The 47,968-nt window shown below is 72.7% G+C and carries 43 protein-coding genes (1 of these 43 running past the window's edge); 17 read left to right on the top strand and 26 right to left on the bottom strand.

Features of this window, described 5'->3' with window-relative positions:
* Nucleotides 1–71 precede the first annotated feature (71 nt).
* The 3 genes from ACH45E_RS23935 to ACH45E_RS23925 all read right to left on the bottom strand — a co-directional run bounded on the left by ACH45E_RS23935 (nucleotide 72) and on the right by ACH45E_RS23925 (nucleotide 3,311).
* Nucleotides 72–581, bottom strand: a complete 510-nt coding sequence (locus ACH45E_RS23935; protein WP_361457328.1) for a DUF2231 domain-containing protein — start codon at nucleotides 579–581, stop codon at nucleotides 72–74.
* A gap of 82 nt (nucleotides 582–663) precedes the next feature.
* Nucleotides 664–1,446: a hypothetical protein gene (locus tag ACH45E_RS23930; protein WP_361457331.1), complete on the bottom strand. Its 783-nt coding sequence runs from the start codon at nucleotides 1,444–1,446 to the stop codon at nucleotides 664–666.
* A 164-nt stretch (nucleotides 1,447–1,610) separates the two neighbouring features.
* On the bottom strand, nucleotides 1,611–3,311 hold the full coding sequence (locus ACH45E_RS23925) for a PucR family transcriptional regulator ligand-binding domain-containing protein (RefSeq protein ID WP_361457334.1): 1,701 nt from the start codon (nucleotides 3,309–3,311) through the stop codon (nucleotides 1,611–1,613).
* Between the two features lie 298 nt (nucleotides 3,312–3,609).
* Here ACH45E_RS23925 and ACH45E_RS23920 point away from each other — a divergent pair, with 298 nt between their 5' ends.
* From ACH45E_RS23920 to ACH45E_RS23905, 4 genes are all read left to right on the top strand, one after another.
* Nucleotides 3,610–4,500, top strand: coding sequence for a xanthine dehydrogenase family protein subunit M (locus ACH45E_RS23920; RefSeq protein ID WP_361457337.1), 891 nt, complete (start codon nucleotides 3,610–3,612; stop codon nucleotides 4,498–4,500).
* A complete protein-coding gene (locus tag ACH45E_RS23915; RefSeq protein WP_361457340.1) occupies nucleotides 4,500–5,036 on the top strand; it encodes a (2Fe-2S)-binding protein in 537 nt (178 codons plus the stop codon). The genes ACH45E_RS23920 and ACH45E_RS23915 overlap by 1 nt, the downstream gene beginning before the upstream one ends.
* A 5-nt stretch (nucleotides 5,037–5,041) precedes the next feature.
* A complete protein-coding gene (locus tag ACH45E_RS23910; RefSeq protein WP_361457343.1) occupies nucleotides 5,042–7,462 on the top strand; it encodes a molybdopterin cofactor-binding domain-containing protein in 2,421 nt (806 codons plus the stop codon).
* 95 nt (nucleotides 7,463–7,557) lie between these two features.
* Nucleotides 7,558–8,703 (top strand): XdhC/CoxI family protein, encoded by a 1,146-nt coding sequence (locus ACH45E_RS23905; protein WP_361457346.1) that lies wholly within the window; start codon nucleotides 7,558–7,560, stop codon nucleotides 8,701–8,703.
* A gap of 61 nt (nucleotides 8,704–8,764) precedes the next feature.
* On the opposite strand, the gene ACH45E_RS23900 is transcribed toward ACH45E_RS23905, so the two are convergent.
* Together ACH45E_RS23900 and ACH45E_RS23895 are read right to left on the bottom strand one after the other, a co-directional pair.
* Complete coding sequence (locus ACH45E_RS23900; protein WP_361457349.1) at nucleotides 8,765–9,205, bottom strand: SRPBCC family protein; 441 nt, start codon at nucleotides 9,203–9,205, stop codon at nucleotides 8,765–8,767.
* Nucleotides 9,206–9,289: 84 nt separating this feature from the next.
* Nucleotides 9,290–10,057, bottom strand: a complete 768-nt coding sequence (locus ACH45E_RS23895) for a polysaccharide deacetylase family protein (protein ID WP_361457367.1) — start codon at nucleotides 10,055–10,057, stop codon at nucleotides 9,290–9,292.
* 248 nt (nucleotides 10,058–10,305) lie between these two features.
* On the opposite strand from ACH45E_RS23895, the gene ACH45E_RS23890 reads away from it, so the two are divergent.
* The 5 genes from ACH45E_RS23890 to ACH45E_RS23870 are packed head-to-tail and all read left to right on the top strand — an operon-like array spanning nucleotide 10,306 to nucleotide 18,415.
* Complete coding sequence (locus ACH45E_RS23890; protein WP_361457352.1) at nucleotides 10,306–12,234, top strand: serine protease; 1,929 nt, start codon at nucleotides 10,306–10,308, stop codon at nucleotides 12,232–12,234.
* 35 nt (nucleotides 12,235–12,269) lie between these two features.
* The gene (locus tag ACH45E_RS23885; RefSeq protein ID WP_361457355.1) at nucleotides 12,270–14,540 is read left to right on the top strand and encodes a tetratricopeptide repeat protein; all 2,271 of its coding nucleotides are present in this window, start codon (nucleotides 12,270–12,272) and stop codon (nucleotides 14,538–14,540) included.
* 10 nt (nucleotides 14,541–14,550) lie between these two features.
* Entirely contained in the window at nucleotides 14,551–16,107 is a 1,557-nt protein-coding gene (locus ACH45E_RS23880) for a VWA domain-containing protein (protein WP_361457358.1), read from the top strand.
* The gene (locus tag ACH45E_RS23875) at nucleotides 16,104–17,111 is read left to right on the top strand and encodes a hypothetical protein (RefSeq protein ID WP_361457361.1); all 1,008 of its coding nucleotides are present in this window, start codon (nucleotides 16,104–16,106) and stop codon (nucleotides 17,109–17,111) included. The genes ACH45E_RS23880 and ACH45E_RS23875 overlap by 4 nt, the downstream gene beginning before the upstream one ends.
* Entirely contained in the window at nucleotides 17,108–18,415 is a 1,308-nt protein-coding gene (locus ACH45E_RS23870; RefSeq protein ID WP_361457364.1) for an ABC transporter substrate-binding protein, read from the top strand. The genes ACH45E_RS23875 and ACH45E_RS23870 overlap by 4 nt, the downstream gene beginning before the upstream one ends.
* Before the next feature lie 229 nt (nucleotides 18,416–18,644).
* On the opposite strand, the gene ACH45E_RS23865 is transcribed toward ACH45E_RS23870, so the two are convergent.
* Nucleotides 18,645–19,808 (bottom strand): magnesium and cobalt transport protein CorA, encoded by a 1,164-nt coding sequence (locus tag ACH45E_RS23865; protein WP_361439546.1) that lies wholly within the window; start codon nucleotides 19,806–19,808, stop codon nucleotides 18,645–18,647.
* Nucleotides 19,809–20,479: 671 nt separating this feature from the next.
* Here ACH45E_RS23865 and ACH45E_RS23860 point away from each other — a divergent pair.
* Nucleotides 20,480–21,574, top strand: coding sequence for a winged helix DNA-binding domain-containing protein (locus tag ACH45E_RS23860; RefSeq protein WP_361439544.1), 1,095 nt, complete (start codon nucleotides 20,480–20,482; stop codon nucleotides 21,572–21,574).
* Between the two features lie 105 nt (nucleotides 21,575–21,679).
* Here ACH45E_RS23860 and ACH45E_RS23855 read toward each other — a convergent pair whose 3' ends face one another.
* The 3 genes from ACH45E_RS23855 to ACH45E_RS23845 all read right to left on the bottom strand — a co-directional run bounded on the left by ACH45E_RS23855 (nucleotide 21,680) and on the right by ACH45E_RS23845 (nucleotide 26,587).
* Complete coding sequence (locus tag ACH45E_RS23855; RefSeq protein WP_361439542.1) at nucleotides 21,680–22,471, bottom strand: serine protease; 792 nt, start codon at nucleotides 22,469–22,471, stop codon at nucleotides 21,680–21,682.
* A gap of 213 nt (nucleotides 22,472–22,684) precedes the next feature.
* Nucleotides 22,685–25,501 carry an AAA family ATPase gene (locus tag ACH45E_RS23850; RefSeq protein WP_361439540.1) on the bottom strand — a complete coding sequence of 939 codons (2,817 nt, stop codon included), beginning with the start codon at nucleotides 25,499–25,501 and terminating at the stop codon, nucleotides 22,685–22,687.
* Between the two features lie 237 nt (nucleotides 25,502–25,738).
* A complete protein-coding gene (locus ACH45E_RS23845; protein WP_361439538.1) occupies nucleotides 25,739–26,587 on the bottom strand; it encodes a helix-turn-helix transcriptional regulator in 849 nt (282 codons plus the stop codon).
* Nucleotides 26,588–26,711: 124 nt separating this feature from the next.
* Between ACH45E_RS23845 and ACH45E_RS23840 the strand changes: the two genes are divergently transcribed.
* Together ACH45E_RS23840 and ACH45E_RS23835 are read left to right on the top strand one after the other, a co-directional pair.
* Nucleotides 26,712–28,391, top strand: coding sequence for an AMP-binding protein (locus ACH45E_RS23840; protein ID WP_361439536.1), 1,680 nt, complete (start codon nucleotides 26,712–26,714; stop codon nucleotides 28,389–28,391).
* On the top strand, nucleotides 28,388–29,995 hold the full coding sequence (locus ACH45E_RS23835; protein ID WP_361439534.1) for an AMP-binding protein: 1,608 nt from the start codon (nucleotides 28,388–28,390) through the stop codon (nucleotides 29,993–29,995). Before ACH45E_RS23840 ends, ACH45E_RS23835 begins: the two co-directional genes overlap by 4 nt.
* Before the next feature lie 172 nt (nucleotides 29,996–30,167).
* Here ACH45E_RS23835 and ACH45E_RS23830 read toward each other — a convergent pair whose 3' ends face one another.
* The 17 genes from ACH45E_RS23830 to ACH45E_RS23750 all read right to left on the bottom strand — a co-directional run bounded on the left by ACH45E_RS23830 (nucleotide 30,168) and on the right by ACH45E_RS23750 (nucleotide 46,002).
* Nucleotides 30,168–30,872 (bottom strand): hypothetical protein, encoded by a 705-nt coding sequence (locus tag ACH45E_RS23830; protein ID WP_361439532.1) that lies wholly within the window; start codon nucleotides 30,870–30,872, stop codon nucleotides 30,168–30,170.
* Between the two features lie 271 nt (nucleotides 30,873–31,143).
* Nucleotides 31,144–31,719 carry a TIGR04222 domain-containing membrane protein gene (locus tag ACH45E_RS23825; RefSeq protein ID WP_361439530.1) on the bottom strand — a complete coding sequence of 192 codons (576 nt, stop codon included), beginning with the start codon at nucleotides 31,717–31,719 and terminating at the stop codon, nucleotides 31,144–31,146.
* A 165-nt stretch (nucleotides 31,720–31,884) separates the two neighbouring features.
* Nucleotides 31,885–32,124 carry a hypothetical protein gene (locus ACH45E_RS23820; RefSeq protein ID WP_361439528.1) on the bottom strand — a complete coding sequence of 80 codons (240 nt, stop codon included), beginning with the start codon at nucleotides 32,122–32,124 and terminating at the stop codon, nucleotides 31,885–31,887.
* 59 nt (nucleotides 32,125–32,183) lie between these two features.
* A complete protein-coding gene (locus ACH45E_RS23815) occupies nucleotides 32,184–32,708 on the bottom strand; it encodes a GNAT family N-acetyltransferase (protein ID WP_361439526.1) in 525 nt (174 codons plus the stop codon).
* A gap of 52 nt (nucleotides 32,709–32,760) precedes the next feature.
* Entirely contained in the window at nucleotides 32,761–33,465 is a 705-nt protein-coding gene (locus tag ACH45E_RS23810) for a hypothetical protein (RefSeq protein WP_361439524.1), read from the bottom strand.
* Between the two features lie 26 nt (nucleotides 33,466–33,491).
* Nucleotides 33,492–34,007 carry a hypothetical protein gene (locus ACH45E_RS23805; RefSeq protein ID WP_361439522.1) on the bottom strand — a complete coding sequence of 172 codons (516 nt, stop codon included), beginning with the start codon at nucleotides 34,005–34,007 and terminating at the stop codon, nucleotides 33,492–33,494.
* The gene (locus ACH45E_RS23800; protein WP_361439520.1) at nucleotides 33,980–35,257 is read right to left on the bottom strand and encodes an MlaD family protein; all 1,278 of its coding nucleotides are present in this window, start codon (nucleotides 35,255–35,257) and stop codon (nucleotides 33,980–33,982) included. The genes ACH45E_RS23805 and ACH45E_RS23800 overlap by 28 nt, the downstream gene beginning before the upstream one ends.
* On the bottom strand, nucleotides 35,254–36,534 hold the full coding sequence (locus ACH45E_RS23795; protein WP_361439518.1) for an MCE family protein: 1,281 nt from the start codon (nucleotides 36,532–36,534) through the stop codon (nucleotides 35,254–35,256). The genes ACH45E_RS23800 and ACH45E_RS23795 overlap by 4 nt, the downstream gene beginning before the upstream one ends.
* Nucleotides 36,531–37,655, bottom strand: coding sequence for an MCE family protein (locus ACH45E_RS23790; RefSeq protein ID WP_361439516.1), 1,125 nt, complete (start codon nucleotides 37,653–37,655; stop codon nucleotides 36,531–36,533). The genes ACH45E_RS23795 and ACH45E_RS23790 overlap by 4 nt, the downstream gene beginning before the upstream one ends.
* Complete coding sequence (locus ACH45E_RS23785) at nucleotides 37,652–38,803, bottom strand: MCE family protein (protein WP_361439514.1); 1,152 nt, start codon at nucleotides 38,801–38,803, stop codon at nucleotides 37,652–37,654. The genes ACH45E_RS23790 and ACH45E_RS23785 overlap by 4 nt, the downstream gene beginning before the upstream one ends.
* Complete coding sequence (locus tag ACH45E_RS23780; protein ID WP_361439512.1) at nucleotides 38,800–39,837, bottom strand: MlaD family protein; 1,038 nt, start codon at nucleotides 39,835–39,837, stop codon at nucleotides 38,800–38,802. The genes ACH45E_RS23785 and ACH45E_RS23780 overlap by 4 nt, the downstream gene beginning before the upstream one ends.
* Nucleotides 39,834–41,099 carry an MCE family protein gene (locus tag ACH45E_RS23775; RefSeq protein WP_361439510.1) on the bottom strand — a complete coding sequence of 422 codons (1,266 nt, stop codon included), beginning with the start codon at nucleotides 41,097–41,099 and terminating at the stop codon, nucleotides 39,834–39,836. Before ACH45E_RS23775 ends, ACH45E_RS23780 begins: the two co-directional genes overlap by 4 nt.
* A gap of 14 nt (nucleotides 41,100–41,113) precedes the next feature.
* Nucleotides 41,114–41,917: an ABC transporter permease gene (locus ACH45E_RS23770; protein ID WP_361439508.1), complete on the bottom strand. Its 804-nt coding sequence runs from the start codon at nucleotides 41,915–41,917 to the stop codon at nucleotides 41,114–41,116.
* A 3-nt stretch (nucleotides 41,918–41,920) separates the two neighbouring features.
* Nucleotides 41,921–42,691 (bottom strand): ABC transporter permease, encoded by a 771-nt coding sequence (locus tag ACH45E_RS23765; RefSeq protein ID WP_361439506.1) that lies wholly within the window; start codon nucleotides 42,689–42,691, stop codon nucleotides 41,921–41,923.
* Entirely contained in the window at nucleotides 42,688–43,635 is a 948-nt protein-coding gene (locus ACH45E_RS23760; RefSeq protein WP_361439504.1) for an ABC transporter ATP-binding protein, read from the bottom strand. The genes ACH45E_RS23765 and ACH45E_RS23760 overlap by 4 nt, the downstream gene beginning before the upstream one ends.
* 224 nt (nucleotides 43,636–43,859) lie before the next feature.
* The gene (locus tag ACH45E_RS23755; protein WP_361439502.1) at nucleotides 43,860–44,888 is read right to left on the bottom strand and encodes a sigma-70 family RNA polymerase sigma factor; all 1,029 of its coding nucleotides are present in this window, start codon (nucleotides 44,886–44,888) and stop codon (nucleotides 43,860–43,862) included.
* Between the two features lie 55 nt (nucleotides 44,889–44,943).
* Nucleotides 44,944–46,002 carry a lytic transglycosylase domain-containing protein gene (locus ACH45E_RS23750; protein ID WP_361439500.1) on the bottom strand — a complete coding sequence of 353 codons (1,059 nt, stop codon included), beginning with the start codon at nucleotides 46,000–46,002 and terminating at the stop codon, nucleotides 44,944–44,946.
* A 120-nt stretch (nucleotides 46,003–46,122) separates the two neighbouring features.
* Between ACH45E_RS23750 and ACH45E_RS23745 the strand changes: the two genes are divergently transcribed.
* The 5 genes from ACH45E_RS23745 to pucL form a co-directional block, all read left to right on the top strand.
* Nucleotides 46,123–46,374, top strand: a complete 252-nt coding sequence (locus ACH45E_RS23745; protein WP_361439498.1) for a thiamine-binding protein — start codon at nucleotides 46,123–46,125, stop codon at nucleotides 46,372–46,374.
* 47 nt (nucleotides 46,375–46,421) lie between these two features.
* The gene (locus ACH45E_RS23740; protein ID WP_399041456.1) at nucleotides 46,422–46,733 is read left to right on the top strand and encodes a helix-turn-helix domain-containing protein; all 312 of its coding nucleotides are present in this window, start codon (nucleotides 46,422–46,424) and stop codon (nucleotides 46,731–46,733) included.
* A 101-nt stretch (nucleotides 46,734–46,834) separates the two neighbouring features.
* Nucleotides 46,835–47,347, top strand: a complete 513-nt coding sequence (gene uraD / locus ACH45E_RS23735; protein WP_361439494.1) for a 2-oxo-4-hydroxy-4-carboxy-5-ureidoimidazoline decarboxylase — start codon at nucleotides 46,835–46,837, stop codon at nucleotides 47,345–47,347.
* Between the two features lie 21 nt (nucleotides 47,348–47,368).
* The gene (gene uraH, locus ACH45E_RS23730) at nucleotides 47,369–47,755 is read left to right on the top strand and encodes a hydroxyisourate hydrolase (protein WP_361439493.1); all 387 of its coding nucleotides are present in this window, start codon (nucleotides 47,369–47,371) and stop codon (nucleotides 47,753–47,755) included.
* A gap of 7 nt (nucleotides 47,756–47,762) precedes the next feature.
* On the top strand, nucleotides 47,763–47,968 hold the 5' end (the start) of the coding sequence (gene pucL, locus ACH45E_RS23725; protein WP_361439491.1) for a factor-independent urate hydroxylase. 697 nt of this gene lie beyond the right edge of the window; 206 of the gene's 903 nt are visible here — the first part of the coding sequence; it begins with the start codon at nucleotides 47,763–47,765; its stop codon lies beyond the right edge, outside the window.

Raw genomic sequence — 47,968 nt, 5'->3', positions numbered from 1 at the left:
GGGCCGACCAGCGGCCGGTGTCCGCCGAAGCGTCGTCGGCCGCCGGGCCGGGGGGTGTGACCTCGGGGCGGTCAGGAACCGTTGCTCGTGGTTTTCGAGAAGCCGTCGTGCCAGGCCGCCTTCGCGCCGGAGTCGCCGATGCGGTAGACGTCGATGACCGCGCCCGCGGCCACGGCCAGGGACAGCACCGTCACGGCTATCCGCACGGGCAGGGCCGACCAGCGGCCGGTGTCCGTCGGAGTGGTGTCGGTCGTGGGGGCCGGCCTTCGTGCCGCCCACCACACGACCGTCGCCAGGACGAAGAGACCGAGCACCCAGGGCAGCAGCCCGTCACCCAGTTCGGCGTGTCGTCGTACCAGGGCGTCGCTGTCGACGTGCCGCTCCAGCCACTCGCCGGCCTGCGTGGTCAGCGGCACGCTGACGAGCGAGACGAGGGCGAGCAGCGGCAGCAGCGGGCCGAGGCGCCGGGCGGCCCGTGGCCATACCGCGCAGGCCACCAGAGCCAGCGCGGTCAGCGGGACCAGGACGACGACGACATGGACGAGCAGGACGTGCGCGGGCAGGCCGTTGACAAGGCTCATCGGGGGGTTCCTCCGCCGGTCGGGCGCGCCAGCCTGGCACAGGAACCTCTCAGTTTCCTCTGGGCCGGCGCTCAGGCCGTGCCTACGCCGTGGCCGCCCCCGGCGCCGGCGGGGCCAGCTGCCGTGCCAGCCACGTGGGCACACCGCCGAGCAGCCGGAACAACCGCCGGGCCTCGTCGCGCAGGCGTGACGCCTCCGGCTCGGTCTCCGTGTCGGCCAGGGAGGCCAGCGCCGGGGCCGTGCCCACCAGGTAGCCGAGCTCCTCACGGATGCGCAGGGATTCGGCGAAGCCGTGCCGGGCCTCCGCCAGCTCCCCCTCCCGCAGGGCGAGCCCGGCCAGGTGCCGCCAGGTGAAGGACAGCAGCAGCGGATCGGAGTGCGCGGCGGCGCCCGCGTGGGCGCGGCGGTACGCGGCCCGGGCCGCCTGCGGGGAGCGGGCCAGGTTCTCGGCGAGCAGCCCCCGCCGGAAGTCCAGCAGGGCCCGGCCGGGAGCGTTCGGCGCGATCAGCGCGGCGGCCCGCCCGAGCGCGGCCCGCGCCTCGTCCGCCCGGTCGTGCACCCCGTGCAGGGTGGCCGTGTAGGCGAGCTGCCCGCGCTCACAGGCAGCGGCCCCCCGTTCCTCGTCGCCGCGCGCGAGCGCCTCGGCGGTGCGCAGCGCGTCCTCGGCCTCCTCCCACCCCCGCTCGGTGTACAGGCACCGCTCGACGAGCAGCCCGGCCCGTTGCAGCGCGGCGCTCGCGGTGTCCGGCGGGAGCAGGGCCGCCGCGTCGGCCCAGCAGGCCCGCGAGCGCAACCGCCATACCGCGGTCTGGAGGGGATCGTCACCAGCGGTCGTTCCGTTACCAGACATGGCGGAATGCGCCACGTTGCCCTCCCCGAGCACGCCATCGAGCTTGTGGTTGGTGGCCGCATTCCAGCACCAATCGGCGGGCCGGGCCAAGGGGCTGGGTGAAACTTTTCACAAAGTGACGGGAGTGATCCCCTCCGAGATCGCTTTCCGCGCTCGGCCCATCCGCTCAGCGCACCCGCTCAGCTCATCCGCAGTGCCAGGAAGAAGTCGAGCTTGTCCTCCAGCCGGGACAGGTCACGCCCCGTCAACTGCTCGATCCGGCCCACCCGGTACCGCAGCGTGTTGACGTGCAGGTGCAGCCGCGTGGCACAGCGCGTCCAGGAGCCGTCGCTGTCGAGGAAGGCCTCCAGCGTCGGGATCAGCTCGGCCCGGTGCCGGCGGTCGTAGTCCCGCAGCGGGTCCAGCAGCCGCGCGGTGAAGGCCCGGCGGACGTCGTCCGGGACGAAGGGGAGCAGCAGCACATGGGAGGCCAGTTCCTGGTGGCCCGCCGCACACACCCGGCCCGGCCGCGCCGCCGCCACCCGCCGCGCGTGCCGCGCCTCCTCCAGCGCCCCGCGCAGCCCCTCCGCCGAGTGCACGGCCGCGCTGACGCCGAGGGTGACCCGCCCGTCGTCCTCGAGTCCGGCCGACAGCGGGGCCCGTACGGACTCCAGGAGCGCGTCGGCGAGTATCCCCGCCTCCGAGCCGTCGTGCTCGGCGGACACCGCCGGAAGCGGCACCAGCGCGATCGCCTCGTCACCGGTGTGCGCGACGGCGATCCGGTCGGAGGGCTCGGGGCCGGTCGCCCGCGGGTCCACCAGGATCTCCTCCAGCAGCGACTGGGCCACCGGCCCGCCCTCGATCTCCCCGCCCTCCCACTCGACCCGGGCCACCACCACCTGCCAGTGCGGGGCCGCGCCCAGGCCGGGCAGCAGGACCGGCGCCGCGACCCTGAGCCGGGCGGCGATCTCGGCGGGCGCCGCGCCCGTCTGCACCAGTTCCAGGACCTCCTGGGCGAGCCGCCGGCGGACCGTGCGCGCCGCGTCCCGCCGGTCCCGCTCCACCGCGATCAGCTGGGTGACGCCCTGCAGCAGATCGAGGCGTTCCCCGGGCCAGTCCCCGGCGTCGGCCTCGACGGCCAGCAGCCACTCCGACAGCACCGTCTCGCGCACGTCCCGGGCGGCCTGCGGGGAGCGGCCTCCCCCGGCAGCCGCCGGGCGGTGCCCCCAGCTGCGGATCGGGAAGAGCGAGTACGTCGTCGAGCCCAGCGCGACCCGGTGCGGCCCCCGGCGTCCGGTGCGCACGGCGGCCAGATGCTCGGCGGCCAGTTGGGCGCACACCTCGGCGGGCAGCACCGGGCCCGCGGTCTTGGGGCCGGCGACGAGGCGCCCGGCGGGCGACAGCACCCAGGCACGCAGGTCGAGGTCCGAGCCGAGCAGGTCCAGGACGACGTCCGGGCCGCCGCCGGCCGGTCCTGCGGTCATCATCCGGCGGTGCCGGTCCACCACGGCCGCGAGATCCCCGGCCCGCTCGCCGGAGACCTGCCGTACGACGTGCTCGGTGATCGTGGCGAACGCCACCGACTCGTGCACCGCGAACAGCGGCAGCCGGTGCCGCGCGCAGGCCACGACCAGGTCGTCCGGGACGTCCCCGAGCTCGGCCTCGCCGGCGGCCAGCCCGGCCACGCCGGCCTGCACCAGGATCCGTACGAACGGCTCGGAGTCCGCGGCGTCCCGGCGCCAGGCCAGCCCGCTCAGCACCAGCTCGCCACCGGAGAGGTAGCGGCTGGGGTCGCGCAGGTCGGTCGTCATCACGCCCCGGACGGTGCGGTCCAGCTCGTCCTCGCCGCCGAGCAGCCTGAGGCCCAGCGCGTCGGTGTCCAGCAGTGCGCGCAGCCGCATTCTCGTCCGCCGTTCTCTGTCTCGAAACCTACGATGAATCTTGGAGCTTCTCGTGGGGCGCGGGCCCGCTGACGTTTCCTCGGAAAAACGAGGAGGTTACCGAGAGCCTCCGTTCATACGAATCTACAAGATGCCCGCCCTGGCCAGCCAACTCCTTCATGGTTTCCGTGACTGACCCCGTCGGAGCAAGCGCTGTGTACTGGGCTCGTTCAGCGAGAACACCAACTGAACGAGCCGGGCCCGCCGCACCCGATCTGGCTCGAACCGTACGACCTCGAGACCAGGAAGAGAGCCGGTCATGGACTTCCTTCGCCCCGCCAGCTGGGAGGAGGCGCTCGCCGCGAAGGCCGAGCACCCCACCGCTGTGCCGATCGCGGGCGGCACCGATGTGATGGTCGAGATCAACTTCGACCACCGCCGGCCCGAGTACCTCCTCGATCTCACCCGCATCGGCGATCTCTACGCATGGGAGACCGGCGAGGACAGCGTGCGGCTGGGCGCCTCGGTGCCCTACACGCAGATCATGGAGAACCTGCGCGCCGAGCTGCCCGGTCTGGCCCTCGCCTCGCACACCGTCGCCTCCCCGCAGATCCGCAACCGCGGTGGCGTCGGCGGCAACCTGGGCACCGCCTCCCCGGCCGGCGACGCCCACCCCGCGCTGCTCGCGGCGGGCGCCGAGGTCGAGGCCGAGTCCGTGCGCGGCACCCGGCTGATCCCGATCGACGCGTTCTACACCGGTGTGAAGCGCAACGCCCTGGCGCCCGACGAGCTGATCCGCGCGGTGCGGGTGAAGAAGGCCGACGGCCCGCAGCAGTACTCCAAGGTCGGCACCCGCAACGCCATGGTCATCGCCGTGTGCGCCTTCGGGCTCGCCCTGCACCCCGGGACCCGTACGGTCCGCACCGGCATCGGCTCGGCCGCGCCCACCCCGGTGCGCGCGAAGACCGCCGAGGAGTTCCTGAACGCGGCGCTCGAGGAGGGCGGCTTCTGGGACAACGGAAAGATCATCACCCCGTCGGTCGCCAAGCGGTTCGCGGACCTGTGCGCCGCCGCCTGCAACCCGATCGACGACGTCCGGGGCACCGCGAGCTACCGCCGCCACGCGGTCGGCGTCATGGCCCGCCGCACGCTCACCTGGACCTGGGAGTCGTACCGCGGCGCCCGCCGCACCTCGGAGGGAGTCGCGTAATGCGTGTCAACTTCACCGTCAACGGACGCCCGCAGGAAGCCGACGACGTGTGGGAGGGCGAGTCCCTGCTGTACGTGCTGCGCGAGCGGCTCGGGCTGCCAGGTTCCAAGAACGCCTGCGAACAGGGGGAGTGCGGGTCCTGCACGGTCCGGCTCGACGGTGTCCCCGTGTGCTCCTGTCTGGTGGCGGCGGGTCAGGCGGAGGGCCGGGACGTCGTCACGGTCGAGGGTCTTGCCGACTACGCCAGGCAGCGTGCCTGCGGTACGCCGCGGGCCGAGGGCACCGACTCGCAGACCGGCGAGGGCACCGGAGTCTCCCCGATCCAGCAGGCCTTCATCGACGCCGGCGCCGTCCAGTGCGGCTTCTGCACCCCGGGCCTGCTGGTCGCCGCCGACGAGATGCTCGAACGCAACCCGGACCCGACCGACGAGGACATCCGCGAGGCCCTCTCGGGGAACCTGTGCCGCTGCACGGGCTACGAGAAGATCATGGACGCGGTCCGCCTGGCGGCCGCCCGGCAGGGAGAGGCGGTCTGAGCAGCATGCCTACCATCGGCGCTCCCACCAAGCTCACCCAGGGCACCCCGACCAAGGGCGGCATCGGCGAGTCGACCCTCCGCCCGGACGCCACCCTCAAGGTCACCGGCGAGTTCGCGTACTCGTCCGACATGTGGCACGAGGACATGCTCTGGGGCCAGATCCTGCGCTCCACGGTCGCCCACGCCGAGATCGTCTCCATCGACACGGGCGAGGCCCTCGCGACGCCGGGTGTGTACGCCGTGATGACGTACGACGACCTGCCGACCGACGTACGGAACTACGGCCTGGAGATCCAGGACACCCCCGTCCTCGCCCACGGCAAGGTGCGCCACCACGGCGAGCCGGTCGCGATCGTCGCCGCCGACCACCCGGAGACCGCGCGCCGCGCCGCCGCCAGGATCAGGGTCGAGTACCGCGAGCTGCCGGTCATCACCGACGAGGCCTCCGCGACCGCCCCGGACGCCGTCCTGGTCCACGACAACCGCACCGACCTCCCCCAGTCTCAACTTCGTTCGACCGGGGGGACTCCCATCATCGGCCATGTCCCGCACCCGAACATCGTCCACCGCCAGCCGATCGTCCGCGGAGACGCGGACGAGGCCGCGAAAAGGGCCGATGTGATCGTGACGGGCGAGTACCACTTCGGCATGCAGGACCAGGCCTTCCTCGGCCCGGAGTCGGGTATGGCCGTACCCGAGGAGGACGGCGGCGTCCACCTCTACATCGCCACCCAGTGGCTGCACGCGGACCTCCGCCAGATCGCACCCGTGCTGGGTCTGCCCGAGGACAAGGTCCGGATGACCCTGTCGGGCGTCGGCGGTGCCTTCGGCGGCCGCGAGGACCTGTCGATGCAGATCCACGCCTGCCTGCTGGCCCTGCGCACCGGGAAACCGGTCAAGATCGTCTACAACCGCTTCGAGTCCTTCTTCGGGCACGTCCACCGCCATCCGGCGAAGCTGTACTACGAGCACGGGGCCACGAAGGACGGCAGGCTGACGCACGTCAAAGCCCGGATCGTCCTCGACGGCGGCGCGTACGCGTCATCCTCACCGGCCGTGGTAGGCAACGCCGCCTCCCTCGGCATCGGCCCGTACCAGGTCGACGACGTCGACATCGAGGCCATCGCCCTCTACACCAACAACCCGCCCTGCGGCGCCATGCGCGGCTTCGGCGCGGTCCAGGCGTGCTTCGCCTACGAGGCGCAGATGGACAAGCTGGCGCGGAAGCTCGGCATGGACCCGGTGGAGCTGCGGCAGCTCAACGCCATGGAGCAGGGCACGATCATGCCCACGGGGCAGCCGGTGGACTCGCCCGCCCCCGTCGCCGAACTCCTGCGCCGCGTCAAGGCGATGCCCATGCCGCCGGAGCGCCAGTGGGAGAGCAGCGAGGGCGCCGACGTACGGCAGCTGCCCGGCGGGCTGTCCAACACCACGCACGGGGAAGGTGTCGTACGCGGTGTGGGCTACGCGGTCGGCATCAAGAACGTCGGCTTCTCCGAGGGCTTCGACGACTACTCCACCGCGAAGGTCCGCCTGGAGGTCATCGCGGGCGAGCCGGTCGCCGTCGTGCACACCGCGATGGCGGAGGTCGGACAGGGCGGCGTCACCGTCCACGCGCAGATCGCCCGCACCGAGCTGGGCGTCGCCCAGGTGACCATCCATCCGGCCGACACGCAGGTGGGCAGCGCCGGCTCGACCTCCGCGTCACGTCAGACGTACGTCACCGGCGGCGCCGTGAAGAACTCCTGCGAGCTGGTGCGCGAGAAGGTACTGGAGCTCGGCCGCCGCAGGTTCGGCACGTACCACCCCGCCTGGGCCACCGCCGAGCTGCTCCTGGAGGGCGGCAAGGTCGTGACCGACGCGGGCGAGGTCCTCGCCGACCTGGCGGACGTGCTGGAGGGGGAGGCCGTCGAGGTCGAGGCCGAGTGGCGGCACCGCCCCACCGAGCCCTTCGACCTGCGCACCGGCCAGGGCAACGGCCACGTCCAGTACTCCTTCGCCGCGCACCGCGCCGTCGTCGAGGTCGACACCGAGCTCGGCCTGGTCAAGGTCGTCGAGCTGGCCTGCGCACAGGACGTCGGCAAGGCGCTCAACCCGCTGTCGGTCCTCGGCCAGATCCAGGGCGGTACCACCCAGGGCCTGGGCATCGCGGTGATGGAGGAGATCATCGTCGACCCGAAGACGGCGAAGGTCAAAAACCCCTCCTTCACGGACTATCTGATCCCGACCATCCTCGACACGCCGACCATCCCGGTGGACGTCCTCGAACTCGCCGACGACCACGCCCCGTACGGGCTGCGCGGCGTCGGCGAAGCCCCGACCCTGTCGTCGACCCCGGCCGTCCTCGCGGCGATCCGGAACGCGACCGGGCTGGAGCTGAACCGCACACCGGTCCGGCCCGAGCACCTCACCGGAACCGAGTGACCCCCGGACACCTCCCTCCCCTTGAGGGCCGGCCGGACGTGCACCAGCCGATCCGCCGGGCACCCGCCGCAGGAGCGATCTGAGGAGACCGAGAGATGCTGGACATCGCCGACGAGTTGAACCGGTGGGTCGAGCAGGGCCGTGACTTCGCCGTCGCCACCGTGGTGGCCGTCGGCGGCAGCGCCCCGCGCCGGCCCGGCGCCGCCCTCGCGGTGGACGCCGGCGGAACGGCGATCGGCTCGGTCTCCGGCGGCTGTGTGGAGGGTGCGGTGTACGAGCTGTGCCGGCAGGCCCTCGAGGACGGCGAGTCCGTGCTCGAACGCTTCGGGTACAGCGACGAGGACGCCTTCGCCGTCGGCCTGACCTGCGGCGGCGTCATCGACATCCTCGTCGTGCCGGTACGGGCGGGCGACCCCGTCCGGCCGGTGGCCGCCGCCGCGCTCGCCGCCGCGGCGCGGGGGGAGGCCGCGGCGGTGGCGCGGATCGTCTCCGGACCGGCCGAACTGCTGGGCCGGGCGCTGCTGGTGCGCGGCGACGGCTCGCCCGAGGGCGGCTTCGGCGGACACCCGGCGCTGGACCGCACGGTGGCCGCCGAGACGGCGGCCCTCCTGGACGCGGGCCGCACCGGCACCCTGGAGATCGGCGAACAGGGCTCGCGCTGCGGGGCTCCGCTGACGGTGCTGGTCGAGTCGTCGGTCCCGCCACCCCGGATGATCGTCTTCGGTGCGGTCGACTTCGCCTCGGCGCTGGTCCGCGTCGGCAAGTTCCTGGGCCACCACGTGACCGTGTGCGACGCCCGGCCGGTCTTCGCGACCCGGGCCCGCTTCCCCGAGGCCGACGAGGTCGTCGTCGACTGGCCCCACCGGTACCTGGAGCGGACGCCCGTGGACGCCCGGACGGTCCTGTGCGTGCTGACCCACGACGCCAAGTTCGACGTACCGCTGCTGAAGCTGGCGCTGCGCCTGCCGGTCGCGTACGTCGGCGCGATGGGCTCCCGCCGCACCCACCTCGACCGCAACGAACGCCTGCGCGAAGTCGGCGTCACCGAACTGGAACTGGCCCGCCTGCGGTCGCCGATCGGCCTCGACCTCGGTGCCCGCACACCCGAGGAGACCGCCCTGTCCATCGCCGCGGAGATCGTCGCCGACCGGCGCGGCGGCAGCGGCGTCTCCCTGACCGGCGCGCACACCCCGATCCACCACGACCCGGCACCACCGGGACGCATCGGGTCCGTGGCCTGAGCGCCGCCGCGGACCGGCCCGTCCGGCGTTCGACGCCGACGCGGTTCAGCGGAGCCGGTCGTCAGGGGGTGCGTAGCAGGGTGTTGACGGCCCGTCCGAACACCGTCCGGGCCGTGGCGGTCAGGGGGCGGTCGAAGGCGGACGGGAGCCGGCGGACCCGCAGTTCCTCCCGCCACACCACGCGGGTACGGCCGCCCGGTCCCGGCCGTACCTCCAGTTCGGCCCAGCCGAGGACGACGCGGCCCCGCTTGACCAGGCGGCACAGTCCGGGTTCGCCGTCCCGCGGCGGGCGCCAGACGGTGACCTCCATGGGGTCGTCGAAGGCCAGCGGCCCGATCCCCGAACGGGCCACGACCACCGTGCCCTGACGGGTCGGCGGGTCCGTGACCACGGTGATCCGGGTCAGCGGGACGGCGTCGGCATGCCGGGACCACTCCGTGAGCCGGCGCCACGCCTCGTCGATGGGGAGCGGTGCCGTGCGTTCGAGGGAGAAGTTGACCATGGCACGATCGTAGGGAAGAGCACCGGGCGAGTGGCGCGTCGGCCGTCGTATCACGCGGACGGCGCAATCCCCGGGCGTACAGTCCTACGGCCGGTACACCTTCCCCGGCTCGGCCTTCCCGGGCGCGAGGAGCTGAGGCACGGTCACGAACACGTACCCGCGCGCCTTCAGCGCGTCGATGATGCCGGGCACGGCGGGCACGGTGCCCTTGTAGATGTCGTGCAGCAGGATGATCCCGTCCCGGGAGGCCTGCGCGAGGACCCGCTTGGTGATCAGCGCGGAGTCGGTGGTCGTGTAGTCCTTCGCGGTGACGCTCCACAGCACCTCCGCCAGACCCTCCTCCTTGGCGATCTTGTGCACATCGGCGTCGGTCCGGCCCTGCGGCGGACGCATCAGCGTCGGCCGGTGCCCGGTCAGCCTCTCGATCGCGTCGTCCGGCCGCTTCAGCTCCTCGCGTATCTGCGCGTCCGATATCCGGGTCAGGATCTTGTGGTCCCAGGTGTGGCTGGCGACCTCGTGGCCCTCGGCCGCCATCCGCTTCACCAGCTCCGGGTACTTCTCGATGTGCCGCTTGCCGAGCAGGAAGAAGGTCGCCGGGACCTTCTTCTCCTTCAGGATGTCCAGCAGCCGGGCCGAGTTCTCGCTGGGCCCGGCGTCGAAGGTGAGCGCGATGCACTTGGCCTCGCGGCAGTCGACGGTGCCGAACCGGGCCGGGGAACCGGCCGCCGCCTGTGTGCGGGCGGCGCTGGGGCTGGTGGCGTCCACCTCCGCGCAGCCGGTCAGCAGCAGGGCCAGACAGGCGGCGGCCGCGGTCGTCGCGGCGAGACGGAACCGGGGCGCCCGTCTCTGCATCTTGTTGGTCGGGCTCGTGTCGGTCGAAAGAGGCATGCGCGGACTATACACTCAGTGTATAGAGCATGTGTTCGAGGGTCCCGTCCGGTGACGCTTCCCGTCAGTGCGAGTCGGCGGGGACGAGGGATGAGCGCAGACCCCGGCCGCGCCGCCCACGTCCTGCTCCGTCGCCCCTCGTCACCCGCGTCTGTCGGGACTCTGCGCACATCAGTGGTATCGGAGAGTCATCGCGAGTAACCTCACAAGACATGGCAGGCACGGGGGAGCGAGCCGTCGAACTGGATTTACGCACACCGCGGTGGATCGCCCGCATCCACCACGCGGAGGGACACGTCGTGGGCGCCGGGGTGCTGCTGAGCCCCGACCGGGTGCTCACCTGCGCCCATGTCGTCCAACCGGACCGGACCTACGTCGTGCGCTTCGTCGGCGCGGCCGCCGGCACCGTCCCGTCCGTCGCCGCCACCGTCGTCGAGCGGGAGTGGATCCCGGAGGAGGCGGACGACTTCGGCGACCGCGCCGGAGACCTCGCCCTGCTGCGCCTGGCCGAGCCCCGGCCCGCCGAGGACGCCACCCGGCTGTTCCGCCTCGCCACCTCGCGGCAGGGCGTCCGCATGTACGGCTTCCCGGTGGGCGACGACGGCGGCCGGTGGCACGGCGGCACCGTGGTCGGCGGCCGGGGCCGGGACGGCCAGGTCCAACTCCGCCCCGACACCCCCGGGGAACTGGCCAGCCCGGGATTCAGCGGCGGAGGCGTCGTCGACCTCGCGACCGGCCGGCTCATCGGCATCGTGCTCAGCGTGGACGAGGGCCATCCCTCCCTCTTCACCTACATGAGCCCTGCCGAGACCGTCCTGCGCCACCTCCCGCAGGTCGCCGCCTGGACGGCCGGCCGGTCGGCCGTCGACCCCGGACTGCGCCCGAAGCACGACACCGGCGAACTCGACGTGGAGTTCGCCACCGAACTGGCGGGCTGGTTCCGCGGCGAGGGCTGGCCGGTGCTGGTCACCGTCGTACCGGCCCGCGGCCGCCGGGCCTGGACGCTGGGCCGGGCCATCACACTGGCCGACCGTGAACTGCGCACCCGGCGCAACACCAGCCGGTTCTCCGACGACCCGCCCGACACCGTCCCCCCGGCCGGCAGCCACGACCTCGCCTTCGGCGTCCAGGGCATGACGGTCGCCCAGGTCGCCGAGCGGATCGCCGAACGGCTCGGCACCCCCGTCGATCCCCTGGCCGGACTGCCGGAACAGCTCGCCGAGACGGGCACGCCCCTCGCCGCCGTCCTGGTCGGCGTCGACATGGCGGCCGAACCCGGGCGGCTGCTCGCCCTGCTGGAACGGCTCGCCCGGCAGGGCGCACGCCTGCTGCTGGTGTTCCGCCGGCGGGACGGGCTCGTGGCACAGGCCGAGGAGACCCTGGTACGGCTGCCGCTGCCGGACCGCTGGAGCAGGATGCGCGCCGAGCTCGACCGGATCGCCGACCGGCTCGGCCCCGCCCTGCACGAACGCCTCGGCCGGGTGCGGCCGCGGCCCGGCACCGAGGAACTGGTGGCCCGGGCCGACGACGCCTTCCGGCGCACGGTCGTCCTGCGCGAACAGGTGGCCGCCCGCCCGGTCCCCGAACCACGGCACGCCGAGGACCTGTTCGTCTACGAGGCGGCGGCCCGCCGCCGCAGACGGCGTCTGGAGCAGGCCGTCGGCTTCCTCGACGCCCGCATCCTGCGCCACGACGAACTGCGCGGCCGGGTTGCCGGGATATGGGCGCTGTCGCGGCAGCGGTCCGGGCCCCGGGACATCACCCGGGACCTGGAGGCGTACCGGCTCTACGAAACCGCCTCCCGCCTGCTGCGCCGCAGGCCCTGCGACATCGAGGAGGCCGAAGCCGCGGTCGAGCGCTTCGTCGCGTTCGCCTCCGGCCGCCCGGACGGGGACGGACCGCCCTGCACCGACGGCAACAGCCATGACCCGGCCGGGCGAACCGACCCGCCCGACCCCGGCGACCCGGCGCCTCCCGACTCCGCTTCCGACCGGGATGCGGGCACCGACACCCCGCGCGCCGACGCCGATGCGCGGCCGGAGGCGTCCCGGACCGCCCATGGCGCCAAGGGCGTTCGGGGGCTGCGCGGGGTGGGTGGTCTTCGTGGGTTGGGTGGGGTGCGGGGGGCGGGGGGCTCATGACGCCGTGTGATCGGCCGGGTTGTGCGGGTCGGGTGATGGTGACCGGCTACTGCGACACCTGCGGCCACCGTGCCGCGGTCCCGGTGGCGGAACGGGAGGCCGGGCCGCCGACCCCGCCGGGGCCCCCGGTCCGGAGCCGTCCCGAGCGGCCCGCCCCGGCGGCGGTGCACGCCGTCGCCGGTACCGGGGACCTGGACCAGCACGGGCTGGTCGTCCTGCCCGAGGTTCCCCTTCCGGTTCTGGAGGAACTTCTCGAGGAGGAGCCCGAGCCGCCCTCCGGGGGCCGTCGCTGCGGGTACGACGGCTGCACCATGACGGTCGGGGTCGGCTACGGCGGTCAGCCGCCCCGGGTCACCGGACGCTGCCCACGGTGCGGCGCGCCGTACTCGTTCCTGCCCGAACTGAGCCGGGGCGACAAGGTCATGGACCACTACCGGATCCTCGGCTGCATCCCCGGCGGCGGCCTCTCCTGGGTCTACCTCGCCGCGGACACCCAGGCGCAGGGCATGCACGTGGTGCTCAAGGGCCTGCTCAACGCCCATGACGCGCAGGCCCGCCGCAACGCCGTCGAGGAACAGCGCTCGCTCACCGAACTGCACCATCCCGACATCGTCCGCCTGATCACCTATGCCGAACACCAGGTCCCCGAGCGGGCGCCCACCGGCTATCTGGTCATGGACTACATCGCCGGCCGGTCCCTGCAACGGCTCTTCGACTCCGACGACGTCACCCGCCTCTTCAAGGGCCGCCCCCGCCTCGACCATGTGCTGACCTACGGGTGCAAGATCCTCGGCGCCCTTCAGTACATGCACGAACGCGGGCTGCTGTACTGCGACATGAAGCCCTCGAACGTCATCCACTTCGGACGGGAGATCAAGGTCGTCGACCTCGGCGCGGTCCGGGCGATCGGCGACCGCGACTCCGCCTACGTGTACACGGACGTGTACGCGCCGCCCCAGGCGGAGATAGACCAGCGCGGCTGGCACATCGACAGCGACCTCTACACGGTCGGCGTGACCCTGGAGGCACTGGCCCACGGCATCGAGCCCGCCCCCGGCCTCGCCCCCGACTCCTTCCGGCTGATCACCGAGCGGGCCACCCACCGCGACCCGCGGGCCCGGTTCCGCTCGGCGGCCGAGATGTCCCGCCAACTGTGGGAGGCCCTGCGGGAGTTCCGCTCCCTCCAGTTCGGCGAGCAACTGCCCGAGAGCTCCACCCGGTTCTCGCCCACCGACGCCGCCCTGGACGCCGGACTGGGTGCCATCCCCTCGCTCGGCCACTGGACGAACCGCCCCGACAGCACCCCGCACGAGCTCTCCTTCAGCGCACCGCCCGCCGCCGAGGTGGCCGGCGCCCTGCCCCAGCCCGTCCCGGACCCCGGCGACAGGGCCGCCCTGCTGCTGGGCACCTTCCCGCCGGGCGCCCCGGACCGGGTCGCCGAACAGTGGCGGCGCGAGTCCCGCCTCGGCACCGCCGAGACCGCGCTGTGGCTGTGCCGCGCCTACCTCCGCGCCGGGCGGCAGGACGAGGCCGAGACCTGGCTAGCAGAGGCCGAGACCCAGCTCGGCGAACAGGACGCCCGGTACGACTGGCGGATCGCCTGGCACCGCGGCGTCCTGCACCTCAGCGGCGCGGACGTGGACGGCGCCGACCGGTGCTTCGACGCGGTGTTCCAGGCACTGCCCGGCGAGTACGTGCCCAAGCTCGCCCTCGGCTACTGCGCGGAGCGGCACGCCGAGGCCTGGGCGGCCCGGGGTGAAGAACTCCACCGGCAGGCCCAGACCACCCGGGCCATGACCTTCTACGAGGCCGTGTGGAAACGGGACTTCGCCCACACCGCCGCCGCCTTCGGACTGGCCCGCGGCCATCTCGCCTCCGGCGAACGCGACAAGGCCGTGGCGGTCCTCGACGACGTCCCCTCGACCTCCCGGCACTACGAAACGGCCCGGATCGCCGCCGTGCGCGTCCGCACCGGCACCCTGCTGGGCCGCCCGCCCTCCGTGCCCGACCTCAGGGACGCGGCCCGGCGGCTGCCCCTGCTCCGCCTCGACGGCGGTGAGAGCGACGGCGCCTCCAGGGACCGGCTGGTCGCCGAGGTCCGGGAGAACGTCCTCGACCGCTGGCCGCGCCAGGGCTGGGAGCCCGGGTTCCCTGCCGGGACACTGCTCGGTTCCGGCACCGGACAGGCGCTCGGGGAACTCCTCGAGCAGTCCTTCCGGCAACTGGCCGGACAGGCGCACACCGCCGACGAACACGGCCGGCTGCTGGACCTGGCCAACACCGTCCGTCCGATGACCACATTCTGAAAGAGCAACCATGAGCGTGAATTCAACGGGGAGTTCCGCGACGAGCGAGGCCGGTGCCGTCGAGGTGACGCTGAAGGTCGGCCAGAACAAGTACCTGCCCGCCACGCCCACGTCCACCGGCCCGCCCGGCCGCGCGGAGATGCACGCCATCATCGAGGTCGGGGTCAGCGACGGCGGCCGCGGCCAGGCGTCCGGCCGGCGCGAGGACACCGGCGCCGCCCTCGCCGAAGTACTGATCGTCGACACCTCCAAGTCGATGCTCCACCCCGAGACCAAACTCCACGCCGCCAAGGACGCCACCGTCGCCGCCATCCGGCTGCTCCCCGACGGCACCCCGTTCGCCGTACTGTCCGGACGGTTCGACGCCACCGTGGTCCACCCCGGCTCCGGCACCGAGGCGCTGGCCGTCGCGGACCCGCGCGAACGCGAGAGCGCCGAATACGCCGTACGGATGCTGGACGCGGACGGCGGTACGGCCATCGGCCCCTGGCTCGACCTCGCCCGGCGGCTCCTGCACGGGCAGGACGCGCCCGTCAAACACGTCCTGCTGCTCACCGACGGGCGCAACGAGCACGACGACCGGACCGACAAACGGCTGGAGAAGGTACTCCGCGCCTGCGACGGACAGTTCATCTGCGACGCCTGGGGCATCGGCGACGGCTGGGACGCCGAGGTCCTGCTGAGCGTCGCCGACCAGTTGCACGGGCACGCGGCCGCGGTCCGCGACGAGGCCGAACTGCCTTCGGCCTACGAGGAGTTGATGGACCGGCTGCTGGGCACCGCGCTCCCCGAGGTGCGTATCCGGCTGGTCCCCACCCAGGGCACCGAGATCCGGGAGGTCAAACAGGTGGTGCCGAGCGAACAGACACTCCGGCCGGCCGGCGCCGAACCGGAGGCGCGGGGCACCGAGTACGTCACCCGGGGCTGGGCCGACGAGACCCGGCACTACCAGGTTGTCCTCGCCGCCGACCCCGCCGGCCGGGAGCTCGGGGAGGACCTCCAACTCGCCGCCGTGGAACTGCTCGTACCCGAGACCGGATCCCCCGTGCGGCTGCCCGTCCCGCAGCCCATCCTGGTCAACTGGACCGACAACCCGGACGACGTCTCGCGGCCGCACCCCGGCGTGGCACGCCACCAGCTCTACCAGCAGTCCTACGAGGCGGTCGCGGAGGCCTACCGGGCCTGGCTGCGGGGCGCGGAGGGCCGCGCCCGGGCGAGCGCGGAACTCACCAGGGCCCTGTCGCTCGCGGACCGGCTCGGCGACACCCGGCTGCGGGACGAACTGCTGCGGGTCGCCGACCGGGACGCCTCGCCGCCGCACGAGGTCCACGTCCGCGACGGCCTCAAGCACGTCGACTGGCAGCACCTGATCCTCTCCAGCTCCGTGACCACACCGCCCGAACAGGCTGAAGCACCCGGGCACACACCCGCCGGCCCGCGCGACCCCGGCCCGGCCGGTGACGGCGGCGGAGAACTGGTCCGGTGCCCGCACTGCGAATGGCTCGGCCCGGCCGGCTCCCGCTACTGCGGCGGCGACTGCGGCAGACCGCTCGGGGAGCCCGCATGAGGACGACGACACCGGTCCGCGACTCGGTCGGGCACCCCGCACCGGCCGCCCTGTCCCGCCTCCTCGACCGGATCACCGGCCACGACGACGCCGGCGACGGCAGCACGACGGCCCACGAGCTGAACCTGCGCCACCGGCTGCTGCTCGGGCTCAGCGCCGCGCTCACCCTCGTCCTGTTCCTCTCCTACGAGGGGGTGCACGGCGACGCGGGCCCACTGCGCACCTCGAGCGCGCCCGCCGTCGTGGCCATCGACACCGCCCGGCACGCGCTCGCCGCGGCCGACGCCGAGGCCAGCTCTCCCACCCCCTCCGTCAGCACGTTCCAGACGCAGATGGCGGTCGCCGCGCAGAGCCTGGCCGTCGCCGCCGCCGACGAGGAGGGCGGAGCGTCGGGCAGGCAGGCCCTCCAGACGGTCGCCGGACTGATCACCGTCTACACCGGCATGGCCCAGAAGGCGCTGCGCGAGCAGGACACCGGCCTGCTGCGGGACGCGTACCTCCGCTATGCCCACAGCATCCTGCATGAGGGGAAGGACACCGGGATTCTGCCCCGCCTGCTCACGCTGCAGAGGCAACAGCAGAACCTGGTGAACCACCAGAGCCGGTTCGGCTGGGCGTTGTGGCTCGGCTGGAGCGTCGTCCTGCTGCTCGTGCTCGCCCTGGCCGCCGCCCTGCTGGAGACCCAGGCCTTCCTGCGCCGGCGGTTCCGGCGCCGGTACAGCAGGCCCCTGCTGGCGGCCGGGGTCCTGATGACCGGCGGGACCGTGATCCTGGCGCTGTTCACCCTGTGGACGCACCAGGGCATGGCGGACACGCACCAACTGCTGGCGAAGACGCCACGGGACAGCCTCGAGGCGGGGCAGCAGGTCGCCGACCATCTGTCGAACACCGGCTTCCGCGCGGCGGCGGCGGTGTGGATCCTGGTAGGAGGGATCGTGCTCATGGCACTGGCCGACGCGGGCCTGCGACGCCACATCAACGACTACCGGTTCACGCCCCGGTGAGCGCGCCCGACGACGGCCGCGTCCCGGCCGCCCCCGTCCGCCGGCGCGGTCCCTCCCGCCGCCTCCTGCGTACCGTCACCCTCGTGGCGAGCTGTCTGGCCCTGATCGCGGCCGCCGTGATCGTGGGTGTACGGCACTTCGGCCGCGAGCGGACCGTCACCCTGCTGGCCAACTGGACGGAGGACGACGCGAAGAAGTTCGAGAAGCGCGTACTCGCCCCCTTCGAGGCACGGCACCACATCCACGTCGACTACCAGGGCAGCTCCGCCGAGAGCGAGGTCCTCAGCGCCGACGTGGAGGCGGGCACCCCGCCCGACGTGGTCGTGCTCACCGGGCCCGGCGAACTGGCCCTCTACTACAAGCAGCACAAGCTCAAGCGCCTCGACGAGCTGATCTCCAAGGACGACTTCGGAAAATCCTGGATCTCCTCCTTCAGCGACGGTGTCTACTGGTTCCCGCTCAAGGCCGACCTCAAGAGCATCGTCTGGTCACCCCGCGGCATGAGCGACGAGCAGCGTGCCCAGGCCGCCGGGCAGCCGCGTCAGTGGTGCCTGGGGATGGGTTCCGGCGCGACCAGCGGCTGGCCCGGTACGGACTGGATCGAGGACATCCTGCTCCAGAAGTACGGCTGGGAGACGTACCAGCGGTGGGCCCTCGGGAAGCTGTCCTGGACCTCCGACGAGGTCGAGGAGGCCTGGAAGAAATGGGGCGAGCTGGTCGGCGCCGGGGACGACGACGTCGTGAAGCGGGCCCTGAACGCTTCCTACCGGGATGCCTCCGGGCTCGCAACGAAGACACCGCCGCAGTGCGGCCTGGAACACCAGGCCTCGTTCGTCGGCACCGAGAAGGCCTGGAAGGACGGGAAGGGCGTGTACAAGCCGTCCGCCCCGCTGCTGACCGGCAAGGCGGGGTCCAACTCCTGGGAGGTCTCCGGCGACCTGGTCGCACTGCTGCACGAGACCCCGGAGGCCAGGGAACTGATCCGCTACCTGGCCTCCGCCGAGGCGCAGCAGGCCTGGAGCAGCGTCGAGACCGGGTTCTCCGTCAACAACGAGGTGCACGTGAACACGTACAAGGGGGCGCAGCGCCGCTCGCTCGCCCACACCCTGCTCGACCAGGACGCCGTGCACTGCTTCGACGCCTCCGACGCCATGCCACCCTCGGTGCGCGACGCCTTCGCCCAGGCCACCATCGACTACCTGGCCCGGCCGGTCAGGCTGAAGCCGCTCCTGCGTGACCTGGACGCCCTCAGGAGGAGGAAGGACCTGACCTGGCTGTCGTCGGTCTGCGACCCCGACTCCTGAGGACCGTGCCCGGAGCCTAGGGCCTGTCTGACAATTCCCGTCGTCCGCCCGAAGGGCGGGCCCCGCGGCGGCGATGGGGGTCCCCCCGCGCGAGCGCGTTCGAGCGTGGGGGAGCGTGCGATCGCAAGGCGCCGGAGCGCCCTCGTGGCGGAGCCACGTGGGTGGTTCGGCAACGCGGCGAGCGTGCGTGCCAGGCGTCGCGGGGCAGGCGGGAATTGTCAGACCGGCCCTAGAGCCAGTCCCGCCGCTTGAACACGAAGTACAGCGTGGTGCAGACGACCCCCATCAGGGCGATGGCGAAGGGGTATCCGAAGGGCCAGCTCAGCTCGGGCATGTCCCGGAAGTTCATGCCGTAGATCGTCCCGACGAGGGTGGGCGCGAACAGGATGGCCGCCCAGCTGGAGATCTTCTTGACCTCCTCGTTCTGTTCGAAGCCCGCTTCCGCCAGCGCCCGCATCTCCGCGTTCTGCTGCTGGGTGACCAGGGTCGCGTTCACCGTGAGGATCTCGGTGAGGGCCTGGCGGAACCCGTCGACGCGTTCGCTGGTGTGGGTGACGTGGTCGGCGACGTCGCGGAGGTAGCGCTGGAGTTCCTCGTCGGTCTCGTACTTGGCGAAGCCGGCCATCAGGCCGTGCAGCATGCCGACCAGGGGGCGGGTGGCCCGCTGGAACTCGACCATCTCGCGGGAGAGTTCGTAGATGCGGCGGGAGACCTCGGGGTCGCCGCGGAAGACCTCCGTCTCGATCTCGTCGATGTCGTTCTGGACGCCCGCGACGACGGGCGCGTAGCCGTCCACGACCGCGTCGAGGATCGCGTAGAGGACCGCTTCCGGGCCCAGCTTGAGCAGTTCGGGGGAGCCCTCCATACGGCGGCGGACCGCGGAGAGGTCGGGGGCGGCGCCGTGCCGGACGGTGATGACGAAGCCGGTTCCGACGAACACGTGCAGCTCGCCGAAGTCGACCTCCTCGGGGGCGTCCAGGTAGCGGGCGGCGCGCAGCACGACGAAGAGCGTGTCGCCGTACCGCTCCAGCTTCGGCCGCTGGTGCGCCTCCATCGCGTCCTCGACGGCCAGCGGATGCAGCCCGAACTCCTTGGCCAGCGAAAGGAGTTCGCCCTCCGTGGGCCGTGCGAGACCGATCCACGCCATGCCGGCCGGCTGCTCGCGCAGCTCCCGGTAGGTGTCGGCGAGCGTGGCGGGGTCGGCGACGCGCACTCCGTCGCGGTACAGGGCCGCCCGTACGACGCTCGCGGCCTCGGCCGGTCCCGCGGCGGGCGGGTCCACGGGCGGCGCGGACGGCTCGCCCGTGGGCGGCTGCGCCGGGGGCAGGGTGCGCCGCCACACGGATTTGCGGAGATTCTTCCCGGAGGCGGGGAGGGCGCGTCGCTCGGGCATCGAGTGCTGCCTCTCGGTCGGCCTGCGTCGGCATGATCACCCGCAGGATATACGGGGCATACCCGGCCCGTCCCCGGTGCGCGGACCGGGATCCGGTGAGAGTTGAGGACCGAAGATGTCCGCAAGTGGCACTAGCGTGCGGTCATGACGGATCGGAGCCGCCGCGGGCCGACGCCCGCACAAGGTGCACCCGTGCGGGAGTTCGGCGGGACGGCTCCGGTGTGGGCGATCGAAGCGTGGGGGACTGAGTCGTGGGGGCTGAGGCGGGGAGCGGCGGTGGCATGGCGGATCGGCGGGCCGGGAGTCGTGGACGGGAGGGCGCAGGCGTGATGAGTTCTCACACGGGCAGCCATCGGCGGGAGACCCGTGGCGACGCAATGCACGGCGAGGAGACGCGCGGCGCGTGGAGCACGGACGGCGGCGGTCCCGGTAACCCGAGCACCCAGAGGCCCCCAGCGACGAGCACGCGTCCGGCGGGCTCAAGCGAAGAAGACCCGCGTCCGGAGAGTCTTCGCGCGGCGAGTGCCCGCGCGGTGGGTTCCAGCCGGGAAGACCCGCGCTCGGAGAGTCTTCGCGCGGCGGGTTCCAGCCAGGAAGGCCCACGGCCGGAACGGCCCCGCGCGACGAGCCCGCGCAAGCAGAGCCCCGGCGCCAAGAGTCCTCGCCCCCGCGTGGCGAGCGCGCCCGTGCTTTCCGTGCGGGCCCTCAACCGGGCCACTCTGGAACGGCAGCTGCTGCTGCGCCGCTCGGGGCTGTCGGCCGGGGCGGCCGTCGGGCATCTGGTGGGGCTTCAGGCGCAGAACGTGAAGCCGCCGTACTACGCGCTCGCCGCCCGCCTCGACGGCTTCGGGCCGCAGGATCTCTCCCGGCTCATGGCCGACCGCGCGGCCGTCCGTATCGTCACGATGCGCTCGACCATCCATACCCACACGGCTGATGACTGTCTCACCCTGCGCCCTCTGGTCCAGCCCGCCAGGGACCGGGAACTGAACGCGTTCCGGGCCAGGCTCACCGGCGTCGACCTGGACCGGCTCGCCGCGCTGGCCCGTGAGCTCGTGGAGGACGAGCCGCGCACCATGGCGCAGTTGCGTCAGGCCCTGTCCGCGCGGTGGCCTCAGGCCGACCCGCAGGCGCTCGCGGTCGCCGCCCGCTGCCGGCTGCCGCTGGTCCAGGTCACCCCGCGCGGGCTGTGGGACCGTAGCGGCCAGGTCGCCCTGACCACCGCCGAGCGGTGGCTGGGCCGCCCCGCCGAGCCGGCCCCGGCACCCGACGCCGTCGTACCGCGCTACCTCGCCGCCTTCGGCCCGGCCTCCGTCAAGGACATGCAGACCTGGGCCGGCCTGACCCGGCTGCGCGCGGCCTTCGAACGCCTGCGCCCACAACTCGTCACCTTCCGGGACGGCAACGGCACCGAGCTGTTCGACCTGCCCGACGCGCCCCGCCCCGACCCGGACACCCCGGCCCCGCCCCGCTTCCTGCCCGAGTTCGACAACCTGCTGCTCTCCCACGCCGACCGCACCCGCGTCATACCCCCCGAGTACCGGGGCCGCAGCTGGCAGGGCAACCAGGCCTACCGCACCCTCCTCGTCGACGGCTTCCTGGCCGGTGTCTGGAAGCTGGAGGGTGAGGCGCTGGTCGTGGAGGCCTTCGGGCGGCTGACCGCGGCCCAGCGGGAGGAAGTGCGGGAAGAGGGCCGGCGGATGCTGGAGACGCTGCACCCCGAGGCGTCGTACGACATCCGGTTCGGCACCGTGGTACGGAGCTGACGTAGTACGGAGCCGACGTGGAAAGGGGGGCGTTGCGGGCCGCTCGTGGAGGCCCGCAGCGCCCCCCTGGCATCTACCCGAGGGGTTCTCGGGAGGCTTTCCGGGTTACGAGTTGACCTGCGTGGTCACCAGGTCCGAGAAGGTGGTCAGCCGGGTGTACACACCCGGGTAACCGGCCTCCGCGCACCCCTCTCCCCAGGAAGTGATCCCTGCCAGGGCGCCCCCGATGAGCAGGGGACCGCCGCTGTCGCCCTGGCAGGTGTCTACGCCGCCGGAGGTGTATCCGGCGCAAACCATGTCGGTCTGGACGAAGTCCGAACCGTAGGAGCTCTTGCAGCTGGAGTCGGACACGACCGGCACGGTCGCGGTCCGCAGCTGGTTGGAGGAGCTGCCGTTCTCCGAGGTGGTGCCCCAGCCGAGGATGCGGGCCGTGGTGCCGGCCGCGTACACGCCGGTCTGCGAGGAGGAGACGTACGACGCCGGGGTGTACGACATCGACGACGACAGGGTCAGCACGGCGACGTCGTCGCCGTTGGTGGCGTCGGTGTAGTCCGGGTTGATCCAGATCTTGCTGACCTTGCTGACCGTGCCGTTGGTGCCGTTCAGATAGGTCCGGCCGCCGACCACCCGGACGCTGCTGGTGGACTCGCCGACCATGCAGTGGGCCGCGGTCACGACCTTCTTCGCCGCCACCAGGGTGCCGCCGCAGAACTGGTTACCGGAGGCGTCGGTGATCTGCATCATGAACGGGTACGTGCTCGTCGTGGTCGTCGTGCCGCCGACGATGGGCTGGGGGGCGGCCTGCGCGGTGGGGGCGCTGAGCAGGGCGGTCGCGGCGGCGGCAGCGGTCGCCGCGACGAGGGCGGCGGTCTTTCTTGCGCGGTTTGGCCCGAACATGAGTCTCCTCAGTGGGGTTGCCGGTGGGGGGACGCGCGGGTGTGGGGGTGGAGCGTGGGGGTCGCGGGACCGACCTCCGTATGCCCGGGCGAGCGGCATGGGTTCACGCTAGGACCGGGAACAGCCTCCTCCCAATGAGGGAACCCCCTAGTGGAGTGGGGCAGGGAAAACCCTCGGTCCGGCTCAGTAAACAAGAGCGTTGCTCACTGTGGCTCACTGTGCGCGGCGGCCTGCCGCCAATCGGACGATGTCCACCCGCGAACGGATCCCGAGCTTGCGGTAGACCCGGGTCAGGGTCGCCTCGACCGTCTTGACGCTGATGAACAGACGGGCGGCGATCTCCCGGTTGGTGGCGCCCTCCATGACCAGCGCCGCGACCTGACGCTCCATCGCGGCCAGTCCCTCCAGCGCGTCCAGGGCGGCGGGCGCGGTGACCACCGGCTCCGGGTCGGGCTCCGGTGCCGTGCCGGCCGCCTCCACCTGACGCAGCCAGGGCAGTGCCCGGCAGCGGCGGAACAGCCGGGCCGCCTCGTCGTACGCCGTCGGTCCCGGGCGTGTGGGCCGCAGCTGGGCCAGCGCGAAGGCGGCGCGGGCCTCCTCCAGGCCGTAGCCGAGTTTGGCGAGCCGGTCCTGGGCCGACGTCAGCTGGGCGACGGCCGGGTCGAGTTGCCCGCGGGCGGCGCGGACGAGGGCCTCGGCGCGGTCCAGGACCGCGAGCACGCTCTCCCGGCCGAGCCGCAGCGCGTGCTCACGCGTGACGTCGATGACGTCCTGCGCCTCGTCCGGCGCGCCGATCCTGACGAGGGCCTCGGCGAGGTCGCCGTGCCAGCGGCCGCGCGCCGGGTCGGTGATGCCCAGGTGCTGCTCCAGCTCCCGCACCCGGCGCAGCGAACGCACCGCGCCCGCCGGGTCGCCGGCCACCAACTGGGCGTAGCCCAGGGCGCCCAGGGCCCGGGAGAGGTACATCTGGTCCCCGTCCTGCTCGGCGTGCTCGACCGCCTCCCGGGCCAGCGCGAGCGCCCGGTCCACGTCGCCGCCTGAGGCCTCCGCGAGGGAGGTGAGCATGCCGGAGGCCGTCTCGCCGATCCCGGAGTCACGGGCCAGGGCGAGGCTCTCGCGGGCCAGCTCCAGTGCCCGGCCGCAGTGCCCGGAGCGCAGTTCGGTCTCGGCGAGGCCGCGCAGGAAGTGCACCTCGCTCTCCACCGAGCCGCGGCGCCGCACCTCGCGCAGCAGGGCGGTGACGGTCGCCCGCGCCTCGGCCAGCTGGTCGCCCATGACCAGCCAGCGGAACCGGGCGCTGCCCGCGCCGTTGTGATGGCACGCCACCCTCGGGTCCTGCGGCTCCTTCATCGCGCGCTTGATGGTGGCGGGGGCCGCCGGATGACCCATCAGGGTCTCGATCTGGGCCAGGAAGGCCAGCGCCAGCAGCTCGGTGCGCCGGTCGCCGCCGCGTTCGGCGAGCTCCGCCGTGTGCGCGGCGGCCTCGCGCGCCTCGGTGAAGTCGCCCTCCACGATCAGCGCCCGCCACGCCATCTGGTAGTGGACGAGGGCGAGCAGCCGCGGGTCGTCGCCGGCGTCGGCGAGGGCCTGCGGGAAGACGGCGTCGACCTCGGTCATGGTGTGGCCGGCCGTCTCGATCACCGCCATCCAGGCCCGCACCCGCTCGGCGGGCACGGTCGCCCGGGCCAGCACCTCGCGGGCGATGTCCCGGGCGAGGTCGACCTCCCCGGCGGTGATGGCGTCCTCGGCGGCCTGGAGCCGGCGCTCGTCCGGGCCGGGCACGCTGCCGGCCGGGGTGTGCCGGGCGGCGAGCAGTCCGAGCTGCGCGGCCACGGACGGCGCCCCGCGGTCCCGGGCCAGCGCGGCGGCCTCGGCGAGCCGGGCGGCGGCCTCCGGGTCGGTGCCGGTGGTGGCCAGCGCGAGGTGGCGGGCCCGCTCTATCGGGTCGGGGGCGGCGGTGGACAGCGCGGCGTGCGCGGCCCGCCGTTCGTGGACGGGGGCCTCGGCGTACAGGGCGGCGGAGATCAGCGGGTGCGCGAACCGTACGGCGGGGCCCTCCGGCTCGGTGGCCAGCAGCCCGAGTTCGGCGGCCTGCGCGCACTCGGCCTCGGCGTTCTCCCGGCCGGCCGCGTGCAGCAGGGCGGGTGTGGGCCGTGCACCCGCGCTCGCCACCAGCAGCGTGCGGCGAGCCTGAACGGACAGCATGTCCAGGCGGCTGAGCACCAGTGCGCGCAGCGAGGTGGGCACGGGCAGCGGCTCGCCGGGGCGCGGCGGGGTGGGGCTCTCGGCGAGGGCGCGGCCGAGTTCCAGCGCGAAGAGCGGGTTGCCGCCGCTGGTGCGGTGGATCTCGCGGACCGTGGAGCGGGGCAGGCCGGTGTGGCCGCGGTGGTCGAGCAGGGCGGAGACCTGGGTGCGGGTCAGGGGACCGAGGCGGACGGCGAGGGTGTCCGGCGGGGACGCGCGTAGATGGCGGTCGTACTCCTGGCCCTCGGTGCGCACCGCGCACAGCAGTTGGACCGGGGTGTCACCCAGGCGGCGGGCGGCGAAGCCGAGGAGTTCGGCGCTGGCCGGATCCAGCCACTGGAGGTCGTCGGCGACGACGAGGACGGTGCCCTCGGTGGCCAGCGCGCGCAGCGCGGAGAGCACGGCGAGGCGCAGCGCGAGTCCGTCGCGCTGGAGGCTGGACTCACCGCGGCCGGTGAGCGCCGACTCCAGGGCGGTGGCCTGGGCGGCGGGCAGCCGGGCGGACACCCGGTCGAGCACCAGGCCGAGGAGGTCGGCGAGCGCGAGGAAGGGCAGGTGCGATTCGGACTCGGTCGCGGAGCAGCGCAACACGGTGTGGGCGGCACCGGCGTATTCCGCTGCCAATGCCCGCAGTACGGTCGACTTCCCTATTCCGGCGGGACCGTGCAGCAGGACACTGCCGCCTCGGGTGAGCTGCTCGTGGGCGGCCGTGAACAGCTCCTCCCGGCCGATGACCAGGTCGGGGCGGCATCTCGCAGGCTCCTGGAAGTCCCGTCGCACGGTCACCGCTCCCCTCCTGTGTCGTGTCCGGGCCAAATTCTAGGCAATGAACCCCGAAATTCGGACGGATGCCGTGGTGAGGGAAATAACAGGGGCCAGGCATACGTAAATTCAAAGCACGGTCGCATGAATGGAAAACGTTCTCCAGGGCCGGGGCCGACCCGGCGGACCAGGCCGCGGGAGACGTCCGGTGCCGCATCGTCGCTGGTGAGCGCCTGTACGTCACCGGCGACGCGACCCGGCTCAAGGCAGCAGCCCCGCGCGGCGCGCCGTGGAGACCGCCTCCCCCCGGGTGTGCGCGCCCAGTCTGCGCATGGCCGAGCGCAGGTACCCCTTGACCGTCTCCGGGCGCAGACCCAGCCGCTGGGCTACCGTCGCGTTGGTCGCGCCGTCCGCCACGCAGGCCAGGACGTCCAGTTCACGAGGGGCCAGGCTCGGGCCGGGGGCAGGGCCCGGGCCGGGGGCAGGGCCCGGGCCGGTCAGCAGGCCGCAGGCCGCCAGCAGCTCGGCCCGCAGCTCCGGGTCGCCGATCCGCGGGGCCAGCGCGCGCAGCGCGGCGTGCGCCTCGCGCACCCGTTCCCGGTCCGCGGCTCCCGCACCGGGGGCGGGGGCCGGCCGGACCGCGGTCAGCAGGCCCCGCGCCTCCTCCCGGACCACCAGCGCCTGTTCCACGTCCCGCGCCGCCGCCACCGCCGCGCCCAGCGTGCGGTCGCCCAGCGGCTGGTCCGTGCGCAGCGCGCCGTACAGCACGCCCCGCACCCGGCGCCGTACCACCACCGGTACGGCCAGCACCGAGCGCAGGCCCTCCGCGGCCACCGGGATGTCGTACTCGTGGCTGATCCGCCGGGAGACGGAGTAGTCCGTCACCGCGCACGGCCGGGCCAGCGCCACCGCCTTGCCGCCCAGCCCGTTGCCGGAGGTCACCGCGAGCGAGCGCAGCGCCACGGTGGCGGTGCCGCTCAGTTCGCTGATCCGCATCTGCGGCCGGCCGGCCTCGACCAGGCCGCCGAAGGCGACCGGGAGCCCGGTCGTGCGTCGCAGCCGGGCCAGCGCGCTGCGTATCTCCACCACCCCGGCGGCGTCTGCTGTCACCTCTTCGCCCCTTCATCGCGGCATTGTGCTGCCCACACCCCCGTTCGGGGGTAGTGAGACCTGCATCACGGATTACACGATGCCAGAGAGCCGCCCGGCAATGGTCCGGCAACGAGGAGGACAGATGACGACGGCGACGGCGACGGAGCTTTTCCGCAGCGCGCGGGACTTCCTGCTGGAACACCGCGAGGACTACGCCACGGCGTACGAGGGCTTCGACTGGCCGCGCCCCGAGCACTTCAACTGGGCGCTGGACTGGTTCGACGTCATCGCGGACGGCAACGACCGCACCGCCCTGCACATCGTCGAGGAGGACGGCACCGAGACCCGGCTGTCCTTCGCCGAGCTCGCCGAGCGCTCCAACCGGGTCGCGAACCGGCTGCGTGAACGCGGCGTCGAGGCCGAGGACCGGGTGCTGGTCATGCTCGGCAACCAGGCCGAGCTGTGGGAGACGGCGCTGGCCGCGATGAAGCTGCGCGCCGTCGTCATCCCCGCCACCCCGCTGCTCGGCCCCGCCGATCTTCGCGACCGCGTGGAGCGGGGCCGGGTCAGGCATGTGATCGCGCGAGCGGAGGACACCGCCAAGTTCGCCGAGGTGCCCGGCGCCTACACCCGGATCGCCGTCGGCGGGCTGCCCGAGGAGGGCTGGGAGCCGTACGAGGACGCGTACACCGCGCCCGCCGAGTTCCTGCCCGACGGCCCCACCCTCGCCGACGACCCGCTGATGCTCTACTTCACCTCGGGCACCACCGCCCACCCCAAGCTCGTGGAGCAGACCCACACCTCGTACCCGATCGGGCACCTGGCCACCATGTACTGGATCGGCCTGAAACCCGGCGACGTGCACCTGAACATCTCCTCGCCCGGCTGGGCCAAGCACGCCTGGTCCAACCTCTTCGCCCCGTGGAACGCGGAGGCGACCGTCTTCATCCACAACTACACCCGCTTCGACCCGGCCCGGCTGATGGCCGAGATGGACCGGGCCGGGGTGACCACGTTCTGCGCCCCGCCGACCGTGTGGCGCATGCTCATCCAGTCCGACCTGAGCGGGCTCGCCACCCCGCCCCGCGAGGCCCTCGCCGCCGGTGAGCCGCTCAACCCCGAGGTCATCGAGCAGGTGCGGCGGGCCTGGGGCGTCACCATCAGGGACGGCTTCGGCCAGACCGAGACCGCCGTGCAGGTCTCCAACAGCCCCGGCCAGCCGCTCAAGACCGGCTCCATGGGGCGGCCCAGCCCCGGCTACAAGGTGGACCTGCTGGACCCGGTCTCCGGCGCCCCCGGCGCGGCCGAGGGCGAGATCGCGCTCAACCTGTCCGCCCGGCCGGTCGGCCTGATGGCCGGATACCACGGGGACCCGGACCGCACGGCGGAGGCGATGGCGGGCGGCTACTACCGCACGGGAGACGTCGCCTCCCGCGACGAGGACGGATACCTGACGTACATCGGGCGCAGCGACGACGTCTTCAAGGCCTCGGACTACAAGATCAGCCCGTTCGAGCTGGAGAGCGCCCTGCTGGAGCACGAGGCCGTGGCCGAGGCGGCCGTCGTGCCCGCGCCGGACGAGCTGCGCCTGGCCGTGCCCAAGGCCTACGTCGTCCTCGCCGAGGGCTGGCAGCCCGGCCCCGATACCGCCAAGGTGCTCTTCGAGCACTCCCGCGAGGTCCTCGCCCCCTACAAGCGCATCCGCCGGCTGGAGTTCGGCGAGCTGCCCAAGACCGTCTCCGGCAAGATCCGCCGGATCGAGCTGCGCGAGGCCACGGCGGCGGGCTCTCAGAAGGAGTACCGCGAGGAGGACTTCCGGTGAGTGAACTGTCGTACACGCACGGGACCGGCGTCACCGCCCTGCTCGGCGACACCATCGGGGCGAACCTGGACCGGGCGGTCGCCGCCTGGCCGGACCGCGAGGCACTGGTGGACGTGCCGTCCGGGCGGCGCTGGACGTACACCGAATTCGCCGCCGACGTCGACCGGTTGGCGTACGCGCTGCTGGCGAGCGGGGTCGCGAAGGGCGACCGGGTGGGCATCTGGGCGGTCAACTGCGCCGAGTGGGTGCTCGTCCAGTACGCCACCGCCCGGATCGGCGCGGTCATGGTGAACATCAACCCCGCCTACCGCACCCACGAGGTGGAGTACGTCCTGAACCAGGCCGGGATCTCCCTGCTGTTCGCCTCGCTCAGCCACAAGGCGAGCGACTACCGGGTGATGATCGAGGAAGTGCGGGGCAGCTGCCCGAAGTTGCGGGAGACCGTCTACATCGGCGACCCGGGCTGGGACGCGCTGCTCGGGCGCGGCACCCCGGACCGGCACGCGGAACTGCTCGCGCGGGCCGCCGAGTTGTCGTGCGACGACCCCATCAACATCCAGTACACCTCGGGGACGACGGGCTTCCCCAAGGGGGCCACCCTCTCCCACCACAACATCCTCAACAACGGCTACTTCGTGGGGGAGGCGGTCGCCTACAGCGAGCAGGACCGGATCTGCGTCCCGGTGCCCTTCTACCACTGCTTCGGCATGGTCATGGGCAACCTCGCCGCCACCTCGCACGGCGCCTGCATGGTCGTCCCGGCGCCGTCCTTCGACCCGAAGGCCACACTGGAGGCGGTCCAGCGGGAGCGCTGCACCTCGCTGTACGGCGTCCCCACGATGTTCATCGCGGAGCTCAACCTCCCCGACTTCGCCACGTACGACCTGTCCTCGCTGCGCACCGGCATCATGGCGGGCTCGCCGTGCCCGGTGGAGGTGATGAAACGGGTGGTCGCCGAGATGCACATGGCGGAGGTCTCCATCTGCTACGGCATGACCGAGACCTCCCCGGTGTCGCTGCAGACGCGGATCGAGGACGACCTGGAGCACCGCACCGGCACGGTCGGCCGGGTGCTGCCGCACCTGGAGGTGAAGATCGTCGACCCGGTCGACGGGGTGACCCGACCGCGCGGCACGGCGGGGGAGTTGTGCACCCGCGGCTACAGCGTGATGCTCGGCTACTGGAACGAGCCGGAGAAGACCGCCGAGGCGGTCGACGCGGGACGCTGGATGCACACCGGTGATCTGGCGGTGATGCGGGAGGACGGCTACGTCGAGATCGTCGGCCGTATCAAGGACATGATCATCCGGGGCGGGGAGAACGTCTACCCCCGTGAGATCGAGGAGTTCCTCTACGCCCACCCGGGGATCCGCGACGTCCAGGTCGTCGGCGTGCCGCACGAGACGTACGGCGAGGAGGTCCTGGCCTGCGTCGTCCCGCGCGACCCGGCCGACCCGCCGACGCTTCAGGACGTGCGCGCCTTCTGCGCGGGACGGCTCGCGCACTACAAGGTGCCGAGCCGGGTGGAGGTCCTCGACACCTTCCCGATGACGGTGTCCGGGAAGGTCCGCAAGGTCGAACTGCGGGAGAGGTACGGCCACTAGGGCCTGTCTGACAATTCCCGCCTGCCCCGCGATGCCTGGCACGCACGCTCGCCGCGTTGCCGAACCGCCCACGTGGCTCCGCCACGAGGGCGCTCCGGCGCCTTGCGATCGCACGCACCAGACGCCGCCAGGCCCGCCCTTCGGGCGGACGACGGGAATTGTCAGACAGGCCCTAACCCGTGGCGTTGAGGTCGTCGGCGACGGCGTTCACCGGCTGCGGGGTGCCCGTGAGGTCGAGGACGAACAGGGGTATGCCGAGGCCGTCGGCGCGGACGCGGGCGGCCTCGGCATATCCGGCGAGGGAGAAGTAGACACACTCCGCGGACTCCGTCATGGCCGTCAGCCACAGGCACTCCACGTCCCGCAGCGACGCCGGTCGCACGCTGGGGTCGACCTGGGCCAGCAGCCCGCGCGCGGCCAGACCGATACCGGACGGGGGACGCTGGTCGGCGCGGCGGATGTCCCGGTAGCCGAGCCAGCGCAGGTAGAGGGCCGCGGCGGTGACCGCGTCGCGCGCGGTGCGGATGGTCACCGGGTGGAACGGCGGGCGGCGCCCCGAGCGCGGGACCGGCGCGGGCCCGGCACCGGAGCGGGCCGCCGCCGGCGGTGCCCCGCGGACCGGCAGTCGCAGCACCGTCCCGCACGGGCAGCCCAGCTCCGGGTGCGGCCACTGGTCCCGGCGGCCGCAGGAGGCGCACGCCACGGTGACCCAGTCCTCGTCCCAGGCCCGGTGCGCCACGGCGGTGGGCGCGGTCCTCCGGTCCAGCGGCGGGCTGACCGGGGCCCCGCAGGCACAGGGATACGACGGCGCGGTGTAGACGTGCTCACGCCGGCAGGCCGGGCAGCGCACCGGCACACTCTCGGGCATGCCCCCCATCGTGGTCCAGGCGGACCCTCCTTGTCCGGCACTTGCCCCTGTCTTGACGGCTTTCGCGCACCCGCCGGCTCGCTTCGCATACCGCACCCAGCCCGGCCCGCGCGCCGATGCCGGCCATGCCGAAGCCGCTCGGCCGGGCGGCAGGCCGCGGCGACTGCGTCCGGCCGGGCCTGTGGCCGGGTTCGGCCCCGGCGAGCGCGCCGCCGTCGCCGCGGTCGGCGGGGCGCCGCCGAGCCGCGAAGCAGGCATTAAGGCGTGAGCCGTCCCGGCCTCACACCGTCCCGCAGCTGAAGCCACCGCCGCCGGAGTCGCCCCAGGACTGCCTGATCTCCCGCTCCGTGGTGCCGCCCCGGCCCATCAGGCCGGCCTCCTGGGCGAAGCGCCGCGCCAGCACGGTGAGCGCCTCGTCTCCGTACAGCGCGACCAGGAGGAGTGTGTCCTCCGCGGACAGCCCGGACCCGCCATCGGGCAGCGGATGCCGGACGCGCAGGTCCTTCAGGGCGCGGCGGGCGGCCCGCGGGCGCCCCGGCGGGAAGGTACGCAGCAGGCCCGCGGCCGTGAGGCCGCCGCGCAGGTCGGCGAGAGCGCGGCGCACACCCTGCCGGTCCAGCAACTGCCGCAGGCCGGCGGTGCGGTACAGCGCCCCGTGCACGGCCTTGGTGAGCGCGGGCAGCGGCGGCAGGTCCGCCCGCTCGGCCGGTCCGGAGGCGCGCATCGTGCCCGCCCGGCCCGCCTTCACGGCGCCCCGCAGATACAGGTCCAGCACGGCGACCGTCACCGCCGCGCGGGGACCGCCCCGGAGCAGCGCCATCTCGTGCGGTCGCAGTGGGATCGTCGTAGCGCTCATGGCACACCCCCGTACCCCCGTGCGGGGCCCGCCGCCCCCGTGCCGACGGGCCCCGCGTGACGGGAATGTGCCCGCCGAGGGGGCCCCTCGAAGCCTCCCCGGCGGTGTTTCAGAGTTTGATCTGAGCATTGCGTAGCCCGGATACGCCCGGTGCCGTACGCATCCTCACGGTTCCCCGTGCTCGGACAGTCCCGGCCAGTCGTCCGGCCCGCCGCCCTGCCAGTCGATGAGGTCGCTCTCCTCGACCTCGATCCGGTCCAGGTCGGCCAGCCGCAGGATCTCGATCACGTCGTCCAGATGGGAGGCGATCCCCAGGGTCACATCACCCTCGGTGACCCGCCGGGAACCGTCCAGGGCGGGGGAGTGCACCACGATGTGCGGATGCCGCGTCGGTGGATGTGTCATGCCTTCAGGCTGCTGCGGACGGCACCCATCCGCACCCCGGGGGACCGGCGGCGTGGGCGTCAGCGGAGTTCGTCCTCCAGCAGGCCCATCGTGAACATGTCGTACCACTGGCCGTCGCGCCGGAATTCCTGCCGCAGTCTGCCCTCGTCGACGAAGCCGACCTTCTGGTAGACGCGGTGGGCCGCGTGGTTCTCGGTGACGACGGTCAGCCTGATCTTGTGCAGCCGCATCTTCTGGAAGCCGTAGCGGCAGATCGTCCGCATCGTGTCCGTGGCGTAGCCGCGCCCCCAGTAGTCCTTCTCACCGAGATAGAGGTCGAGCTCGGCGCACCCGGTCTCCGGTTCGGCGTCACGCAGCCGGACCACGCCGATGAGTTTCCCGTCGGCGGGCACCTCGACCCCGACGAGCACCTGGCCGTACCCGTTGGGCGGCCGCTCCTCCATCCGCTTCCTGACCTGGGCCAGTGACGAGGGGTAGCCGTCGCTCATCCAGCGCATCACGTCGGGGTCGTTGTGCCACCGCCACATCGCCTCCGCGTCCGACGGTTCCAGCGGCCGCAGTCTCACCAGTTCTCCGAGCACCATGCGGGCCAGCCAACACGCCCCGGCCGGCACACTCAACCGAATTCGCCGGACGTCAGAGCGCGTCGACCGCGCTCACCTTCCAGCCCCCGGAGGTACGGGTCATCGTCATCCGCACCCGGTTCAGATCCAGGCGGGAACCCGAGACCTGGGTGCTCCGCGTGACCTGGTTGACGAAGAGCAGCACCACGGCACGGTCCGGCGCGGCCGACACGACGGAGGCCGCGGGGACGCCACCGCCCGCGGGTTCGGCGACCGTCGCCTTCACCACCCCGTGGTACTTCCTGGCCGTCGGCCCGACCACACGCGCCGTGGTCCTGCCGTACTCGTCACGGAAGTGCCCGGTCAAACGCTCCCGGGCCCGGGCGAAATCCCGGTCCAGATGCCGGTAGTCGTACGACAGCACGACCGGCGCGGCCTTCCGCGCGGCCGTGAGGGCCGCGCCGCGCGCGGTCTCCGCACGCCGCCCCTCCCGGTACTGCCACCCGAGCAGGGATGCCGCGACCAGGCCCACGACCAGGAGGGCGCTGAGAACCGCGCTGAGCAGCCACCGCCGGGACGGAGGCGGTGGTGCCTCGCCCTCGGGGGACTCCGGCGACGGCTCGGGCGGGTCGTCCCGGCCGTCCGGGTTCTCCATCACCGGGTTCTCGATCACCGGGTTCTGGTGCTCCACCCGCTTGGCCGCCGCGCGGGCGGCCGCGGTCATCCTCCGGCGGGCGGGTGCTCCCGCGCCACGGCTGCGGACGGTCGGGTTCGCCATGGTCGTACTCCTCACTGGTGGTGCTGTCAGCCCACGAACTCGACGTCGGACGTCAGCCAGCGCCCGCCCTGACGCACCAGGTCGAGCTGCAGCCGATAGGTGCGGGCCTGTCCCTCGGGCACGGCGGTGTTGGTCACCTTGCTGTCGGCGACCACCAGGACGCGGGCCGAGCGGGCGTCCGACCGGATGATCCCGGCGTCGAGGACCCGGCCCTCGGACACGGACTTGTTCTCGGCGACGAGCCTGGTCAACTGCGCCGTCTGCGCGGTGAACTGCTTCTTGAAGTCGCCGGTGGCGCCCTCGAGGACGTTCGCGCTGTCCCGGGCGTAGTGCCGGTAGTCGAGCGAGGTGAAGTTCAGCGCCGACTGGCGGGCCGCGGCCAGGACGTCCTGGCGCCGCTGTGCCGTCTCGTGCTGCTGGTCCAGGCGCAGGCCCAGCCACACCGCGAGCGCGGCCGTCAGCGCGGTCGCCAGGGCGAGCCCCACCGGCAGGGCTCTGCCCGGCAGGCGTCCGCTCACTCCATCGGTCCAACGAGCAGCCATTGCCACGACTCCTTTCCGAACACCGTCTGCTGACCGCCCGCCGAGCCGATCTCGACGGGCTTTCCGTCCGGGCCGGTCGCGGCGCCGGTCTCCGGGTCGTACGGCGTGACGTACGCCGCCTGGTTCGCACCGCCGGACCCGGCCGGCGCGCCGGGGGCGTTCTGCGCGCCCCGCACCGACGTGCCGCTGCCGCGCGGGGCGGTGCAGCGCGCGTCGGTGTTCGCCTCGCGCCTGCTCGTGTCGGCGGGGTCCCGCCGGCGCGTGCCGTACCCCTGGGTGCACGGCGGCGGGTCGTCGGCGTTCACCACCAGCCCGAAGTGGGTGGTGCCGTCGCCCGGTACGACCGTGTAACTGCCCGACACCAGGGCCGGGAACGTGACGAGGGCCTGCTCCACGCCGGGCAGCCGGGCCAGCGTCACCTGGCCGCCGCTGATCAGGTTGGCCAGCAGGACCGACAGCCGGGGCCCGGTCGACCTCAGCAGCGAGTCGACCTGCTGCGCGGCCGGCGTGGCGTTGCCGATCAGCTTCCGCAGATCGCCGTCGCTCGACTTCAACCGCGCGGTGAGCAGAGCCAGATCGTGGGCGAACGACGTGATCGACGAGCCCTGGTCGGCCTGTGTCTTCAGGACCTTCCGCGAGTCCTCGATCAGCGAGACCGTCTCCGGCAGCGACTCGGACGCCGACTCGACGAGCGCGTCGCCCGAGTCCACCAGCCGGCTCAGGTCCGGTCCGGTCCCGGAGAACGCCCTGCCCAACTCGTCTACGGTGACCCGCAGATCGTTCTTGCCGACCGAGTTCACCAGCCGGTCCAGGCTGAGCACGAGGTCCGTGGTGGGCAGCGGCACGCGGGTGCTGCCGCGCGGGATGGTGCTGCCGTCGAGGAGGTATGGGCCCTTGGACGTGCGGGGCTGCAGGTCGACGTACTGCTCGCCCACCGCCGAACGGTCCGCCACCACCGCGAGGGTGTCCGCGGGGATGCGCGGCGCCCCGTCGCCGATGTCGAGGGCGACCGAGACGCCGTCGGAGCCGGTCAGCCGCAGCGCGCCGACGCGGCCGACCGGCACCCCGCGATAGGTGACCTCGGCGCCGGGGAAGATGCCCCCGGAGTCGGCGAAGTCGGCCCGCACCGTGTAGCCGCGGTCCAGGACGTCGTCCACCAGGCCGGTGTACTCGGCGCCGACGTACGACACCCCGACGGCGGTGATGGCGGCGAAGGCGAGCAGCTGCGCCTTGACCGTACGGGTGATCACGGCTGGACCCCCTTCAGCATCAGTTCGGCCAGCGCGAGGTCGATCCCTTCGGGCACCTTCGCGCCGGTGGTGTAGGCGCTGGTGCACACCGGCGGACACAGCGGCCCGCCGCCACCCGAGGGGGCCGACGGCACGGAGGGGGACGACGGCAGGCCCGGTGCGCTCGGCAGCGCGGTCGGGGCGGGGACGCTCGGCAGGTGCGGGACGTGGGGGAGATCCGGTACGCCCGGGGTGCCCGGGGTCTTCGAACCTCCTTTGCCCTTACCGGAGTTGTCGCCGGTCTCGTTGCCGTAGAGGTCGGCCGGGTTGAGGTCGGCGGTGATGTGGAGGTTGACGTAGTCGCCCTTGACGGCGTCCGCGGCGTTGCGCGGGAACGGGTAAGTGGTGAGCAGTTCCAGGGAGTCGGGCAGGTCGCTGCCCGCCTTGTTCAGCTGCCGCAGGATCGGCCGGAGCTGTTCGAGGTCGGCCACCGTGTCGTCGTGCGAGGCGGTGACCACCTTGGTGCCCGTCTTGCCGAGCTTCGACAGGGCGGTGAGCATCCTGGTCAGATCGCGCCGTTGGCCGGCGAGGACCTTCAGCGCGGGCGGCATGGTGTCGACGGCCTCGGCGATGGTCTTCTTCTCCTTCCCGAGCCGTCCCGCGAGCCGGTCGACGGCCTTGATCGCGCGGACGATGTCGCTGCGCTGGTCGTCCAGGCCGCCGATGAAGGTGTTCAGCTCCTTCAGCAGGGACCGCACCCGGTTCTCACGGCCGTCCAGGGCCTTGTTCAGCTCCACGGTGATCGTCTTGAGCTGGGCCACGCCACCGCCGTTGAGCAGCGCGGACAGCGCGGACAGCACCTCCTCGACCTCCGGGTTGCGGCCACTGCGGGACAGCGGGATGCGGTCGCCGTCACGGAGCCGGCCCACCGCGGCGGTGCCCGTCGGGGCGGCGAGCGCCACGTACTTCTCGCCGAGCAGACTGGTCTGCCGCAGCTCGGCGACGGCGTTGGCGGGCAGCTTCACCGAGTCGGCGACGCGCAGCCGTACCCGCGCGTGCCAGCCGTCCAGCCGCACCTTCTCGACCGCGCCCACGGTGACGTCGTCGACCTTCACCGCCGACTGCGGCACCAGGTCGAGGACATCGCGGAACTCGACGGTGACGTGGTAGGCGTGGCCGTCCGCGGCGGCGCCGCCGGGCAGCGGGATGTCGTACCAGCCGTTGAAGGCGCAGCCGGACAGCAGCAGCGAACCGGCCGCCGTCCAGGCGATCGTGCCGCCCTTGCGTCGCAGGTTCATGCGCTCGCCCCCAGGATCCCGCCGAGCGTACGGTCGGTCGTGCCCGTCACCGCGGAGCCCGCCGGTACCTCGGGCAGGGAGTCGAAGAGATCCTTCAGCTCCTTGCAGTCGGGGTTCTTGCCGCCCTCGTCGCCGGTGGTCCTCAGCACGGAGCACAGCAGTGACGCCGGGTCCTGTGCCTGCTGGGCGTTGTCGCGGGTGTCAAGGGTGCCGGAGGACGGGTTGTAGGCGTTGTTCAGGTTCGACAGGCCCGTGGGGGCCACCCGCAACAGCTCGTCCAGCGCGGCCCGTTGGGTGACGAGCACCTTGGTCACCTTGCTGAGGCCCCGCACGTCGGTGGTCAGCGACTTCTTGTTCCTCTTCACGAAGGCGGCCACGTCGCCGAGCGCCGTCGCCAGGTTGGTGAGCGCCGCCGCGAGGTCCTTGCGCTCGCCCGCGAGCTGCTTCGCGACGCCCGCGAGGCTGGTGTCGAAGGACCGCACGCTCTTGTCGTCGGCGGCCAGCGCGGCCGTGAACACCTGCAGATTGCGCACCGTGCCGAACAGGTCGGTGCGGCCGTCGGACAGTGTGGTGACCGCCTGCGAGAGGTCGTGGACCGTCTGGTTGAGGTTTCCGCCCTGCCCGTCGAGGTTGCCGGCGCTCACCTTGAGCAGCCGCGACAGGGAGCCGTCCTTGTTGGCGCCCTTCGGGCCGAGCGCCTCGGCGGTCGTGTGCAGGCTGTCGAAGACGCGGTCGAGTTCGACGGGTACGGCGGTCCGCGACTCGGGGATGACGGCACCGTCGCGCAACGCCGGACCCTTCCGGTACACCGGCAGCAGCTGCACGTAACGGTCGCTGACCACCGAGGAGTTGATGATCGCGGCCCTGGCGTCGGCGGGGACCCTGCGCCCGGCGTCGTACTCCAGCTCCACCCGCACCCGGTCGCCCTGGGGCGTGATCTTCTTCACCTCGCCGATCCGCACGCCGAGGACGCGGACGTCCGAGCCGGGGTAGATGCCGACGGTGCGCGGGAAGTACGCGGTCACGTGCAGCGGTTCGGGGCGCGGCCACAGGACGTAGGCGAGGGCGGCGACCACGGCAAGCGCGGTGAGCAGGGCCAGGCGTCTGCGCACGCTTCTCATCGCGTACCTCCCGTCCGCGGTGTCACCGGGGCGGCGACGAGATTCTGGACGTAGGAGTCGAACCACCGCCCGTTGCCGAGGGTGTTGGTGAAGACCCGCACATAGGGCGCGAGCAGCTTGACGCTGCGGTCGAGGCCGGCCTGGTTGCGTTCGAGCATCTGCACCACTTGCTTCAGGCCCCCGAGCGCGGGCCCGATCTCCTTGTCGTTGTCCTCGACCAGGCCGGAGAGCTCGATGCCGAGCGCGGCGGAGGTCTTCAGCAGCTTGTGGATCGCCTTGCGCCGCTTGCTGATCTCCGTCAGCAGCTTGTCGCCGTCGTCGACCAGCGCGGTGAAGTCCTTCGAGCGGTCGGCCAGTACGCCCGTGGTGCCCTTCGCGTGGCTCAGGAGCTCGCTCAGCGCCTTGTCCCGCGAGGCCACCGTCCGGGAGATCCTCGACAGGCCCTTGATGGACGCGCGTACCTCGGCGGGGGAGTCCTGGAATGTGGTGGAGATGGTGTCCAGGGCCTTCGCCAGCCGGCCGGTGTCGATCTTCTCCGAGGTGGTGGTCAGGTCGCTGAACGCCTGCACGACGTCGTACGCCGCGACCGTCCGCCCCAGCGGGATCTCGCTGCCGGGCTTCAACTGCCCCGGCCCCTTGGGGGACAGCGCGAGGTACTTGGCGCCGAGGATCGTCCTGACCCGGATCGACGCGCCGGTCCGGGTGCCGAACCGCGGATCGCCCTTGACCTTGAAGGTGACCTTGACGTGGTCGCCGTCCAGGTCGACGTCCTCGACCTTGCCGGCCTTCACCCCGGCGATCCGCACCTCGTCCCCGGGCTTGAGACCCCCGGCCTCCGAGAAGGCCGCGCTGTACGTCCTGCCGTCGCCGATGAACGGCAGGCTGTCGGCGTTGAACGCGGCCACGGTCAGCAGCGCGAGGACGGTGAGGCCGACGGCGCCGATCACCACGGGGTTGCGGTCGCGGAACGGGACCGGGCGGGGCCGCCGGATCCGTGGAAGCCGTATCCGGGGCGGCTCGATACGCACCTTCACCAGCGGCTGCGGCCCGCGGGCGCGGCCCGTCCCGCGAGGCAGTCGTGGCTTCGGCAGCCTCGGCGGGTCGATACGCACCCTGAACAGCGGCTCCGGGCGGTTCCCGCGGGTCATGCGCCGCACCTCGCCCTCGCCACGTGCAGATCGGGAGTGAGTACCTGCTTCGTCGTCGGCAGCACGATCCGGCCGTCGAAGTCGCAGAGGTAGAAGTTGAACCACGAGCCGTAGGACGCGGCCCCCGTCAGTGCGTCGAGCTTGTCCGGCAGCCGCTTCAGCACGCCCTCCACGGTCTTCTCGTTGTCGTTCAGCGTTCCGGTGAGACCGGCCAGCCCGGCGATGTCGTCCTTCAGCGGCGGCCGCGCGTCCTTCAGGAGCCCCGAGGTGGCCTCCGTCAGGTCGCCGATGCCCACCAGCGACTGACCGATGGGCTTGCGGTCGGCGGACAGCCCGGAGATCACCCGCCGCAGCTGCTTCAGCAGTTCGGAGAATCGGGTGCCGCGCTTGTCCAGCGTCCCCAGCACCGTGTTGAGGTTGTCGATCACCGAGCCGATCAGCTTGTCGCGGTCGGCCAGTGTCGTGGTGAGCGAGGCGGTGTGCACCAGAAGGCTGTCGACGGTGCCGCCCTCGCCCTGCAGCGTCTTGATGATCTCGGTGGCCAGCTGGTTGACGTCCCCGGGGCTGAGCGCCGCGAACAGCGGTTTGAAGCCGTTCAGCAGTGCGTTGAGGTCCAGCGCGGGCCGGGTGCGCGACAGCGGGATCGTGGCGCCGGGCTTCAGCGGGGTGCCGTCGCCCACGCCCTCGGTCAGGGCGACGTACCGCTGCCCGACCAGGTTCCGGTAGCGGATGACGGCGTGCGTGCTCGCGAGCAGCGGCCGGTCGGCGCCGACGTTGAAGGTGATCTCCGCCAGCGTCCGGTCCTTGATCCGGATCCCCTCGACCTCGCCGACCCGCACGCCCGCCACCCGGATGTCGTCGCCCTTCTCCAGGCCGGTGACGTCGCTGAACACCGCGCGGTAGGTGCGCTCGGGGGTGAAGGAGAGATTGACGATGGTCGCGGCGAGCAGCGCTGTCGCCGCGATCGTCACCAGTGCGAAGAGGCTGAACTTGATCAGCGGGGCGGCGGTCCGCCGGGCTCCTGACGATCTCATGCGACGCTCACCGCCGTCCCGCGCGCCATCGGCCCGAACAGCAGCGTCACGACCGGCGGCACCTCGTCGGCGGGCACGCCCAGCACGGGCGACACGAGCGAGCCGACGGCGTTCTGCTCGGCCCGGGTGGCGGACACCCCGGGCAGACCGCCGGTGAGTGCCGACGAACCCGGCTTCCCGGAGCCGTCGTTGAGGTGCACCCCGGGTGCGGGCACCGCGGGATGCGGCAGGTCGCGGCAGTTCGGCCCCGACCGGTCGGCGTAGCGGGGCTCCTCACCGGGCCGGTACGCCCCCTGCGGGCGCACCGCCTCCAGCGTGATGTGCATGGCGCCGCCCCGGAACGCCTGCTCGGAGGCCTGCTCCTCGCGTACGAGGCCGGCGAGGAGACAGGGGTACTCGGGGGAGTAGCGGGCGAACAGCTCCAGCGTGGGCCGGGAGACCCGGCCGAGGGAGATCAGCCGGTCGCCGTTCGCGTCGAGGAAGTCCTGCGCGGTGGCGGCCGCACCGGCGGTCGTCGTCAGCGCGGACGCGAGCTGCTCCCGCTGCTCGACCACGGTGCGGCTGGTGGTGACCGTGTTGCGCAGGATCGCCATCAGGTCCGGCGCCGCGTCGCCGTACACCTCGGCGGCGTCGGCCAGTCGGGCGAAGTCCTCGGTGAGGGAGGGCAGATGAGGATTGAGGCGGTGCAGATAAGCCTCCACGCGCGTGAGGTTGTCGCCGATCCGGTCGCCGCGCCCCTCGAGGGCGGTGGCGAAGGCGGACAGCGTGGCGTTGAGCTTGCCGGGCTGCACGGTCCGCAGCAGCGGCAGCAGGTCGTTCATCAGCCGCTGCAACTCGATGCCGACGCGGGTGCGGTCCTGGGTGATGACGTCACCGGCCCGGATGGGGGGAACCTTCGAGGAATCAGCGTGCGCGGGCGCGACCAGGTCGACGTACTTCTCACCGAACAGCGTCTTGGGCAGCAGGCGCGCGTGCACGTCGGAGGGGATGTCGGGGACGTACTCCGGTTTGAGCGCGATGTCGAGCGTCGCCTTCCTCCCGTCGGCGTGCACCTCGCGCACCTCGCCGACCAGCAGCCCGCGCAGCTTGACGTCGGCCATCGGGTCGAGCTGATCGCCGAGGCTGTCGGCCTCCAGCTCGATCCGTACGGCCGGCGTGAACACCTGCCGGTACACGGCGACCGACAGCGACAGCAGCAGGGCGAGCACGGCGACGAACAGCACGCCGTACACCCGCAGTCTCAGCACTCTCCTACGGCTCACCCGGCTCACCCGGCTCACCCCGCGATCCGCACGGTCGTGTTGGCGCCCCAGATCGCCAGCGACAGGAAGAAGTCAAGGACGTTGATCGCGACGATCGAGGTCCGTACGGCGCGCCCCACCGCGACGCCGACGCCGGCCGGGCCGCCGCTCGCGTAGTAGCCGTAGTAGCAGTGCACCAGAATGATCAGGACGGCGAAGACCAGCACCTTCCCGAAGGACCACAGCACGTCGACCGGCGGCAGGTACTGCTGGAAGTAGTGGTCGTAGGTGCCCGCCGACTGCCCGTAGTAGCCGGTGGTGATGGTGCGGGCGGCGAGGTACGAGGACAGCAGCCCGATCACGTACAGCGGGATCACGGCGACGAAACCGGCGATCATCCGGGTGGTCACCAGGAACGGCAGCGAGGGCACGCCCATCACTTCCAGGGCGTCCGTCTCCTCGCTGATCCGCATCGCGCCGAGCTGGGCGGTGAACCCCGCGCCGACCGTCGCGGACAGCGCGAGTCCGGCCACCAGCGGGGCGATCTCCCGGGTGTTGAAGTACGCCGACAGGAACGCCACGAAGTTGGAGGTGCCGAGCTGGTTCAGCGCGGCGTACCCCTGCAGGCCCACCTCCGTGCCGGTGAAGAACGACAGGAAGGCGATCACACCGACCGTGCCGCCGACGACGGCGAGGGCGCCCCGGCCGAAGCTCACCTCGGCGAGCAGCCGCAGGACCTCCTTCTTGTAGCGGCGCACCGTCCGGCCGGTCCACGCGAGCGAGCGGCCGTAGAAGGAGAGCTGGCCGCCCAGCTCCTCCAGACCTTTCAACAGCGCCATGCCTCAGCCCCTTTGCGGGACGACCTGGAAGTACACCGCGGTCATCACGAAGTTCGTCACGAACAGCAACATGAAGGTGATCACCACCGACTGGTTCACGGCGTCGCCCACACCCTTCGGCCCGCCCTTCGCGTTGAGCCCCTTGTACGAGGCGACGACGGCCGCGATCGCCCCGAACACCAGCGCCTTGATCTCGGCCGCCCACAGGTCGGAGAGCTGGGCGAGGGTGGTGAACGACGCCAGGTAGGCGCCGGGCGTGCCGTGCTGGAGCACGACGTTGAAGAAGTAGCCGCCCGCCACACCGACCACCGACACCAGGCCGTTGAGCAGCACCGCCACCACCATCGAGGCCAGCACGCGCGGCACGACCAGCCGGTGGATCGGGTCGATGCCCAGCACCTGCATCGCGTCGATCTCCTCACGGATCTTCCGCGCCCCCAGATCCGCGCAGATCGCCGTGCCGCCGGCACCCGCGATCAGCAGCGCGGTGACGATCGGCGACGCCTCCCGCAGCACCGCCAGCACCGAGGCGGCGCCGGAGAACGACTGGGCGCCGAGCTGCCGGGTCAGGCTGCCGATCTGCAGCGCGATCACCGCGCCGAACGGGATGGACACCAGCGCCGTGGGGAGGATGGTGACGCTCGCGACGAACCAGGCCTGCTGGATGAACTCCCTTGCCTGAAAGGGCCGTCGGGGCATCGTCCGGACGACGTCCAGGGCCATCGCGAACAGGTTTCCCGAGTGCCGCAGCGCTCCGGCCGGTGACAGTCTCATGCGTCGGCCACCGCCTTCCGGCGGCGCAGCTCGGCCTCGTGCCGTGCGATCGCCTCCCAGCGGGGCGGCCGGGTGATGGCCGGTCCCGGCAGCAGGCGGGGAGTCAGCGCCCGGCTGCCGGGGGTCTGTACGGCGTCGCCGTCGCCGAGCGCTGCCAGCTCCTGCTCGACCTGGGCGGCGTCCTTCTCCTCCGCCATGCCGATGGGGCCCTGCATCCGGCCGTTCAGGAACTGCCGGACCACCGGCTCGTCACTGGTCAGCAGCTCCTCGCGCGGCCCGAACATGACCAGCTCGCGCCGGAACAGCAGGCCGATGTTGTCCGGCACCTGGCGGGCCGAGGCGATGTCGTGCGTGACGATCAGGAAGGTCGCGTCGATCTGGGCGTTGAGGTCGACGATGAGCTGGTTGAGATAGGCGACGCGCACCGGGTCGAGGCCGGAGTCGGGTTCGTCGAACAGGATGATCTCGGGGTCGAGGACGAGGGCGCGGGCGAGACCGGCCCGCTTGCGCATCCCGCCGGAGATCTCGCCGGGCAGCTTCCCCTCGGAGCCGATCAGCCCGACCATGTCCATCTTCTCCAGCACGATGCGCCGGATCTCGCTCTCGCCCTTGCGGGTGTGCTCGCGCAGCGGGAAGGCGATGTTGTCGTACAGGTTCATCGAGCCGAACAGCGCGCCGTCCTGGAACAGCACGCCGAAGAGCTTGCGCACCTCGTACAGCTCGCGCTCGCGGAGCCTGGTGACGTCCCGCCCCGCGATCTTCACCGAGCCCCGGTCCGGCTTCAGCAGCCCCACGAGCGTCTTGAGGAACACCGACTTGCCCGTGCCCGACGGCCCGAGCATGACCGATACCTCCCCGGCGGGCAGCGTCAGCGAGACGTCCTGCCAGATGACCTGGTGACCGAAGGACTTGGTCAGCCCTTCCACACAGATCTCCACACCCATCCGGTCCACCTTTCGGCCCGTGGAGCAGCTTCGACATCTGCTCTACGGGGGGAGGGCGGGGGTCCGTCGCGGGAGAGGAGAACTTTTTTCGACGGCCTGCGGCTGGCGGTCGTGGCCGCCAGCCGACGGCGCCGCCCGGGCGGCCACGCGGGCGTCCGGCAGGGCGGGCACGCTCACGCTCGGCGGCTCAGGCACGCTCGGGACCTCGGGGACGGTTGGCAGGTCTACGGCAGGGCGGTCGGGGCCGGTAGGGAGACCGGGACGGAGACGGGGACGGAGGGTGTGACGGAGGCTTTCGGGAGGGGCGGCAGCGTGGTCGGCAGCGCGGACGCGTCCGGCAGGGCGGGCACGCTCGCGCTCGGCAGCCCCGAAACGCCCGGAACCTCCGGGACGGCCGGCACCGGCGACAGCGAGGCCTCCGGCAGGGGTGGCACGGACAGCGGCAGCAGCGACCGGTCGGTGGCGCCGGCCGACGGCGTCGCCCGGGGAGCCGTCGCGGCGGCCGGCAGCTCGCGGACGCCCGGGGCGGGCGTACGGCCGGTGCCGCCGGATCGTACGGTCGCGGTGTCCCCGGACACGGGGGACGAGGCAGGCCGGGGTGCCGTACCCGGCGGGCCTCCGTGCAGCGCGTACGGCAGCACGAACCCCGCCACCACCAGGGTCGCCGCCGTCGACGCGACCGCCACCGCCTTGCCGCCGGCCCGCAGCCGGATCCGCCCGACGACGAGCACGGCGAACCCCAGCGTCGCGGCCAGCGAGTTCCGCAGTGTCCGCCGGGCCCGGGCGAGGAGCGATTCGACGGTCCGGTAGCTCAGGCCCATCTCGACGGCGACCTGACCCACGTCCAGGTCCTCGGACTTCAGCCGCAGCGCCTCCGCCTGCCGGGCGGGCAGCTCCCCGCTGCGCACGGCCAGCCACCTCGCCTCGGCCCGGTCGCACACGGCCTCCTCGACCGGCACCGGTGCGGGCGCGACCAGGGTCGGGCGGGTGCGGACCTCGGCCTCACGGTTGACCTGCCGGTAGCGGTCCACGCACAGCCGCATCGTGACCGTCGTCAGCCAGGCGGCGAGCCGCTCGTCGTCCAGGTCGGGCCGCTCCGCCGCTCGCAGCATCGCCTCGTGCACCGCGTCCTCGGCGTCCTCCTGGCTCATCGACCGGCGCCGGGCCACCTTGAGCAGCTGCTCGCGGTGGCTCCACATGCGCTGCCAACGCTCGTCGGCGGCCGGTGTCTCCGCAGGCATGTCACTGGCCATGAGGGGCCCCTTCGCGCTCACCCGCCGGTGTCGTACCGTCCGGCGGGTGGCGACATTACCGCCCGGTAGTCGCGGTTGTGGAGGGGGTGGAGGCCATCGAGTCCCCGCCGTTACTGCCGAGCGGACCGCCGCTGGGCAGCAGGTCACCGGTGGGCAGGCCGGCCGTGGGGTCGGGTACGGGGACCAGCGGTTTTGCCGTTCTCCCGGTAGGCGGAAGGGAGTTGGAGGGGGTCGGCGAGGCGGGCGCGGGCGGTGCCGGGGACGGGATCGGGGTGCCCCTCGGGCGTGCTGACGGCGCCGGCTTCGGCGCGGATTTCGGCCGAGGGCTCCCGTGCCGGGCGGCGGGACGCGACGACGGCGTGGCGGGGCCGTCCGGCACCACCCGGTGGCCTTCCAGGAAGTACGCGTACCAGGCCCGCACCGTCCGCAGATACGCCTCCGAACGGTTGTAGGCGTAAACCGCCCCGTCCAGCCCGGCCGGGTCGGACAGATCCCGCCCGCCCGCGCACAGATAGCGCCCGGCGGCCAGCGCCGCGTCGAACACGTTGTCCGGGTCGGCCCGCCCGTCGCCGTTCCCGTCCGCGCCCCAGCGGTCCCAGGTCGACGGGATGAACTGCATCGGCCCGACCGCGCGGTCGTACGCCCGGTCCCCGTCGTACACCCCGCCGTCCGTGTCCCGTACGACGGCGAAGGCGCCGCCGTCCAGGCGCGGGCCCAGGATCGGCGTCACGGCCGTGCCGTCCGCTCTCACCCGGCCGCCGTCCGCCTGCCCCGACTCCACCTGGCCGATCGCCGCGAGCAACTGCCACCGGAGCCCGCAGCCGGGCGCGGTCCGCGCGAGCTCCGACTCGGCGTGCCGGTAGGCGGCGAAGACGGTCGCGGGCAGCACGGCGCCCGGCGCCGGCGCACCGCCCGGGTGCCTTGGCGCGAGCGGCGGCAGGTCCGTGCGGTACGGGCTGTCACCGGACACTCCCGGCCCGGCCCCGGCGGGCTGCGCCGCCGGCGCGTCGGCCCGCGCCGGCACCGCACCCGGCGCCTGTGACGCGGTCAGCGCGGCCATCACCGCCGCCGCGACCGCCGTACCCCTCGCGCCCCTGACTCTGTGCCCTGCCACGTCGTGACCCCTCCCTGTGCGCTGCTGTCGTCTGCTCTACGCGGGAGGGCGGCACGTCCGTCGCGGCCTGCCCGCCCTGAGGGCTGCCCGAACCTCGGTACCGCGCGTTAGGTTGAGCGCGTGCGATTGAGAGTGGAGTTCACGACCGAGCCGTTCGACCTGGACCAGGCACCCGCGCACGCCGTGGTGGCGCGTGAGGTCGTCGAGGCGGCCGAACTGGACGCCGTGGACGTCGGCCCCTTCGGCAACACCGTGGAGGGGGGCGCGGACACCGTCCTCACCGCCGTGGACGCGCTGCTGCGCAAGACCCTGGAGGCCGGTGCCACCCGGATCTCGCTCCAGGTCAACGTGATCGGGGAGGGTGATAGGTGACCGGGGACGAGCCCTTCATCACAGCCGTGAAGCCGCTGGTCGACGCCATGGGCGGGGAGTTGCTGCCGCCTGACGAGGCCGGGCCCGACGACGTCGTGCTCGCCTGGGCGGGTGCCGACGTCGTCGCCGTACGCCTGCCCCAGCTCGCCGACTCCCTCGATCACATCCTCGCCGCCATGGAGCGCAGGCAGGGCAGGCCGCTGGCCGACCTGGACCGCAAGGCCAAGCAGGAGGTCGTACGGATGCTGGAGGCGCGCGGTGCCTTCGCCGTCCGGCACGGCGTGGAGACCGTGGCCGGCGCGCTCGGCGTCAGCCGCTTCACCGTCTACAACTACCTCAACCGCGAGAAGCACCCCTGAGCGCAATCTTCAACAAAGTGTTGACGTCGCGTTGCGGAGGGCGTTAGCTGGCGGGAGCAGCCTGTTCGGCACGAAGGCCGTTCGCGGCCACGGAGGCGCCCGTGACTTCGACTCCCACGCCCCCGGGCCTGGCCCGGTTCAACGTCCTGGAGGAGCACGCGGCGTTCGCCGCACTCCACGAGGCGTGCGCCTCCACCGCGTGGGCGGAGAGCCTGCTCGCCGCCCGCCCCTACGCCACCGCCGACGACCTCTACGCCGCGAGCGACGCCGCCATGGCGGAGCTGACCACCGCGGACCTCGAGGAGGCGATGGCCGGGCACCCGCCGATCGGCCGCCCCGAACCGGGCGACCCGGCCTCGGCCCGGGAACAGCGCGGCATGGCCGACGCCTCCGCGGAGCTCAGGGCGGAGATGCTCGAACTCAACCTCGCCTACCAGGACAAGTTCGGCCACGTCTTCCTCATCTGCGCCACCGGCCGGACCGGCGAGGAGATGCGGGACGCGGTCAAGGCGCGGCTCGGGAACCCGCCGGAGCAGGAGCGGGAGATCGTCCGCACCGAGCTGGGCAGGATCAACCGCATCCGGCTGGCCCGACTCGTCGAAGAGGACGCCTGACACCAGAGGACGCCTGACACCATGAGCAGCACCCCCACCCCCGCCCGCACCCCCACCACCGCCTCCGTGTCCACGCACATCCTGGACACCAGCGCCGGCCGTCCCGCGGCGGGCGTCGCCGTGCACCTCAGCGCCCGCGCGGCCCGTGACGCGCGGTGGCAGGCGCTCGGGGGCTCCGTGACCGACGCGGACGGGCGGTGCAAGGACCTCCCGGCGCTGCCGGAGGGGAGCAGCCAGGTACGGCTCGACTTCGCCGTGGAGCCGTACCTGGAGAAGCAGCCCGACGACGGGCGAGGAGCAGTGTTCTTTCCCGAGGTGGTCGTCACCTTCGCCGTCCAGGCCGGCGAGCACTACCACGTACCGCTGCTGCTCAACCCGTTCGGCTACTCCGTTTACCGAGGGAGCTAGCAGACACATGCCCATCCTGGGACCGAACCAGTACGGCAAGGCCGAGAACCGGGTCGTCAAGATCACGCGGGACGGCGCCACCCACCACATCAGGGACCTGAACGTGTCCGTGTCGCTCTCCGGCGACATGGACGAGGTCCACTACTCCGGCTCCAACGCCAACGTCCTGCCGACCGACACCACCAAGAACACGGTGTACGCGTTCGCCAAGGA

Source organism: Streptomyces sp. NPDC020299 (assembly GCF_044387825.1).
GTDB lineage: Bacteria > Actinomycetota > Actinomycetes > Streptomycetales > Streptomycetaceae > Streptomyces.
The sequence above is the reverse complement of the archived record's forward strand: the minus strand, read 5'-3'. Positions and strand labels throughout refer to the sequence as shown.

What these genes read in the sequence shown, in the direction of transcription:
- ACH45E_RS23935 (WP_361457328.1), bottom strand. Translation starts at nt 581, where the DNA reads ATGAGCCTTGTCAACGGCCTGCCCGCGCACGTCCTGCTCGTCCATGTC.
- ACH45E_RS23925 (WP_361457334.1), bottom strand. Translation starts at nt 3,311, where the DNA reads ATGCGGCTGCGCGCACTGCTGGACACCGACGCGCTGGGCCTCAGGCTG.
- ACH45E_RS23920 (WP_361457337.1), top strand. Translation starts at nt 3,610, where the DNA reads ATGGACTTCCTTCGCCCCGCCAGCTGGGAGGAGGCGCTCGCCGCGAAG.
- ACH45E_RS23915 (WP_361457340.1), top strand. Translation starts at nt 4,500, where the DNA reads ATGCGTGTCAACTTCACCGTCAACGGACGCCCGCAGGAAGCCGACGAC.
- ACH45E_RS23910 (WP_361457343.1), top strand. Translation starts at nt 5,042, where the DNA reads ATGCCTACCATCGGCGCTCCCACCAAGCTCACCCAGGGCACCCCGACC.
- ACH45E_RS23905 (WP_361457346.1), top strand. Translation starts at nt 7,558, where the DNA reads ATGCTGGACATCGCCGACGAGTTGAACCGGTGGGTCGAGCAGGGCCGT.
- ACH45E_RS23900 (WP_361457349.1), bottom strand. Translation starts at nt 9,205, where the DNA reads ATGGTCAACTTCTCCCTCGAACGCACGGCACCGCTCCCCATCGACGAG.
- ACH45E_RS23895 (WP_361457367.1), bottom strand. Translation starts at nt 10,057, where the DNA reads ATGCAGAGACGGGCGCCCCGGTTCCGTCTCGCCGCGACGACCGCGGCC.
- ACH45E_RS23890 (WP_361457352.1), top strand. Translation starts at nt 10,306, where the DNA reads ATGGCAGGCACGGGGGAGCGAGCCGTCGAACTGGATTTACGCACACCG.
- ACH45E_RS23885 (WP_361457355.1), top strand. Translation starts at nt 12,270, where the DNA reads ATGGTGACCGGCTACTGCGACACCTGCGGCCACCGTGCCGCGGTCCCG.
- ACH45E_RS23880 (WP_361457358.1), top strand. Translation starts at nt 14,551, where the DNA reads ATGAGCGTGAATTCAACGGGGAGTTCCGCGACGAGCGAGGCCGGTGCC.
- ACH45E_RS23875 (WP_361457361.1), top strand. Translation starts at nt 16,104, where the DNA reads ATGAGGACGACGACACCGGTCCGCGACTCGGTCGGGCACCCCGCACCG.
- ACH45E_RS23865 (WP_361439546.1), bottom strand. Translation starts at nt 19,808, where the DNA reads ATGCCCGAGCGACGCGCCCTCCCCGCCTCCGGGAAGAATCTCCGCAAA.
- ACH45E_RS23855 (WP_361439542.1), bottom strand. Translation starts at nt 22,471, where the DNA reads ATGTTCGGGCCAAACCGCGCAAGAAAGACCGCCGCCCTCGTCGCGGCG.
- ACH45E_RS23840 (WP_361439536.1), top strand. Translation starts at nt 26,712, where the DNA reads ATGACGACGGCGACGGCGACGGAGCTTTTCCGCAGCGCGCGGGACTTC.
- ACH45E_RS23830 (WP_361439532.1), bottom strand. Translation starts at nt 30,872, where the DNA reads ATGGGGGGCATGCCCGAGAGTGTGCCGGTGCGCTGCCCGGCCTGCCGG.
- ACH45E_RS23825 (WP_361439530.1), bottom strand. Translation starts at nt 31,719, where the DNA reads ATGAGCGCTACGACGATCCCACTGCGACCGCACGAGATGGCGCTGCTC.
- ACH45E_RS23820 (WP_361439528.1), bottom strand. Translation starts at nt 32,124, where the DNA reads ATGACACATCCACCGACGCGGCATCCGCACATCGTGGTGCACTCCCCC.
- ACH45E_RS23815 (WP_361439526.1), bottom strand. Translation starts at nt 32,708, where the DNA reads ATGGTGCTCGGAGAACTGGTGAGACTGCGGCCGCTGGAACCGTCGGAC.
- ACH45E_RS23810 (WP_361439524.1), bottom strand. Translation starts at nt 33,465, where the DNA reads ATGGCGAACCCGACCGTCCGCAGCCGTGGCGCGGGAGCACCCGCCCGC.
- ACH45E_RS23805 (WP_361439522.1), bottom strand. Translation starts at nt 34,007, where the DNA reads ATGGCTGCTCGTTGGACCGATGGAGTGAGCGGACGCCTGCCGGGCAGA.
- ACH45E_RS23795 (WP_361439518.1), bottom strand. Translation starts at nt 36,534, where the DNA reads ATGAACCTGCGACGCAAGGGCGGCACGATCGCCTGGACGGCGGCCGGT.
- ACH45E_RS23790 (WP_361439516.1), bottom strand. Translation starts at nt 37,655, where the DNA reads ATGAGAAGCGTGCGCAGACGCCTGGCCCTGCTCACCGCGCTTGCCGTG.
- ACH45E_RS23785 (WP_361439514.1), bottom strand. Translation starts at nt 38,803, where the DNA reads ATGACCCGCGGGAACCGCCCGGAGCCGCTGTTCAGGGTGCGTATCGAC.
- ACH45E_RS23780 (WP_361439512.1), bottom strand. Translation starts at nt 39,837, where the DNA reads ATGAGATCGTCAGGAGCCCGGCGGACCGCCGCCCCGCTGATCAAGTTC.
- ACH45E_RS23770 (WP_361439508.1), bottom strand. Translation starts at nt 41,917, where the DNA reads ATGGCGCTGTTGAAAGGTCTGGAGGAGCTGGGCGGCCAGCTCTCCTTC.
- ACH45E_RS23765 (WP_361439506.1), bottom strand. Translation starts at nt 42,691, where the DNA reads ATGAGACTGTCACCGGCCGGAGCGCTGCGGCACTCGGGAAACCTGTTC.
- ACH45E_RS23760 (WP_361439504.1), bottom strand. Translation starts at nt 43,635, where the DNA reads ATGGGTGTGGAGATCTGTGTGGAAGGGCTGACCAAGTCCTTCGGTCAC.
- ACH45E_RS23755 (WP_361439502.1), bottom strand. Translation starts at nt 44,888, where the DNA reads ATGGCCAGTGACATGCCTGCGGAGACACCGGCCGCCGACGAGCGTTGG.
- ACH45E_RS23740 (WP_399041456.1), top strand. Translation starts at nt 46,422, where the DNA reads ATGGGCGGGGAGTTGCTGCCGCCTGACGAGGCCGGGCCCGACGACGTC.
- uraH (WP_361439493.1), top strand. Translation starts at nt 47,369, where the DNA reads ATGAGCAGCACCCCCACCCCCGCCCGCACCCCCACCACCGCCTCCGTG.